Annotated in this window: 59 protein-coding genes (2 of these 59 running past the window's edge); 24 read left to right on the forward strand and 35 right to left on the reverse strand. The window is 64.6% G+C overall.

Going from position 1 to position 55,123, the window contains the following annotated elements; genetic code table 11:
* Both ACN0V4_RS07615 and ACN0V4_RS07620 read left to right on the forward strand, forming a co-directional pair.
* Positions 1-201: the 3' portion of a hypothetical protein gene (locus tag ACN0V4_RS07615; RefSeq protein ID WP_417674641.1), read on the forward strand. It extends 42 nt beyond the left edge of the window; only the last 201 of its 243 coding nucleotides appear in the window; its start codon lies beyond the left edge, outside the window; its stop codon occupies positions 199-201.
* Positions 202-212: 11 nt separating this feature from the next.
* On the forward strand, positions 213-422 hold the full coding sequence (locus ACN0V4_RS07620; protein WP_417674643.1) for a GNAT family N-acetyltransferase: 210 nt from the start codon (positions 213-215) through the stop codon (positions 420-422).
* 12 nt (positions 423-434) lie between these two features.
* On the opposite strand, the gene ACN0V4_RS07625 is transcribed toward ACN0V4_RS07620, so the two are convergent.
* The 5 genes from ACN0V4_RS07625 to nthA all read right to left on the reverse strand — a co-directional run bounded on the left by ACN0V4_RS07625 (position 435) and on the right by nthA (position 3,820).
* A complete protein-coding gene (locus ACN0V4_RS07625; protein WP_417674645.1) occupies positions 435-692 on the reverse strand; it encodes a DUF2842 domain-containing protein in 258 nt (85 codons plus the stop codon).
* A 6-nt stretch (positions 693-698) separates the two neighbouring features.
* Positions 699-1,991: an adenylosuccinate synthase gene (locus ACN0V4_RS07630; protein WP_417674647.1), complete on the reverse strand. Its 1,293-nt coding sequence runs from the start codon at positions 1,989-1,991 to the stop codon at positions 699-701.
* Between the two features lie 202 nt (positions 1,992-2,193).
* Positions 2,194-2,520, reverse strand: coding sequence for a nitrile hydratase accessory protein (locus ACN0V4_RS07635; RefSeq protein WP_417674649.1), 327 nt, complete (start codon positions 2,518-2,520; stop codon positions 2,194-2,196).
* Complete coding sequence (gene nthB / locus ACN0V4_RS07640; protein ID WP_417674651.1) at positions 2,517-3,194, reverse strand: nitrile hydratase subunit beta; 678 nt, start codon at positions 3,192-3,194, stop codon at positions 2,517-2,519. Before nthB ends, ACN0V4_RS07635 begins: the two co-directional genes overlap by 4 nt.
* The gene (nthA, locus tag ACN0V4_RS07645) at positions 3,191-3,820 is read right to left on the reverse strand and encodes a nitrile hydratase subunit alpha (protein ID WP_417674653.1); all 630 of its coding nucleotides are present in this window, start codon (positions 3,818-3,820) and stop codon (positions 3,191-3,193) included. The genes nthB and nthA overlap by 4 nt, the downstream gene beginning before the upstream one ends.
* Before the next feature lie 127 nt (positions 3,821-3,947).
* Here nthA and secG point away from each other — a divergent pair, with 127 nt between their 5' ends.
* Complete coding sequence (gene secG / locus ACN0V4_RS07650) at positions 3,948-4,313, forward strand: preprotein translocase subunit SecG (RefSeq protein WP_417674655.1); 366 nt, start codon at positions 3,948-3,950, stop codon at positions 4,311-4,313.
* A 157-nt stretch (positions 4,314-4,470) separates the two neighbouring features.
* The gene (locus ACN0V4_RS07655; RefSeq protein WP_417674657.1) at positions 4,471-6,114 is read left to right on the forward strand and encodes a CTP synthase; all 1,644 of its coding nucleotides are present in this window, start codon (positions 4,471-4,473) and stop codon (positions 6,112-6,114) included.
* Positions 6,115-6,215: 101 nt separating this feature from the next.
* On the opposite strand, the gene ACN0V4_RS07660 is transcribed toward ACN0V4_RS07655, so the two are convergent.
* Entirely contained in the window at positions 6,216-7,124 is a 909-nt protein-coding gene (locus tag ACN0V4_RS07660; RefSeq protein WP_417674659.1) for a calcium-binding protein, read from the reverse strand.
* 199 nt (positions 7,125-7,323) lie between these two features.
* On the opposite strand from ACN0V4_RS07660, the gene ACN0V4_RS07665 reads away from it, so the two are divergent.
* The 12 genes from ACN0V4_RS07665 (at position 7,324) to ACN0V4_RS07720 (ending at position 18,430) form a co-directional block, all read left to right on the forward strand.
* Complete coding sequence (locus tag ACN0V4_RS07665) at positions 7,324-7,617, forward strand: DUF1330 domain-containing protein (protein ID WP_417674661.1); 294 nt, start codon at positions 7,324-7,326, stop codon at positions 7,615-7,617.
* 43 nt (positions 7,618-7,660) lie between these two features.
* Entirely contained in the window at positions 7,661-8,104 is a 444-nt protein-coding gene (locus ACN0V4_RS07670) for a TerB family tellurite resistance protein (protein ID WP_417674663.1), read from the forward strand.
* A 44-nt stretch (positions 8,105-8,148) separates the two neighbouring features.
* Entirely contained in the window at positions 8,149-8,586 is a 438-nt protein-coding gene (locus tag ACN0V4_RS07675) for a TerB family tellurite resistance protein (RefSeq protein ID WP_417674665.1), read from the forward strand.
* 156 nt (positions 8,587-8,742) lie between these two features.
* Positions 8,743-9,525 carry an ABC transporter ATP-binding protein gene (locus ACN0V4_RS07680; RefSeq protein WP_417674667.1) on the forward strand — a complete coding sequence of 261 codons (783 nt, stop codon included), beginning with the start codon at positions 8,743-8,745 and terminating at the stop codon, positions 9,523-9,525.
* A gap of 27 nt (positions 9,526-9,552) precedes the next feature.
* Positions 9,553-10,275: a transporter substrate-binding domain-containing protein gene (locus ACN0V4_RS07685; protein WP_417674669.1), complete on the forward strand. Its 723-nt coding sequence runs from the start codon at positions 9,553-9,555 to the stop codon at positions 10,273-10,275.
* 82 nt (positions 10,276-10,357) lie between these two features.
* On the forward strand, positions 10,358-11,251 hold the full coding sequence (locus ACN0V4_RS07690; RefSeq protein WP_417674852.1) for an ABC transporter permease: 894 nt from the start codon (positions 10,358-10,360) through the stop codon (positions 11,249-11,251).
* Positions 11,248-12,054 carry an ABC transporter permease gene (locus ACN0V4_RS07695; RefSeq protein WP_417674671.1) on the forward strand — a complete coding sequence of 269 codons (807 nt, stop codon included), beginning with the start codon at positions 11,248-11,250 and terminating at the stop codon, positions 12,052-12,054. The genes ACN0V4_RS07690 and ACN0V4_RS07695 overlap by 4 nt, the downstream gene beginning before the upstream one ends.
* 158 nt (positions 12,055-12,212) lie before the next feature.
* Positions 12,213-13,547, forward strand: a complete 1,335-nt coding sequence (locus ACN0V4_RS07700) for a glutamine synthetase family protein (RefSeq protein WP_417674854.1) — start codon at positions 12,213-12,215, stop codon at positions 13,545-13,547.
* 78 nt (positions 13,548-13,625) lie between these two features.
* Entirely contained in the window at positions 13,626-14,309 is a 684-nt protein-coding gene (locus ACN0V4_RS07705; RefSeq protein ID WP_417674673.1) for a type 1 glutamine amidotransferase, read from the forward strand.
* Positions 14,306-15,667, forward strand: coding sequence for a glutamine synthetase family protein (locus ACN0V4_RS07710; protein WP_417674674.1), 1,362 nt, complete (start codon positions 14,306-14,308; stop codon positions 15,665-15,667). The genes ACN0V4_RS07705 and ACN0V4_RS07710 overlap by 4 nt, the downstream gene beginning before the upstream one ends.
* A 97-nt stretch (positions 15,668-15,764) precedes the next feature.
* Positions 15,765-17,075, forward strand: coding sequence for an NAD(P)/FAD-dependent oxidoreductase (locus ACN0V4_RS07715; RefSeq protein WP_417674676.1), 1,311 nt, complete (start codon positions 15,765-15,767; stop codon positions 17,073-17,075).
* A gap of 137 nt (positions 17,076-17,212) precedes the next feature.
* Complete coding sequence (locus ACN0V4_RS07720) at positions 17,213-18,430, forward strand: DegT/DnrJ/EryC1/StrS family aminotransferase (RefSeq protein ID WP_417674678.1); 1,218 nt, start codon at positions 17,213-17,215, stop codon at positions 18,428-18,430.
* 60 nt (positions 18,431-18,490) lie between these two features.
* Here the strand turns inward: ACN0V4_RS07720 and ACN0V4_RS07725 are convergent, their stop codons facing one another.
* On the reverse strand, positions 18,491-19,324 hold the full coding sequence (locus ACN0V4_RS07725; protein WP_417674680.1) for a trypsin-like serine peptidase: 834 nt from the start codon (positions 19,322-19,324) through the stop codon (positions 18,491-18,493).
* 114 nt (positions 19,325-19,438) lie between these two features.
* Here ACN0V4_RS07725 and ACN0V4_RS07730 point away from each other — a divergent pair, with 114 nt between their 5' ends.
* On the forward strand, positions 19,439-20,341 hold the full coding sequence (locus ACN0V4_RS07730; protein ID WP_417674682.1) for an aminotransferase class IV: 903 nt from the start codon (positions 19,439-19,441) through the stop codon (positions 20,339-20,341).
* Between the two features lie 6 nt (positions 20,342-20,347).
* Here ACN0V4_RS07730 and phaR read toward each other — a convergent pair whose 3' ends face one another.
* The 4 genes from phaR to ACN0V4_RS07750 form a co-directional block, all read right to left on the reverse strand.
* On the reverse strand, positions 20,348-20,908 hold the full coding sequence (gene phaR / locus ACN0V4_RS07735) for a polyhydroxyalkanoate synthesis repressor PhaR (RefSeq protein ID WP_417674684.1): 561 nt from the start codon (positions 20,906-20,908) through the stop codon (positions 20,348-20,350).
* Positions 20,909-21,040: 132 nt separating this feature from the next.
* Entirely contained in the window at positions 21,041-21,505 is a 465-nt protein-coding gene (locus tag ACN0V4_RS07740) for a phasin, PhaP (RefSeq protein ID WP_417674686.1), read from the reverse strand.
* Between the two features lie 282 nt (positions 21,506-21,787).
* Positions 21,788-22,231 carry a phasin, PhaP gene (locus ACN0V4_RS07745; protein ID WP_417674688.1) on the reverse strand — a complete coding sequence of 148 codons (444 nt, stop codon included), beginning with the start codon at positions 22,229-22,231 and terminating at the stop codon, positions 21,788-21,790.
* Between the two features lie 130 nt (positions 22,232-22,361).
* Entirely contained in the window at positions 22,362-24,167 is a 1,806-nt protein-coding gene (locus tag ACN0V4_RS07750) for a PHA/PHB synthase family protein (RefSeq protein ID WP_417674690.1), read from the reverse strand.
* Positions 24,168-24,279: 112 nt separating this feature from the next.
* Here ACN0V4_RS07750 and phaZ point away from each other — a divergent pair, with 112 nt between their 5' ends.
* Positions 24,280-25,584 carry a polyhydroxyalkanoate depolymerase gene (gene phaZ / locus ACN0V4_RS07755; RefSeq protein ID WP_417674692.1) on the forward strand — a complete coding sequence of 435 codons (1,305 nt, stop codon included), beginning with the start codon at positions 24,280-24,282 and terminating at the stop codon, positions 25,582-25,584.
* Between the two features lie 85 nt (positions 25,585-25,669).
* On the opposite strand, the gene ACN0V4_RS07760 is transcribed toward phaZ, so the two are convergent.
* The 11 genes from ACN0V4_RS07760 to ACN0V4_RS07810 form a co-directional block, all read right to left on the reverse strand.
* Complete coding sequence (locus ACN0V4_RS07760) at positions 25,670-26,902, reverse strand: glycosyltransferase (RefSeq protein WP_417674694.1); 1,233 nt, start codon at positions 26,900-26,902, stop codon at positions 25,670-25,672.
* A complete protein-coding gene (locus ACN0V4_RS07765) occupies positions 26,899-27,621 on the reverse strand; it encodes an alpha/beta fold hydrolase (protein WP_417674696.1) in 723 nt (240 codons plus the stop codon). Before ACN0V4_RS07765 ends, ACN0V4_RS07760 begins: the two co-directional genes overlap by 4 nt.
* 135 nt (positions 27,622-27,756) lie before the next feature.
* Entirely contained in the window at positions 27,757-28,509 is a 753-nt protein-coding gene (locus ACN0V4_RS07770; RefSeq protein ID WP_417674698.1) for an alpha/beta fold hydrolase, read from the reverse strand.
* Between the two features lie 80 nt (positions 28,510-28,589).
* On the reverse strand, positions 28,590-29,600 hold the full coding sequence (locus ACN0V4_RS07775) for an ABC transporter permease (protein ID WP_417674700.1): 1,011 nt from the start codon (positions 29,598-29,600) through the stop codon (positions 28,590-28,592).
* Positions 29,597-31,105, reverse strand: a complete 1,509-nt coding sequence (locus ACN0V4_RS07780; protein ID WP_417674702.1) for a sugar ABC transporter ATP-binding protein — start codon at positions 31,103-31,105, stop codon at positions 29,597-29,599. The genes ACN0V4_RS07775 and ACN0V4_RS07780 overlap by 4 nt, the downstream gene beginning before the upstream one ends.
* A gap of 70 nt (positions 31,106-31,175) precedes the next feature.
* Positions 31,176-32,246, reverse strand: a complete 1,071-nt coding sequence (gene torT, locus ACN0V4_RS07785; protein ID WP_417674704.1) for a TMAO reductase system periplasmic protein TorT — start codon at positions 32,244-32,246, stop codon at positions 31,176-31,178.
* A 70-nt stretch (positions 32,247-32,316) separates the two neighbouring features.
* The gene (locus tag ACN0V4_RS07790; protein WP_417674706.1) at positions 32,317-33,288 is read right to left on the reverse strand and encodes a biotin-dependent carboxyltransferase family protein; all 972 of its coding nucleotides are present in this window, start codon (positions 33,286-33,288) and stop codon (positions 32,317-32,319) included.
* Positions 33,278-34,153, reverse strand: a complete 876-nt coding sequence (locus ACN0V4_RS07795; protein WP_417674708.1) for a 5-oxoprolinase subunit B family protein — start codon at positions 34,151-34,153, stop codon at positions 33,278-33,280. The genes ACN0V4_RS07790 and ACN0V4_RS07795 overlap by 11 nt, the downstream gene beginning before the upstream one ends.
* The gene (locus ACN0V4_RS07800) at positions 34,150-35,532 is read right to left on the reverse strand and encodes an acetyl-CoA carboxylase biotin carboxylase subunit (RefSeq protein ID WP_417674710.1); all 1,383 of its coding nucleotides are present in this window, start codon (positions 35,530-35,532) and stop codon (positions 34,150-34,152) included. Before ACN0V4_RS07800 ends, ACN0V4_RS07795 begins: the two co-directional genes overlap by 4 nt.
* 3 nt (positions 35,533-35,535) lie before the next feature.
* Complete coding sequence (locus ACN0V4_RS07805) at positions 35,536-35,772, reverse strand: acetyl-CoA carboxylase (RefSeq protein WP_417674712.1); 237 nt, start codon at positions 35,770-35,772, stop codon at positions 35,536-35,538.
* A gap of 33 nt (positions 35,773-35,805) precedes the next feature.
* Complete coding sequence (locus ACN0V4_RS07810; RefSeq protein ID WP_417674714.1) at positions 35,806-36,588, reverse strand: 5-oxoprolinase subunit PxpA; 783 nt, start codon at positions 36,586-36,588, stop codon at positions 35,806-35,808.
* A 224-nt stretch (positions 36,589-36,812) separates the two neighbouring features.
* On the opposite strand from ACN0V4_RS07810, the gene ACN0V4_RS07815 reads away from it, so the two are divergent.
* Positions 36,813-37,733 (forward strand): LysR family transcriptional regulator, encoded by a 921-nt coding sequence (locus ACN0V4_RS07815; protein ID WP_417674716.1) that lies wholly within the window; start codon positions 36,813-36,815, stop codon positions 37,731-37,733.
* Between the two features lie 4 nt (positions 37,734-37,737).
* On the opposite strand, the gene ACN0V4_RS07820 is transcribed toward ACN0V4_RS07815, so the two are convergent.
* The 7 genes from ACN0V4_RS07820 to ACN0V4_RS07850 form a co-directional block, all read right to left on the reverse strand.
* On the reverse strand, positions 37,738-38,715 hold the full coding sequence (locus ACN0V4_RS07820; RefSeq protein ID WP_417674718.1) for a zinc-binding dehydrogenase: 978 nt from the start codon (positions 38,713-38,715) through the stop codon (positions 37,738-37,740).
* Positions 38,716-38,732: 17 nt separating this feature from the next.
* The gene (locus ACN0V4_RS07825; protein WP_417674720.1) at positions 38,733-39,143 is read right to left on the reverse strand and encodes an organic hydroperoxide resistance protein; all 411 of its coding nucleotides are present in this window, start codon (positions 39,141-39,143) and stop codon (positions 38,733-38,735) included.
* A gap of 1 nt (position 39,144) precedes the next feature.
* Positions 39,145-39,786 (reverse strand): TetR/AcrR family transcriptional regulator, encoded by a 642-nt coding sequence (locus tag ACN0V4_RS07830; RefSeq protein WP_417674722.1) that lies wholly within the window; start codon positions 39,784-39,786, stop codon positions 39,145-39,147.
* 130 nt (positions 39,787-39,916) lie between these two features.
* Complete coding sequence (locus ACN0V4_RS07835) at positions 39,917-41,416, reverse strand: sulfatase-like hydrolase/transferase (RefSeq protein WP_417674724.1); 1,500 nt, start codon at positions 41,414-41,416, stop codon at positions 39,917-39,919.
* A 76-nt stretch (positions 41,417-41,492) separates the two neighbouring features.
* Positions 41,493-42,917, reverse strand: a complete 1,425-nt coding sequence (locus tag ACN0V4_RS07840) for an amidase (RefSeq protein ID WP_417674726.1) — start codon at positions 42,915-42,917, stop codon at positions 41,493-41,495.
* A 73-nt stretch (positions 42,918-42,990) separates the two neighbouring features.
* Positions 42,991-43,770, reverse strand: coding sequence for a phosphonoacetaldehyde hydrolase (phnX, locus tag ACN0V4_RS07845; protein WP_417674728.1), 780 nt, complete (start codon positions 43,768-43,770; stop codon positions 42,991-42,993).
* Entirely contained in the window at positions 43,767-44,972 is a 1,206-nt protein-coding gene (locus ACN0V4_RS07850) for a 2-aminoethylphosphonate--pyruvate transaminase (RefSeq protein WP_417674730.1), read from the reverse strand. Before ACN0V4_RS07850 ends, phnX begins: the two co-directional genes overlap by 4 nt.
* A 100-nt stretch (positions 44,973-45,072) precedes the next feature.
* On the opposite strand from ACN0V4_RS07850, the gene ACN0V4_RS07855 reads away from it, so the two are divergent.
* The 3 genes from ACN0V4_RS07855 to ACN0V4_RS07865 all read left to right on the forward strand — a co-directional run bounded on the left by ACN0V4_RS07855 (position 45,073) and on the right by ACN0V4_RS07865 (position 48,774).
* Positions 45,073-45,963 carry a LysR substrate-binding domain-containing protein gene (locus ACN0V4_RS07855; RefSeq protein ID WP_417674732.1) on the forward strand — a complete coding sequence of 297 codons (891 nt, stop codon included), beginning with the start codon at positions 45,073-45,075 and terminating at the stop codon, positions 45,961-45,963.
* A gap of 84 nt (positions 45,964-46,047) precedes the next feature.
* Positions 46,048-47,595: a class I adenylate-forming enzyme family protein gene (locus tag ACN0V4_RS07860; protein WP_417674734.1), complete on the forward strand. Its 1,548-nt coding sequence runs from the start codon at positions 46,048-46,050 to the stop codon at positions 47,593-47,595.
* A 27-nt stretch (positions 47,596-47,622) separates the two neighbouring features.
* Positions 47,623-48,774, forward strand: coding sequence for an acyl-CoA dehydrogenase family protein (locus ACN0V4_RS07865; RefSeq protein WP_417674736.1), 1,152 nt, complete (start codon positions 47,623-47,625; stop codon positions 48,772-48,774).
* Between the two features lie 93 nt (positions 48,775-48,867).
* On the opposite strand, the gene ACN0V4_RS07870 is transcribed toward ACN0V4_RS07865, so the two are convergent.
* The 6 genes from ACN0V4_RS07870 to ACN0V4_RS07895 all read right to left on the reverse strand — a co-directional run bounded on the left by ACN0V4_RS07870 (position 48,868) and on the right by ACN0V4_RS07895 (position 52,890).
* Positions 48,868-49,203 (reverse strand): hypothetical protein, encoded by a 336-nt coding sequence (locus ACN0V4_RS07870; RefSeq protein ID WP_417674738.1) that lies wholly within the window; start codon positions 49,201-49,203, stop codon positions 48,868-48,870.
* 209 nt (positions 49,204-49,412) lie between these two features.
* Positions 49,413-49,898: a transcription antitermination factor NusB gene (nusB, locus tag ACN0V4_RS07875; RefSeq protein WP_417674740.1), complete on the reverse strand. Its 486-nt coding sequence runs from the start codon at positions 49,896-49,898 to the stop codon at positions 49,413-49,415.
* Complete coding sequence (locus ACN0V4_RS07880) at positions 49,895-50,446, reverse strand: 6,7-dimethyl-8-ribityllumazine synthase (protein WP_417674742.1); 552 nt, start codon at positions 50,444-50,446, stop codon at positions 49,895-49,897. Before ACN0V4_RS07880 ends, nusB begins: the two co-directional genes overlap by 4 nt.
* Positions 50,447-50,449: 3 nt before the next feature.
* Positions 50,450-51,571 carry a 3,4-dihydroxy-2-butanone-4-phosphate synthase gene (ribB, locus tag ACN0V4_RS07885; RefSeq protein ID WP_417674744.1) on the reverse strand — a complete coding sequence of 374 codons (1,122 nt, stop codon included), beginning with the start codon at positions 51,569-51,571 and terminating at the stop codon, positions 50,450-50,452.
* A 129-nt stretch (positions 51,572-51,700) separates the two neighbouring features.
* A complete protein-coding gene (locus tag ACN0V4_RS07890) occupies positions 51,701-52,279 on the reverse strand; it encodes a hypothetical protein (protein WP_417674746.1) in 579 nt (192 codons plus the stop codon).
* A complete protein-coding gene (locus ACN0V4_RS07895; protein WP_417674748.1) occupies positions 52,276-52,890 on the reverse strand; it encodes a riboflavin synthase in 615 nt (204 codons plus the stop codon). Before ACN0V4_RS07895 ends, ACN0V4_RS07890 begins: the two co-directional genes overlap by 4 nt.
* 160 nt (positions 52,891-53,050) lie before the next feature.
* On the opposite strand from ACN0V4_RS07895, the gene ACN0V4_RS07900 reads away from it, so the two are divergent.
* Together ACN0V4_RS07900 and ACN0V4_RS07905 are read left to right on the forward strand one after the other, a co-directional pair.
* Positions 53,051-54,343: a capsule biosynthesis protein gene (locus ACN0V4_RS07900; protein WP_417674750.1), complete on the forward strand. Its 1,293-nt coding sequence runs from the start codon at positions 53,051-53,053 to the stop codon at positions 54,341-54,343.
* 135 nt (positions 54,344-54,478) lie between these two features.
* Positions 54,479-55,123, forward strand: partial view of a polysaccharide biosynthesis/export family protein gene (locus tag ACN0V4_RS07905; protein ID WP_417674856.1) — the 5' portion only. 450 nt of this gene lie beyond the right edge of the window; only the first 645 of its 1,095 coding nucleotides appear in the window; it begins with the start codon at positions 54,479-54,481; the stop codon falls past the right edge of the window.

The raw sequence follows: 55,123 nt of genomic DNA on the forward strand, positions 1-55,123 counted from the left end.
GAGGCCTTGCTTGATCTCTATCGGCACCTCGACGCCGATGATACCCGCGCGACGCCCCCGCAGGCGGTGAAGAGCTTCACCCGCTTCCTCCGCTATCCCGGCAGCGCGATCTTTCTGGGCGAGGTCGACGGGCTGCTCGCCTGCTCCTGCACATTGGTGGTCATCCCCAATCTGACGCCGGCGGTCGCCCCTATGGGCTGATCGAGAATGTGGTGACCGATCCGGCCTGTCGCCAGCGCGGTTACGGCAAGGCGATATTGGATGCCGCGACCGAGGCGGCCTGGCGGGAAGGTTGTTACAAGGTGATGCTGATGACCGGATCGAAGACACCCGCCACCCTCGCCTTCTATGCCGGCGCCGGGTTCGAACAGTCGAAGACCGGATTTCAGAAACGGCGCCTGCCGGCGCGGAAAGATCCCTAGGCGCGCCGGGCGCTAAAGCTCTTCGCTCTTGTCGCCGTCCTCGGTTGCCTCGGGGTCGGCCTGACCGACCCCGCGGAAGACGAATTTGAACGGCAGCGCCCAGAGAATGCCGAGCGCCACATAGACCAGCAGTTCAAGCCAGAGCGGTGGCCGGTCAAGCCAGCTCATCACCGTCACCGCCAGCACGATATAGGCCGGCATTCCCACCAGCAGGATCACCAGCGACCAGCGTCGCCGGGCCTTGTAACTGAGAGCGGGTTCACCGGCCATCGTCGATCAATCCTCGAAGGGGTCGGTGACGAGGATGGTATCCTCGCGTTCCGGCGAGGTCGAAAGCAGCGCCACCGGACAGTCGATCAGCTCTTCGATATGGCGCACGTATTTGATCGCATTGGCCGGCAGATCGGCCCAGCTGCGCGCGCCTTCGGTCGATTCCGACCAGCCCGGCATTTCCTCGTAGATGGGCGTGCAGCGGGCCTGCTGGTCGGAGGCGGTGGGCAGGTAATCCAGCCGCTCGCCGTCCAGATCATAGCCGACGCAGATCTTCAGCGTATCAAAGCCGTCGAGCACGTCGAGCTTGGTCAGCGCGATGCCGTTGATGCCCGAGATGGCGCAGGTCTGGCGCACCAGCGCCGCATCGAACCAGCCGCAACGGCGCTTGCGCCCGGTGACGGTGCCGAATTCACGGCCACGGGTGCCAAGGCGTTCGCCGGTCTCGTCGGTCAGCTCGGTCGGGAACGGGCCTTCGCCGACCCGGGTGGTATAAGCCTTGACGATGCCCAGCACGAAGTCGATCGACCCCGGCCCGATGCCGACGCCGGTGGCGGCCTGGCCGGCGATCACGTTCGACGAGGTGACGAAGGGATAGGTGCCGAAGTCGATGTCGAGCAGCGAGCCCTGGGCGCCTTCGAACAGGATCCGCTTGCCGGCCTTGCGCTTCTCGGTCAGCACCTTCCAGACCGGGGCGGCATATTGCAGGATCTCGGGCGCGATCTCGTTCAGCTTGGCGATCAGATCGTCGCGGTCGATCGGATCAAGCCCCAGGCCCGAACGCAGGGCGTTGTGGTGAACCAACGCGCGGTCGACCCGCAGTTCCAGCGTTGCCGCATCGGCCAGATCGGCGACGCGGATGGCGCGGCGGCCGACCTTGTCCTCGTAACACGGCCCGATGCCACGCCCGGTGGTGCCGATCTTGGCAACCGAGTTCTGCGACTCGCGGGCGCGGTCCAGCTCCCCATGGAAGGGCAGGATCAGCGGCGTGTTCTCGGCGATCATCAGCGTCTCGGGGGAAATCTCCACCCCCTGCTCGCGGATCTTGGCGATTTCGCCGACCAGGTGCCAGGGGTCCAGCACCACGCCGTTCCCGATCACGCTGAGCTTGCCGCCGCGCACCACACCCGAGGGCAGCGCGTTCAGCTTGTAGACCTGGCCGTCGATGACCAGAGTGTGCCCGGCATTGTGACCGCCCTGAAAGCGCGCGATCACATCGGCACGCTCCGAGAGCCAGTCCACGATCTTGCCTTTTCCTTCGTCGCCCCATTGGGCGCCGACCACGACGACATTGGCCATATCAGGTCCTTCGCTGCGTTCATTCAAACCCGTGCTCATATACCGACGCGATCGCAGCAGGGAAACCGGAATCTGGGCGTTATGCACAAAGGGCGCAGCGGGCTTGCAGCTTTGTGTGGGGTTCGGAGAGGTTCAGCCCACCGCGACAAGGAGAACGGCGCGGCGCCCGAGCCGATTCTCCCTCCTGTCCACCCGGGCGCGGTCAGACGCCTTCGGGCAGATGCACCGGGGCGCCATGCGGCGTCGCCAGATAGGCCCGCTCCCAGGCGGCGCGCAGGCGCTCGACCTCGGGCGGTGCGGCCTGGCCGATTTCGGCCAGGAAGCCTTCCAGCGTCTCGAGCCAGGCGAGGAAATAATCGTCGCCACCATCCAGCTCGCGCGACAGGCCATGCGCTGCCAGGGTTTTCGAAAACCGCGCGGTCCAGTCCGGCCAGTCGAAATGCCCGGTCTCGTTCAGGTGCACGGTCAGGGCAAAGACCTGGCCATGCCAAGGCTCGCTGAAAACGGGTTCTGGGGGCAGATCGGTCATGCGGGCTCCAGATAGGATTGCCAGAGGTCGAGCATGACCTCGTCATCGGGGTGTTCGGGCTGTGCCCAAAGCTCGGCCGCCGAGAACACCACCGAATAAAGCGGCTCGGGCGCCTCGCCCAGGCCATGGGCATTGCTGTCGGGCAGGACATGGGCGCCGTGACAGCAGAGAATCCGCCCCTCGGCTCCGGCGGCATAGGCGGGCAGACGGGTGTGCCCGCCGTTGACCGCCCGGTTCGCCGCCGGTCGCCGGCAGCGCACCCGCGCGCCCGGGGCGAAGGCGGGCGTTCCGGCCATCGGTCGGTCGGCGGGGCCACCACGCGCCAGCACCGCGGCGACATTCTCGGCCTTGAGGGCGCGATCCGCCAGCGGATGCCGGGTATCATCCCCCTGCCCCGCCAGATCGTCAGGGGTCAGCACCCCGGTTTCGACCAGCAGATCAGCCAGCGCCGAGATCCATTTTTCGTAATACGAGAAATTCATGTAGTCGCGCGGCGACAATTTTTCCCGTGCGTGCCGCGACATGTCGAGGTTCCACTGCCCCAGCGATCCGGCAGCCAGGGTCACCGCCAACGCCCGGGCGTGCCAGTCCTGGGCATAGACCGGATCATCGGGATGGCCCGGGTCGATCCGGCCATCGCCGAACCGCCCGCCCATGTCATGCACCCGGGTCATGCGCCAGGTTCCCGCGCCAGGCCGGTGCCGATCATGCTGTCGCGGCTGACCAGCCGAGCCAGATCCTCCACGCTCATCCCCTCGGTCCCGGCGGGACGGCGGGGGATCACCAGATAGCGCACCTCGGCCGTGGAATCCCAGACCCGCAGCTTGACCTCTTCCGGCAGGGTGACGCCGAAATCGGCCAGCACCGCCCGCGGTTCGCGCACCGCGCGGGCGCGATAGGCGTCGGATTTGTACCAGCCGGGCGGAATCCCCAGAAGCGGCCACGGATAGCAGCTGCACAGGGTGCAGACGACCATGTTGTGAACCTCTTCGGTGTTCTCGACGGCGATGATATGTTCGCCCTGCCGGCCAAAGAACCCCAGGTCGGCGACGACCGGCGTCGCATCCGCCAGCAGGGCGGCGCGAAACTCCGGATCGGCCCAGGCGCGGGCAACAACCTGCGCGCCGTTCTTCGGGCCGATGCGGTTCTGATAAGTGTCGATGATCTCGTCCAAGGCGGCGGGATCAATCAGCCCCTTGCGGCTGAGCAGGGTTTCCAAGGCCCGCACCCTGAGCGCCGGATCGGGCGGCAGCAGCGCGTGCGCATGGTCGTGGTCGTGGTCATGATGATCGTGTGCCATGCTTTGCAGCATGAGCGCGTTGCCGGCGATTTGTCGAGTCCCGCGGCGATGCCGCGAACTGATTGCTTGCCCCGCCCGGCAAACTTCCCTACATACCCCGCGAACCGAGCAAGCGCCGCAGGAACTCATGGAAAACGTCGTCCTTATCATCCACCTCATCCTGGCCGTTGGCCTGATCGCCGTTGTGCTGCTGCAGCGCTCGGAAGGCGGCGGCCTGGGTCTGGGCAGCGGTGGCGGCGGCGTGATGTCCGGCCGGGCGGCGGCAACGGCCTTGGCCAAGGTCACCTGGGTGCTGGCGGCCGCCTTCATCGTGACCTCGATCGCCCTGACCATCATCGCGGCGCAAAAATCGGCGGGCACTTCGGTCATCGACCGGCTGGGCGTTCCCGCCGCGGAAGAAAAGCAGGACGCGACGCCTGCGGCCCCGGCGGGTTCGGATCTGCTGCCTCCGGCGCAGGGTGACAACGCGCCGCTGGTGCCGCGCGCCGATTAAACTACAACACCTTGGAAAATCACAAGGGACCGCAACAGCATCTTGCGGTTCCCTTGCCTTTGTTATGCGAATCCTGTAAGGATGGAGTCCCGTGGTGCTGCGGTTTTCGAACCGGGCGGGCACTGAATTGCAGGCTAATCACGGGGGCAGCCGAACCATGGCGCGTTTCATCTTCATCACCGGCGGGGTTGTGTCCTCTCTTGGTAAGGGGCTGGCATCGGCGGCGCTGGGCGCGCTGCTGCAATCACGCGGATTTTCAGTCCGGCTGCGCAAGCTCGATCCCTATCTGAACGTCGACCCGGGCACGATGTCGCCGTTCGAGCATGGCGAGGTCTTCGTGACCGACGACGGCGCCGAGACCGATCTCGACCTCGGCCACTACGAACGCTTCACCGGGGTGGCGGCACGCAAGACCGACTCGGTCAGCTCGGGCCGCATCTATTCCAACGTGCTCGAAAAAGAGCGCCGCGGCGACTATCTGGGCAAGACCATCCAGGTGATTCCGCACGTCACCAACGAGATCAAGGATTTCATCCGTATCGGCGAGGATGAGGTCGATTTCATGCTCTGCGAGATCGGCGGCACGGTGGGCGACATCGAAGGCCTGCCGTTCTTCGAGGCGATCCGCCAGTTCAGCCAGGAAAAGCCGCGCGGCCAATGCCTGTTCATGCATCTGACGCTGTTGCCCTTCATCAAGGCGAGCGGCGAGCTGAAGACCAAGCCGACCCAGCACTCGGTGAAAGAGCTGCGCTCGATCGGCCTGGCCCCCGACATCCTGGTCTGCCGCTCGGAAGGGCCGATCCCGCAGAAGGAACGCGAGAAACTGGCGCTGTTCTGCAACGTGCGCCCCGAGGCGGTGATCGCCGCGCTGGACCTCAAGTCGATCTACGAGGCACCGCTTGCCTATCACGCCGAAGGGCTGGACCAGGCGGTTCTGGACGCCTTCCAGATCAGCCCGGCACCGCGCCCCGACCTGAGCCGCTGGGAAGATGTGGCAGACCGCATCGAGAACCCCGAAGGCGAGGTGCGGGTCGCCATCGTCGGCAAGTACACCCAGCTCGAAGACGCCTATAAGTCGATCGCCGAGGCGCTGACCCATGGCGGGCTGGCCAATCGGGTGAAGGTCAAGATCGAATGGGTCGATGCGGAGATCTTCGATCACGAGGATCCGGCGCCCTATCTGGACGGCTTCGACGCAATCCTGGTCCCCGGCGGCTTTGGCGAACGCGGCACCGAGGGCAAGATCAAGGCGGCGCAATTCGCCCGCGAACACAAGGTGCCCTATCTGGGCATCTGCCTGGGCATGCAGATGGCGGTGATCGAGGCGGCGCGCAATGTCGCAGGCCTCACCACCGCCGGGTCGGAGGAATTCGACCACGAGGCCGGCAAGAAGCGGTTCGAACCCGTGGTCTATCACCTCAAGGAATGGGTGCAGGGCAACTACAAGGTCAAGCGCAGCACCGAGGACGACAAGGGCGGCACCATGCGGCTTGGCGCCTATGACGCGGTGCTGAAGGAAGGCTCCAAGGTGGCCCAGGTCTATGGCAGCCTCAACATCGAGGAACGCCACCGCCACCGCTATGAGGTCGACATCAAGTATCGCGACAAGCTGGAAGACTGCGGCCTGGTCTTTTCGGGCATGTCCCCCGACGGCCGGCTGCCCGAGATCGTCGAATGGAAGGACCACCCCTGGTTCATCGGCGTGCAGTTCCACCCCGAGCTGAAATCGAAACCCTTCGATCCGCATCCGCTGTTCAAGGATTTCGTCCGCGCCGCGAAAGAGGCCAGCCGCCTGGTCTGACCCCTGCCCCGACCGGAAAACACCACGCCCCGACCATTGGCCGGGGCGTTTGTGTTTCCTCACTCTTCTCCCGAAGAGCGAGATCGCGAATTTGTCTCTGCTTAGAGAATATCAAATCCCTCGTGAGGCGCAGAATCGGCATGCAGTACTGAACCCGAGGCCTCTGAGAAGATGAATTCTTTCTTCGTCAGATCGGCAAGATCAATTCCACTCAGCGTAATAGACCCCTTCTTTCCGAAGTCGAGAATGACATCGTCGCCAACCTGTTCCATATGGCTCTTCAGCTCTCGGAAGGTCGAAACATCGGAGACCCCTTGAAGATCAACTTTCTCTCCTCCAAAGATAGAGAAGTCTGTGATTGTATCGTTTCCGAATTTTCCCGAGAAGACGAATATATCTGCGTGAGCGCCACCTGTCAGGTTGTCGTCACCCGCGCCGCCCTCAAGGACGTCTTTCCCGGAACCGCCAACAAGCGTATCATTGCCTAGCCCGCCATCAAGCTTGTCGGCGCCCCTACCACCAAACAACTGATCGTTGGCCCCGCCGCCGAACAGTTTGTCATTCCCGTCCCCCCCGTTAATAACATCCTTTCCACCATAGCCAAAGATTGTGTCTGCTGTTGCGGTCCCCGACAGAACATCTGCTTTCTCGGTACCATGCCAGGCCAAATCATCCAGCACCACCAGATCGACAACCTTCGACGTGGAGCCATCTGCAAAACTCGCCCCACTTAAATTGATCACCAACGAAAAATGTTCATCGGCCTCGTCGACCGTGTCCGCAACACCACTGAACGAAATCGGAATGGTCTTGGAAATCGTGGAAGTCGATGAGAGCGCATAAGAGCCAGAACCGGAACCGCCCCGAAAGTCGCCTGAGCCAGCGGTTCCTGCTTCGAAGTGATATGAATAATATACTGACCCGTAATTTCCGGTCAGAACTAGGTTTATTGTCGCAGTTTCGCCTTCCAAAACGGAAAAACGCCCCGACAGGCTTGCAAGAAACGCCATAGCTCTCCCTCCAATAGAACTATTTATGCAAAATAACTGAAATCCTCTCATGTCAATGAATGACGCAACAGTACTGACAAGATTACTTTTGAAGACATCGAAACGGTTTTGGCCTCCTGCGAGCAACCTCTCTCTTCCCCCTTGCTAAGGCCCCCTCCCGACGCCAGAGTCACCCACACACAGAGATGGAGGAGCAACCATGCCCAAAGGATATTGGGTCGCCCATGTGGATGTCGACGATCCCCAGGCCTATGAGGCCTATCGCGCCGCCAATGCCGCCCCCTTCGCCGAATATGGCGCGCGCTTTCTGGTGCGCGGCGGGGCGCAGGAACAGCGCGAAGGCCATTGCCGCAAGCGCACCGTGGTGATCGAATTCGACAGCTACGATCAGGCGGTCGCCTGCTATGAAAGCGCCGGCTATCAGGCCGCCAAGGCGCTGCGCGATCCGGTTTCGACCGGCGATCTTGTCATTGTCGAGGGCTATGATGGCTGAAGGCCGCTTGGCGAGCCTGCGGAAAGCAGGTAAGCTGCCGCCCATGCTGAAGAAACTCTTCCAGACCTTCCGCCCGGCGGAACCCACCGCGCCGCTGCCCGACCCCGATGCCGAACTGGCGCTGGGGGCGCTTCTGGTGCGCGTCGCGCAATCCGACCGCGCCTATCAGGTCGAGGAGATCAGCCTGATCGACCGCATCCTGTCCCGGATGTACGAACACAATCCGATCGAGGCCGCCAAGGTCCGCGCCACCTGCGAGAAACTGCATGCGGCCGCGCCCGATACCGACACCTTCGGCAAGCTGATCCGCGAGACCACCGGGATCGAGGAACGGCTCGCGGCGCTTGAGGCGCTGTGGGAGGTCGTGCTGGCCGACGGCACCCAGAAGGAAGGCGAGCTGAAGATCGTCGATGAGGCCTGCCGCGCCATGGGGCTCAGCCTCGCCGACAACAAGGCTGCGCGCGAAAGGGTGATCGCGCGGATGTGAGGGCAGGCTTGGCCTGCCGCCGCACCGTCGCTATATCGGATCCCATGTTTCAGGACTTTCTCTCCCGGCTGATCCAGCCTGCCCCCGATCCGCTCAACGACGGCGATGCCCGGCTGGCGCTGGCCGCGCTGCTGGTGCGCGTTGCCCGCGCCGATGACGATTATGCCGAGGCCGAGCGTGACCGCATCGACCGCATCGTCGCCGCGCGCTATGGGCTGTCCCCCTTCGAGGTGACGCATCTGCGCCGCCAGGCGGAAGAGCTGGAGGAGCAGGCCCCCGATACCGTCCGCTTCACCCGCGCCATCAAGGAGGCGGTCCCCTATGAGGATCGCCGCGCCGTCATCGAGGCGGCCTGGTCGGTGGCGCTGGCCGATGGCGCCCGCGATGACGAGGAAGACGCGCTGCTCCGGCTGGTCTCGAACCTGCTCGGGGTGAACGACCGCGACTCGGCGCTGGCGCGGCAAAAGGCGGCGCAGGGCTGACCCTTCCGTTAGGGCAGCTTGCCCCGGGCAGGTCCGAAATCGCCCGAACCCTGTTCACCTTGCCGCTTTCCACCCTGATTGGGACGTTTTGAAAGTTGCATTGCAGGCGAATCTCCGGCCCAATGCGACAATAGAGCCGCAAGTAACGGAGCCCCCGTGCCTGACACGCCCCCTGTCATCGAAATTCACGATCTGCACAAAAGCTATGGCGAGCTGGAGGTTCTGAAAGGCGTCGACATCACCGCCCGCAAGGGCGACGTGGTGTCCTTGATCGGCTCGTCCGGGTCGGGGAAATCGACCTTGCTGCGCTGCGCCAACCTGCTGGAGGACAGCCAGCGGGGCGACATCCTGTTCAAGGGCGAACCGGTCAAGTGGAAGGGCATCGGCCCGCACCGCCGCCCGGCCGATCCCAAGCAGGTGCTGCGCATCCGCACCAACCTGTCGATGGTGTTCCAGCAATTCAACCTCTGGGCCCATATGACCATCCTGCAGAATGTGATGGAAGCGCCGGTGACCGTGCTTGGCCGCAACCGTGCCGAGGTGGAACAGGCGGCGCGCAAGTATCTGGACAAGGTCGGGATCGGCGACAAATGCGACGCCTATCCGGCCCAGCTTTCAGGCGGCCAGCAACAGCGGGCGGCGATCGCCCGGGCGCTGTGCATGGAGCCCGAGGCATTGCTGTTCGACGAACCCACCAGCGCGCTCGACCCCGAGCTGGAGCAGGAGGTGGTCAAGGTGATCAAGGCCCTCGCGCAAGAGGGGCGCACCATGCTGATCGTCACCCATGACATGAAGATGGCCCATGATGTGTCCACCCATGTGGTGTTCCTGCATCAAGGCCTGATCGAAGAGGAAGGCGCCCCCGAGGTTCTCTTTGGCTCGCCAAAGTCGGAACGGCTGCGTGGGTTCTTGTCTTCCACCGCGCATGCGGCATCATAAAACAATAAAACCAAGGGAGTAACCTGAATGAAGAAGATGATTCTCGCCACTGCGCTGCTGGCACTGACCGCCGGCATGGGCGTGGCCCAGACCGTGCGCCTTGGCACCGAGGGTGCCTATCCTCCGTATAACTTCATTGACGACAAGGGGCAGGTCGCGGGATTTGAACGCGTGCTGGGCGATGAGCTGTGCAAGCGCGCCGAACTGACCTGCGAATGGGTCACCAACGATTGGGATTCGATCATTCCGAACTTGGTCAGCGGCAACTATGACGCCATCATCGCCGGCATGTCGATCACCGACGAACGCAAGCAGGTCGTTGATTTCTCGGAAAACTACACGCCGCCCTCGCCCTCGGCCTATATGGCGAAATCGGCCGATGCCGATATCGAACACGGGGTGATCGCGGCGCAGACCGGCACCATCCAGGCGGCGCATATCGCCACCACCGGCGCCACCCTGCTTGAGTTCCCCTCCCCCGATGAAACCGTCGCCGCCGTCGAGTCGGGCGAAGCCGAAGCGGTGCTGGCCGATAAGGATTACCTGATCCCGGTGGTCGATGAATCCGGCGGCGCCATGGTCTTCGTCGGCGAGGATCTGCCGCTGGGCGGCGGTATCGGCATGGCCTTCCGCAAATCCGACCCGGAGCTGCGCGGCAAGTTCGATGCGGCGATCAAGTCGATGAAGGCCGACGGCAGCCTGAACAAGCTGATCGCCGAATACCTGGGCGAAGATTCGCCGCACTTCTGATCCCGCAGGGATCGTGACGGCGCCGGGCGGCGATCTGCCCGGCGCCTGATCGCCCGTGCCCCTCCGCCCCACGAGGCCCGCCATTTTCAGCGTCTGCTCAGATCCCTCCACCCTGCCGCAATGGCAGTGGCTTGCCTGCTATCTGACCACGGGCAAGCACCTGGCCTTCTATGGCTCTTTCGGGGTGGTGCTGCTTCTGCTGGCGATCACCGCGCCGGCGGCGCTGCTGTTCGGCTTTGGTGCCGCCGCCTCGGCCCGGTCGCATTTCGCGCCGCTGAGCTGGCTGGGAAAGCTCTATATCGCCATCGTGCGCGGCGTGCCGGACATCGCCTTTTTCCTGTTCTTCGTGATCGCGCTCGACCAGGGCTTCGAATGGCTGCGGCACAAGATCAAATGCCCCGACTGGGATCAGCCGATCCGTCAGGGCAACGATTTCGTGGTCTGTCCGGCCGCCAAGCTGCCGCTTGGGACGTCGCCGCAATGGGTGCATGAGACCTATGGGTTCTTCCTGGCGGTGCTGACCTTCGCCATCGTCTTCGGCGCCTTCGCCGGCAACGTGCTCTATGGCGCCATGCGCGCGGTGCCCCGCGCCCAGATGGAAACCGCCGAGGCCTATGGCATGTCGCACCGGCAGGCCTTCTGGCGGATTCTGGTGCCACAGATGTGGGTTTATGCGCTGCCTGGCCTGTCCAACCTGTGGATGGTGCTGATCAAGGCGACCCCGCTCCTGTTCCTGCTGGGGGTCGAGGATATCGTCTATTGGGCGCGCGAACTGGGCGGATCGAAGACCGCGCGCTTTACCGATTATCCGCATGGCGACTGGCGTATCTGGTATTTCCTGGCGCTGCTGATCTTTTATCTGGCGTTCACCCGGGTCTCTGAAATCGCGCTGACCCGGATCATGCGCCGGCTGTCGCATGGTCAGGCCACCGCCGCCGGAGAGGCGCAGCGCCGCAGCGCGGGAGGACCGCCATGAGCTGTTGGGCCACCATCCAGGACTATGGCTTGCGCTCGATCGGCATGGGCGAACGTCTGCTGCCGCGCAACGACTTCACGCTTTGCCAGCAGTTCACGCTGATCGGCTCGGGCATGGTATGGAACATCTATTTCGGCGTGCTGGCGCTGCTGGCCGGCTTCCTGCTGGCCACCGCGCTGGCGGTCGGCAAATCCTCGCGCCACCGGTTGCTGCGCAAACCGGCGGAATGGTTCATCTTCCTCTTCCGCGGCTCGCCGCTCTTCATCCAGTTCTTCTTCGCCTATTTCCTCTTCCTCAGCCTGAAAAGCGTATCGTCCTTCTTCGACGCCTTTACCTCGGCCTGGCTGGGGGCGCTGGTGGTGCTGTTCTTCAACACCGCCGCCTATTCGGGCGAGATCTTCTATGGCGCGCTGCTGTCGATCCCGCGCGGCGATCTCGAGGCGGCCGATGCCTATGGCTTCTCCGGCTGGAACAAGTTCCGCCGGATCACCTGGCCCACCATGCTGCGGCTGGCCTGGCCGGCCTATACCAACGAGGCGATCTTTCTGTTCCACGCCACCACGCTGGTCTTCTTCTCGGGCTTTCCGGCGCTGCAACAGCGGGGGGACGCGCTCTATTACGCCAGCTATTTCGCCGACAAGACCTTCAACCCCTTCATCCCCTACCCGATCCTGGCGATGTATTTCATCCTGCTGACGCTTTGCGTCGTCGGCCTGTTTGGGGTGATCAACAAGCGGCTGAACCGGCATCTGCCGGCCGAGCGCCGGGCCCGGATGCGGATTCGCCCGAACCTGCTGCGCTAGCCGCGCACGCCGCTCTCCGCCTGAAAGCGCAGCATTCTAGGGATTTTTGCGCCCTCTCCAGGGGGGCTCCCGCTTTCATGCTTGCCAAACGGGGGGGCGGCTCGCTATCCATAATTTGATCAAATTACGGAATGATTGAAACAATGTCCGCCAATGCGATGAAATCCTGGCTGCGCAAGACGCCCCAGGTCCGCACCATCCGCGTCGCCGCCGCCGATCTGAACGGCCAGCCGCGCGGCAAGCGTGTCCCCGCCCGTTTCGCCGATAAGGTGGTCACCGACGGCACCCGCTTTCCGCTGTCGGTGATGAACCTCGACATCTGGGGGGAGGATGTCGACGACAGCCCCCTGGTCTTTGAGAGCGGCGACCGCGACGGGGTGCTGAAGCCCACCGAACGCGGCTTCGTGCCGATGCCCTGGCTCGAGGCGCCCACCGCGCTGCTGCCGATCTGGATGTTCTACGACGATGGCCGCCCCTTCGACGGCGATCCGCGCCACGCGCTGGCCTCGGTGCTCAAACGGTACAAAGCGCGGGGGCTGACCCCTGTTGTCGCGGTGGAACTCGAGTTCTTCCTGATCGACGACAGCGGCAAGTCGCTGCAGGTGCCACTGTCGCCGCGGTCCGGCAAGCGCCGCAAGGCGGCCGAGATCATGTCGATCCGGGCGCTCGATGCCTTCGACACCTTCTTCACCGATCTCTATGACGCCTGCGAGGCGATGGACATCCCGGCCGATACCGCGATCTCGGAAGCGGGTCTGGGGCAATTCGAGATCAACCTGATGCATCAGGACGACGCCCTGCGCGCCGCCGACGATGCCTGGCTGTTCAAGATGCTGGTCAAGGGGATGGCACGGCGGCACGGTTTCGCCGCCTCCTTCATGGCCAAACCTTACGAGGATTACTCGGGCTCGGGGCTGCACATGCATTTCTCGATCCTCGACGAGAACGGCAACAACATTTTCGACGATGGCGGCCCGCGCGGCACCGATACGCTGCGCCACGCGGTCGGCGGCTGCCTGTCGGCGATGCATGATTCCACCCTGGTCTTCGCGCCCCATGCCAACAGCTATGACCGGCTGGTGCCCGGCGCCCATGCGCCGACCCGGATCTGCTGGGCCTATGAAAACCGCACCTCGGCGGTGCGGGTGCCCTCGGGCAATCCGGCGGCGCGGCGGATCGAACACCGGGTCGCGGGGGGCGACGTGAACCCCTATCTGACCGTCGCCGCCATCCTCGGCGCCGCACTGATGGGGATCGAGGACCGGATCGAACCCCAGGCCCCGATTACCGGCAACGCCTATGATCTGGACCTGCCACAGGTGCCCACCGACTGGGGCCAGGCGATCGAGATCTTCGCCAACAGCCCGCTGATGCCGCGTATCTTCCCGGCCGAGCTGATCCGCAATCTGACCCTGACAAAGCGGCAGGAGTTGCACTATATGGCTGAACTGTCACCGTCCGAGCAGGTTGAAATCTATCTCGACACGGTGTGATCGCGACGCGGCGCCCGAGGCCTCTTGCCCGGGCGCCGCGCGCCATCTACTCTCACGACAGCCATAATCTGGTGATCCATGAAAATCGGTATTCTGCAAACCGGCCACTCTCCCGATCCGCTGATCGCGCCTCTTGGCGACTATGATCAGCTTTTCGAAAACCTTCTCGGCGGCAACGGCTTCGTCTTCGAGGTCTTCCCGGTGGTCGATGGCGTCTTCCCGCCGGGGCCCGAGGTGGCCGACGGTTGGATCGTCACCGGGTCGCGCCACGGCGTCTATGAGGATCATCCCTGGATCCCGCCGCTGGAACAGATGATCCGCGACATCAAGGCCAGCGGCAAGCCGCTGATCGGCGTCTGCTTCGGCCATCAGATCATCGCTCAGGCGCTGGGTGGCAAGGTCGAGAAATTCGCCGGTGGCTGGTCGGTGGGGCGCACCGAATACGACATGGGCGGCACCCCCGTGGTCCTGAATGCCTGGCATCAGGATCAGGTCACCGAGCTGCCCGAGGGCGCCCGGGTGCTGGCCGGGAACGACTTTTGCCAGAATGCCATCCTGGCCTATGACGACAACGTCTGGACGGTGCAGCCGCACCCCGAGTTCAGACCCACCTTCATCAAAGGGCTGATCGACACCCGTGGCCACGGGGTGGTCCCCGAGCCGCTGCTGGAACAGGCCGAGGATCAGCTTGGCGTGCCGGTGGATAACGATCGCATCGCCCATTTCATGGCCGAATTCCTGAAAGGTAAGAGGTCCGCATGACCACCGACTGGATGAAAGACCTGCCTCAGTCCGCCAAGGCCTATCTTGAAGGGCGCCGCCTGGACGAGGTGGAATGCATCATCGGCGACCTGCCCGGCATTGCCCGCGGCAAGGCGGTGCCGGCGACGAAATTCGCCCGCCAGCCCTATTTCCACCTGCCCGACAGCATCTTTTTCCAGACCATCACCGGGGACTGGGGCGAGGCCGCCGGCGAAGAGGGGTTTATCGAGCGCGACATGATCCTGCGCCCCGACATGACCACCGCCACCGCCGCGCCCTGGACCGGCGACTGGACGCTGCAGGTGATCCACGACGCCTATGACCGCGATGGCGACCCGATCCCCTTCAGCCCGCGCAACGTGCTCAAGCGCGTGGTGCAGATGTACCGTGACAAGGGATGGGAGCCGGTGGTGGCGCCCGAGATGGAATTCTATCTGGTCGCCCGCAACACCGACCCGGCCAAGGAGATCGAGCCGATGATGGGCCGCTCCGGCCGCCCGGCGGCGGCGCGCCAGGCCTATTCGATGACGGCGGTCGACGAATTCGGCCCGGTGATCGACGATATCTATGACTTCGCCGAAGCCATGGGGATGGAGATCGACGGCATCACCCAGGAAGGCGGCGCCGGTCAGCTCGAGATCAACCTGCGCCACGGCGATCCGGTGAAGCTGGCCGATGAAGTGTTCTATTTCAAGCGCCTGATCCGCGAGGCGGCGCTGCGTCACGATTGTTTCGCCACCTTCATGGCCAAGCCGATCGCCGACGAGCCCGGCAGCGCCATGCATGTGCACCATTCGGTGATGGACCGGTCGAAGAAACAGAACCTCTTCGTCGGGCCGCAGGGCGGGGAGACGGACATGTTCTTCCATTTCATCGGCGGGCTGCAGCGGCATCTGCCGGCGGCGATCGCCGTGCTGGCGCCCTACGTGAACTCCTATCGCCGCTATGTGCGCGAACAGGCCGCCCCGATCAACCTGAGCTGGGGCCGCGACAACCGCACCACCGGCATCCGCGTGCCGATCTCCTCGCCCGAGGCGCGGCGGGTCGAGAACCGTCTGGCCGGGATGGACTGCAACCCCTATCTGGGCATCGCCGCCAGCCTCGCCTGCGGCTATCTTGGCATGACGCAGGAAATCCGCCCCGACAAGCAACAGCGCGGCGACGCCTATAATGGCGAGCCGGACATTCCCCAGGTGATGGGCCAGGCGCTCGATCTCTTCGACGAGTCGGACGATCTGCGCCATATGCTGGGGGCCGAATTCTGCCGCGTCTACAGCATCGTCAAGCGGCTGGAATACGAGGAATACCTGCAGGTGATCTCGCCCTGGGAGCGGGAACATCTGCTGCTGAACGTCTGAGCCCGAAGCGGTCGTCAGCGCCTCCCCCGGCCCCTGCCGGGGGAGATGAGTATTTTGACACGGATGAAGACGCCGGCAGGCGCGGAAAGGACCGGCGATGGGCCTCAATCTGCTTTATTCCAACGACAAACCCGGCGCCTATCCCAACAGCTGGTACGCGGCCACCGCACAGCCGCTTGCCCCCTTCCCGCCGCTCTCGGGCCATACACATGCCGATGTGGTGGTGGTCGGGGCCGGCTATACCGGCCTGTCGGCGGCGCTGCATCTGGCCGAAGCGGGGATGGATGTGCTGCTGCTGGAGGCCAACCGCGTCGGCTTCGGCGCCTCGGGGCGCAATGGCGGGCAATTGGGCAGCGGTCAGCGCCAACCGCAGGACGTGGTCGAGAAGCTGACCGGCCAGGCTGAAGCGGACAAGCTGTGGCGGCTGGCCGAGGAAGCCAAGGCGGTGGTCAAGGGGCTGATCCAGCGCCACAATATCGACTGCGACCTGAAGCCGGGCGTCGCCTGGGCGGGATCGTCGAAGGGCGATGTCACCCATCTGCACGACTATGCCAGGCATCTGCGAGATCGCTATGCCTATGATCAGATCGACATTCTGGGAGCGGAGGCCTTTCACGATCTCTGCCCCTCGCCCGATTACAAGGGTGGCATCGTCGATTGGGACGCGGGCCATCTGCATCCGCTGAAATACGTGCTGGGGCTGGCGCGCGCGGCGCGGGACGCGGGCGTGCGTATCCACGAGATGACCGAGGTTCTTGAGATCGAGACTGGCCCGCGCGCCCGGCTGCGCTGCCCGCAGGGTGAGGTGACCGCCGATCATGTGATCCTGGCCTGCAACGGCTATCTCGGCGGGCTGGAGCCGAAGGTGGCGGCCCGCGTGATGCCGATCAACAATTTCATCGTCGCGACTGAACCCCTGGGGGCAGAGACCGCGAAGATCCTCACCAAGGACATCGCGGTGGCCGACAGCCGCTTTGTGGTGAATTACTTCCGCCTCAGCGCCGACGGGCGGCTGCTGTTCGGGGGTGGCGAAAACTATGGCTATCGCTTCCCGGCCAGCATCGAGGCATTGGTGCGCAAGCCGATGCTGGAGATCTATCCGCATCTGAGGGATGTGCGCATCGACTATGCCTGGGGCGGCACCCTGGCGATCACCATGAAGCGATTGCCCTATCTGGCGCGGGTGGCGCCCAACATGCTGTCGGCCTCGGGTTATTCCGGCCACGGGGTCGGCACCGCCACCCATGCGGGGTATCTGATGGCCCAGGCGGTCCAGGGCGAGGCGGCGGGATTTGACACCATGGCGCGCGTCCCCAGCACGCCCTTCCCGGGCGGCACGGCGCTGCGCAACCCGCTCCTGGCGCTGGCGATGACCTGGTTCGGCCTGCGCGACCGGCTGGGGATATGATCGCCTTCTGATTGCACCCGATCTGCGACACGACAGGAACAGAGGGGCAGGTTTTTGCCCCTCTGTCCGTTTGTGCGCTTGGCATCCCGGAACATCTGTTTTACCTTTCCCGAAGGTTCAATTCAGGAATTCCAAATATGGCCCTTATCCCGAACGTCCACGACGCCGAACCCATCCCCCCCGCGGCCCGCGATGCCATTGATGCGCTGCTGCAATCGGGCGATCTGTTCCGTTACACCGCGCCGCAGGACGCGCCGGTGGCCCTGCTGGAGCGCGAATTCGCCGACATGATCGGCTCGAAATACGCGCTCGCGGTCTCTTCCTGCTCGGCAGCGTTGTTTCTGTCGCTGAAGGCACTGAACCTGCCGCGCGACGCCCGGGTGCTGATCCCCGGCTTCACTTTCGCCGCCGTTCCCTCCTCGATCATTCATGCGGATTGCTATCCGGTGCTCTGCGAGGTGAAGGACAATTATCGGATCGACATGGCGGATTTCGAAGCCAAGCTGGATCAGGATATCGCCGCTGTCATCATCAGCCACATGCGCGGCCACACCAGCGACATGGACGCGATCGTGGCGCTGTGCGCGGCGCGCGGCATCCCGGTGATCGAGGACGCGGCACATTCGCTGGGCACCGTCTGGGATGGCCGCAACATCGGCACCATCGGCAAGATCGGCTGTTTCTCCTTCCAGTCCTACAAGATGATCAACGCCGGCGAAGGTGGTATCCTGATCACCGACGACGCCGATCTGGTAGCCCGCGCGGTGATCATGTCCGGCGCCTACGAGCACAACTGGAAAAAGCACAAGGGCCCGCATGGCGACAATAGCGACACGCTGCAGCTTGCCTTCGAGCGCTGGCAGAACCAGTTGCCGCTTTATAACCTGCGGATGAGCAACCTGTCGGCGGCGGTGATCCGGCCGCAATTGCCCGAGCTGATGCGGCGGGTCGAGGACGGGCGCCGCAACCACGACTATGTGGCGGCCAAGCTGAACGCCTCGCCCTTCCTGTCGGTGCCCGATCCGCTGGGCCCCGAGGTGCGCGCGCCGGATTCGATCCAGTTCAACCTGGTCGGCATGGACGACGCCCAGACCCGCGCCTTTGCCGATGCGGCCGCCGCCGCGGGCGTCAAGGTGCAGGTCTTCGGCATGAGCACGGACAACGCCCGCGCCTTTTGGAACTGGCAGTTCATCCCCGATCTGCCCGAGCTGCCGCAGACCCGCGCCATGCTGATGCGCGCCTGTGACGTACGGCTGCCGGTCTATCTGCAAGAGGACCAGCTGGATGCCATCGCCGAGGTGCTGATCCACGCCGCGGCCGAGGCCGCCGGCCCGCTGCGCGCCTACGGCACCTGACACCGCAGGCCAAGGCCGCAACCGACAGGGCCGCGCATTGCCGCGGCCCTTTTTACATCCCTATTGCCCGCCGGCCGCCCGCACCGCCGCGGAAAAGGCCGACGTCGCCGCCGCCAGGCTGAAAGGCCGCCCGTCGGCATCAATCGCGATGGTGGAAAAGACCCCGGCGACCGACAGAACGCCCTGCCGCTCGACCAGCAGCGGCGCCCCGGAATCGCCGGGCATGGCCGAGCAGGTCGCAAGCCCGACATCGCGCGTAGCCTGCGGCACCCAGCCGCCGCAGTCCTCGGCCAGGGACAGCACATGCGGGCGCAGCGCCGCATAGCCCGCCAGCCGCACCGGCTCTCCCCCCAAGGGATCGGCCAGCGGCAGGAACCCCAGATCGCGACCAATCGGCGCCGCAAGCTCCAGCAGCGCCCAGTCCTGTACGACACCCCCATGGAAGTCCCGGCTGCCGGCATCTTGCCCGGGGGCGAGCCTGTAGCCCACGACCTCGACCTGGGCCACCGCCTGACCACGCTGATAGCCGGCGGCAAAGCGCAGGCTCGCGGCCGGGATCCAGGATTTGCGCGGATAATTGTAAAGACAATGCGCCGCGGTCAGCACCAGCCGGTCGCCGACCAGCGTGCCGGTGCAATGCTGCCGCAGATCGCGACTGGCGAAATTCACCCGCCCGATCGCCCGCCAGGGGCCGGCCGAGGCATCGAGGATCGGGCGCGCGCGGATCGCCTCGCAGCCCGCGGACATCAGTTGGCCGCGCCCGCAAATGGCGTCGAGCGCCGGCACGAAAACCTGATCATGCAGCGGACCGGTTTCCGGAGCGGACTGACCGGAGGCGGCAAGGGAAAGGGCTGACAGGGCCGCGGCCAACGCCGCGACAAGGGTTCCTCTCATCATCGTCCCCTCTTCTCCTTCATTTCGATCACCCTAGGCGCAAGAACACGCTCGCGCCATGGTCTGGATGACGGCGCGCTTGCCAAACGCCCCGACGCGGGGCACGGTTTTGCCATGACAGAGCTGAGCCATGGCGCCGCCTGGATGGGTGGCCGTATCATTCCGATCTCCGAGGCCTCCATCGGCGTGACCGACTGGGGGCTCACCCATTCCGACATCACCTATGACGTGGTGCCGGTCTGGGGCGGCGCCTTCTTCCGGTTGCCCGATTATCTCGACCGCTTCTTCGCCTCGGTGGCGGCAGTGCGGATGAACATCCTGATGGACCGGCAAGAGGTGCACGCCGCGCTGGAGGAGATGGTTGCCGCCAGCGGGCTGCAGGCGGCCTATGTCGCCATGGTGGCAGCGCGAGGGCCCAATACCGTGCCCGGCAGCCGCGATCCGCGCGATTGCAGCAATCATTTCTATGCCTGGTGCGTACCTTACGTGCATATCGTCAAGCCTGAGCAGGCCGAGAAGGGCACCTCGGTCTGGATCGCCAAATCGGTGCGCCGCATCCCCAAGGACAGCGTCGACCCGCGCGCCAAGAACTATCACTGGGGCGATTTCACCTCGGGCCTGTTCGAGGCCAAGCAGGAAGGGTTCGAGACCACCGCGCTGCTCGACCATCAGGGCAATGTGACCGAAGGCCCCGGGTTCAACATCTTCGCCCTGTTCGGTGACAGGCTGGTGACGGCGGATCAGGGCGTGTTGCAGGGGATCACCCGCAAGACGGTGATCGAAATCGCCCGCAGCAAGGGGCTGACGGTCGAGGAACGCCCCCTGCCCTTCGACGAATTCCTGCAGGCGGACGAGGTGTTTCTCTCCTCCTCCGGCGGTGGGGTGATCCCGGTGGTGCGGGTCGATGCGCACAGCTTTTCCAACGGCGCCCCGGGCCCGGTTGCGCGCTCGCTCAGGTCGACATATTTCGAATGGCTGGAGGAGCCGCGCTTCCGCAGCCCCATCCAATACGGCTGAGCCGGATCACTTCAGCTTCGACAGCCTGTCCTGCAGCTCGGCCAACTGGCGCTTGATGGCGTCCAGATCCTCGTCGCCCTTGCCGCCCTTTTCGGCCTCCGGTTCGCGCTCGGGGCCGGACCAGCCGCCCGACAGGCCACCGGTCATCGCCTTGAGGAAGGCCTCCTGCTGGGCCTTCATCGCCTCGAACCCGGGGATCTTCGAGATCGGGTTCATGGCGTTCATGTTTTCCATCATCTTGCTCTGGCTCTCGCGCAGCATCTCGAAGGAGCTTTGCAGGAACTGCGGCATCATCCCCCCGCCCGGCACCATATAGCTGCGCACCAGATCGTTCAGGACATTCACCGGCAGGACGTTTTCGCCGCGGCTTTCGTGTTCGGCGATGATCTGAAGCAGATATTGCCGGGTCAGGTCGTCCCCGGTCTTCAGGTCGACAATCTGAACCTCGCGGCCGCTGCGGATAAACCCCGCGATATCTTCCAGCGTCACGTAGTCACTGGTCTCGGTGTTATAGAGCCTGCGGCTCGCATACCGTTTGATCAACAGGGTCTTTTGGTCTTCTGCCACGTCTTGCCCTCCACGAGACACGATGCTTGTCGGAAACACTAAGCGACCAGAAAACAAAAAGAAAGGGCGGGACCATGCGGCCCGCCCAACTCTTGTGCATTTTCATTTTCCCGAGCTATCGGGATAATGATCTTATTTCGTGGCTTTCGCCGCGGTGTCAGTGGCCTTTTTCGCCGCGGCGGTCACGCCATCGGTGGCTTTCTTCATGGCGGCGCTGGCGTCTTCGGTGATGTCCTTGCCGGCAGCCATCAGCAGTTCGACGGTATCCATCTGAACCTTCTTGGCGACCTCGGCGAAAGCGGCCATGTTTTCAGCCGCGGCTTCTGCAGTGGCAGAGGCGAAATCGCTGAACGACTTGGTGTAATCAGCCGGCTCAGCCTTGGCACGCGACATCTGGTTCAGCTTGGACAGAGTGTCCTTGGCCCATTTGTTCGAGATTTCAGCCGATTTGCTGGCCGCTTCCAGAGCCACGCTGGAAAGCTTTTCGTTCAGCGCGGCCGAGGTCTTGAACGCCTCTTCCATCGCCGTCATGTCGACAGGGAAACCGCCGCTCATCATGTTTTTCATCATTTCGGAGAAATCTTTTGTATTGGTCATCTTTTGTTTCCTTGTGGAACACGGGTCAGTATCGAATGGGGGCGATTGGAACTGTCTGTTTACGTCAGCATGCCCTCAGTTGCTTACAGAAATATGAATGCTGCACTGCAGCATTTCAAGACCAACATCTCTGCATTGCAGCATTTTAGCGTATAAATCTTCCAAGTACAGCTCCCACCCGCTTCTCCGGGCACAAAAAAGGGCAGGTCTTTCGACCTGCCCTTCGCAATTGCACCGGTTGGGAGGAGAGGGGGTGCAGGCTTGCGATTACTGTCGCGCGATTTATTTCGCGGCGGCTTTTTTGGCGGCGGAGGTCACCTCTTCGGTGGCCTTCTTCATCGCTGCGGTGGCGTCCTGGGTCATATCCTTGCCCGCGGCCATCAGCAGTTCGACGGTATCCATTTGAACCTTCTTGGCGATCTCAGCGAAGGCGGCCATGTTTTCAGCCGCCACTTCTGCCGCGGCAGAGGCGAAATCGCTGAGCGACTTGGCATAGTCGGCCGGCTCAGCCTTGGCCTTGGACACTTCGGCCAGCTTGGCCAGGGTGTCTTTGGTCCAGTTGTTCGAAATTTCCGAGGTCTTTTCAGCCGCTTCGATCGCCACAGCCGAAAGTTTCTCGTTCAGAGCCGCAGTGGATTTAAAGGCGTCTTCCATCGCGGTGGTATCCACCGGGAACGACCCCATCATATCCTTCATCATTGCGGTGAAATCTTGAGTCTTTGCCATTGTCTCAACCCTTACACGCTGTTCGGGAGTATCCCGCCTTTGTTCAGCTGAGATCAATATGCATGCTGCAGCGCAGCATTTCAAGGAAATTCGCTGCGCCGCAGAATGGATTCAGGATTCTTTCCTGAAATCAGAAACTTGTCTTGGGCATCACATAGGCCCCCGGCGCCACAGCCAGGCAGGGATGCTCCGAATCACCCGGGGTGCGAGCAGGAACCTGCTTGCCTGCCCGCTTTGACAGCCAGTCGCCCCAACGCGGCCACCAGGATCCTTCGTGGAATTTCGCCTCCGCCATCCAGGTTTCGGCGTCACCGCTCAGATCCTCATTGGTGTAATGGCCGTACTTGTTCTTGCTGGGCGGGTTGACCACACCGGCGACATGCCCCGATTGCGACACGATGAACTGCTTCGATCGCGACCCCATCTGCTGCACGCCGCGATAACAATCGCGCCAGGCGGCGATATGGTCAGTCTCGCAGGTGATCGACATCAGCGGCACGGTCACATCCTTGACCTTCACCGTCTCGCCGCAGATCACGAAGCCGTCCTGGCAGAATTCGTTACGCTGGCACAGGCCGCGCAGATATTCGATCGCCATCCTGCCCGGCAGGTTCGTGCCGTCGCCGTTCCAATAGAGCAGATCGAAGGCCGGCGGTGCCTCGCCCAGCATGTAGCTGCGGATCGCCGGGGTATAGACCAGATCGTTCGACCGCAGGAACGAGAAGGTCCGCGCCATGATGTAGGAGCGCAGAACCCCCTTCTCCTTCACCTCCTCCTCGATCGCATCGACGAAATCGTCCTGCAGGAAGGGGGTGAATTCACCCTGATCGGCGAAATCGGTCAGCGCGGTGAAGAAGGTCGCCGACTTCACCGACTTGTCGCCGCGCTTGTGCAGCAGCGCCAGCACCAAGGCCAGGGTGGTGCCGGCGATGCAATAGCCCACCGCATTGACCTGATCGGTGTTGCAGATCGCCTTGACCTCGCGGATCGCGGTCAGAAAGCCATCCTCGACATAATCGTCCATGCCGACCCCGGCATAGCTTTCGTCGGGGTTCACCCAGCTCACCACGAAAAGCGTATAGCCCTGCTCGACGATCCACTTGATCAGGCTGTTCTGCGGCTTGAGATCGAGGATGTAGAACTTGTTGATCCAAGGCGGGAACAGCACGATCGGAATCTCGTGCACGGTTTCGGTCACCGGGCTGTACTGAATGATCTCCATCATCCGGTTGCGATAGACCACCTCGCCCGGCGAGGTGGCGATATTGTCCCCCACCCGGAAGGCGCTCTCATCGGCCAGGCGCACCACCAGTTCACCATTATTGGCCTCGAGATCGGCGATCAGATTCTCCAGCCCGTCGACCAGCGACTGCCCTTCGGTCGCAAGCGCGCGCTCCAGGGCGTCGGGATTGGTCGCCAGATAATTCGTGGGCGACATCAGATCGATGATCTGCTTGGCGAAATACTTCAGCCGGCGCTTTTCAACCTCATCGATGCCCTCGACGCTGGTGGCCGCCTGCTCGATCGCCTCGGCGTTGATCTGATATTGCTGCTTGATGAAGTTGAAATAGGGATGCGTATCCCACAGCGGGTTGGAGAACCTGCGGTCGCGCGGGCCGGGATCCGCCGGAGCCAACAGCTTGCCGCTGGCAAGCGCCTGCTGGGCCTCGGCGAAGTGCTTCACCGATTTTCCCCAATATTCGATCTGATGTTCCAGCACCTTGGCAGGATTCTGCAAGGCCTGCGCCCAATAGGCCGTCGCCGCCTTGGCAAAGAGCCCCTGATCCGGCGCATTCAACCCCGGATTGTGCGAGGTCTTGCGCGACATCACGTCAATCAGCCGCTTGGACAGCGTTTCGACTTTGGAAAGGTTATCGGTCAACCGGTCCAGATGTTCCCCGGGCACGGAGCCCCCCCCATCGTCTACAGTTGTCATTCTAACGAATCCCCCCTACTCTCATTAACAGCTAGAATACCGTCGCCACGTTCGGGAGGCAAAGCGGCGTTTCGTCCAATTTGCGTTGGTCATATAAGCCGAGGAGACCTGAATGCGCTACATGCTGACCTATGATCTGATGGAAACAACCCGCAACGCCAATCAATGGCTAGGTGCCACAGCTCAATCCGTCGCCTCCTATCCCGCCTTTGCCATGATCCCCAACCCGGCCCTGAACTGGATGGCCGCCTGGGGCCGCGTGACCGAAAGGTCGTTTCAACGGATGGTCGCGAAACCCGACTGGGGTATCCGGACGGTTACGTGCGAAGATGGTAAAGACCACGTTGTCGAAGTTCAGACCGTGGTCGAGAAGCCTTTCGGCGACCTGATCTATTTCAAGGTTCCGGGCCGCGACATCCAGCAACGCAAGGTGCTGCTGGTGGCGCCGATGTCGGGCCATTACGCGACGCTCCTGCGTTCGACCGCGGCGAGCCTGCTGCCCGATTGCGAACTTTACGTCACCGACTGGCACAATGCCCGCGACATCCCGGTGTCCTGCGGCAAGTTCGACGTCGAGGATTACACGCTCTATCTGATGGACTTCATGCGCCATCTGGGCCCCGACACCCATGTGATCTCGGTCTGTCAGCCGGTGCCTCTGACGCTCGCCGCCACCGCCTATCTGGCCGAGCTTGAGCCCGATGCCCAACCGTTGACGATGACGCTGATCGGCGGCCCGGTCGACCCCGACGCCACCCCCACCGAGGTGACCGACTTCGGCCGCCGGGTGACCATGGGCCAGCTCGAGGAAACGGCGATCCAGCGCGTCGGCTTCAAGTACAAGGGGGTCGGCCGGCTGGTTTATCCCGGCCTGCTGCAGCTCACCTCCTTCATGTCGATGAATGCCGATCGCCATTCCGAGGCCTTTTCGAACCAGATCCGCCGCGAAATGCGGGGGGAGGCCGCCGACCACGACGCGCACAACCGTTTCTATGACGAATATCTCGCCGTCATGGACATGACCGCCGAATTCTATCTCAGCACCGTCGAGCGGATCTTCAAAGAACGCGAGATCGCCAAGAACGAATTCGTGGTCGATGGCCACAAGGTCGATGCCGGCAAGATCACCAATGTGGCGGTGATGACAGTCGAAGGCGCCAATGACGACATCTCCGCCCCCGGCCAATGCATCGCCGCGCTCGGCCTGTGCACCGGGCTGCCCGACAGCATGAAAGCCAGCCATGTGGAACCCGGCGCCGGCCATTACGGCATCTTCGCCGGTCGCTCCTGGCGCGACAACATCCGGCCCCTGGTGTTGAAGTTCATGAATGACAACAACACCAAGCGCACGCCGCGCCGCCGCCGCCCGGCAGCAGCTCCGGCCACCCCCGCCAATAGCAACGTGGTGGCGATCTGAGATCAGGCATAGGCCGACAATCCTTCCGGTGACGCAGGGGGCCCAGGCCCCCTGCGTTTTTTTTCGCGCCCGCTTTTGCCGGCATTCAACCGGCCAGATGTGTCTTGATCAGATCAGATCTGTGGCGAAAGACCGCCTCGTCGGTGAAGGGAGCCCCGTCCAGGGCGGCACGGGCAAGCAGGTCTGCCAGACGTTCCCGATCTGCGGCAAGGCCGGCGGCCCGTTCCGCCAGCGCGTCAATGTCGCGCGGCGGCACCAGCAGGCCCCCGGAATGGGACCAGATCAGATCGCGGGCATAGCCGCCCTCATAGCCCAGCAGCGCCGTGCCCGCGGTCAAAGCCTCGATCAGACAGCGCGGCGATTCCGGCGTCAGATGGCAGAACAGGAAAAGATGCGCGGCGCAGTAGGCCTCCATGACCCGGGCGCGATCGGCGACGAAACCCGGCGTCTGCACCCGATCCTGCAACCCCAGCGCGACGATGCGGCCGCGCATCTCGGCCAGCATCTCCCCCTCGCCCAGCCAATCGGCGGTGAAGTCCACGCCCCTGTCGCGCAGCGCCGCCAGCACTGCCAGCCAGTCGAGCGGCCCCTTCATCGCCTCGGCCCGACCGACATAAAGCAGCCGGAGCGGCGCGCCAGAGCGAACCGCGGCCAGCTTGGCGGCGAGACGGTCGGCGGGAATGTGATCGTCCGGACCGATGTGGATATTGTGGACCAGATGCGGATTGCGGCTGTAGGGCGCATAATGATCATAGGTTTCGCGCCCGTGGAACAGACCCAGCGTGGCGCGCCGGATCACCGCCCGCTCAAGCCAGGCCATCGGCCGATGCGTCAGCCGCGCCCGCAGCCGCGTCTTCCAGGGCACCTGGGTGGACACCACCCGCACCACCTGCGATTCCACCCGGTCGGTCCAGACCGCGAAGGGCCGCCCCATGCGATGCGCCGTCAGCGCCGCGACCGCCCCCCAATCGCCGAAAAGCCCGCCGATGGCAAAGCTCAGGTACTGCGCTTGGGTGATCAGCGCGGCGATCCGGCGTCGCGTCTCCGGCAATCTGCGCAGGAATACCCCGGGACGATAGGACATCGGCAAGGGCTCGATCCGCACCCGTGCCAGCGCCGTCGCCTGCTCCGAAGCCGACAGCCAGCCCGCCGGCGCCGGTCCCGGCGCCAGCGGCATCATCACCACCACCTCGTCGAAATGCTCGGCCCAAAGCCGCAGCCCGTTCACCGCCTGGGCCTCGACCCAGAAGGTGCCGTCCTGCTGATAGAGCGCAACCGGCGCATAGAGCAGCAGCGATCCGGGACGCGGCCTGGTCACGCGGCACCTCGCTGTGCCGCCAGCGGACGGCGCAACCAGTCGCCGAGCGCGGCGGTAACGGTCTCCGGCGCCTCGAGCGGCGGCAGATGGCCGGCCTCCTCGATCACCTCGAGTTGGGCGGCGGGCATCAGCTCGGCCATCACCGCATGGCGCTTGACCGGCGTCACCGCATCATGCGCCCCGCAGAGGATCAGCGCCGGCCCCTTGTACTTGCGCAGCGTGCTTTGTTGATCGCGGCGCCGCTGCAGGGCACGGGACTGGCGCACGAAAACCTCCGGCCCCAGGTCGGACGCCATGGCGCGGAAGGCCGCGCGCACCGAGAGCCGGCCAGCACCAGGCGCCAGGCTGTCTGACGGAAGCATCGCGCCGATCACCTCTTCGAACCGACCGGCGCGCGCCGCGATGATCTGCGGCTCGCGGGCCGCCGCCTCGGCCGGGCTTTCGGCCAAGGCGTGCGTATCCATCAGGCAGAGCCGTGCCACCCGGTCCGGGATGCGGCGCAGGATTTCCATCGCCACCACCCCGCCCAAGCCGAGCCCGGCCAGCGCAAGGCGCTGGGGCAGATGATCAATCAGGCTAGAGGCGATCTCCTCGACCCGCTCGCCCTGGGTGATCGGGGCGACCATGACCGCACGATCTCGGGACAAGATATTGATCTGAGACGCAAAGATACGCGCATCGCACATCATGCCCGGCAACAAGACCAATGCCTCGGCCATAAAACACCCTTTTCCCCGCGCCCGCCCGAAAAACACGGTCGTCCCAGAATTACCGCTCGTAGAATGCGAATTTCGCGCCCCTCGGGCAAGCGGCTTCCCGCCGCCAGCGCCCCGCCGGGTCGGTCGCGCGGCGCCTCAGCCGGCCACGTGCAGAATGTCTTCGATCGCCGCCTCGATCAACCCCAGGCAGGGGCGATCGGAAAACCGGTGATCGGCGTCCTTCACCAGCGTCAGCCGCATATCGTCGCATGTCGCGTGATCGAGCAGCCTGAGCGCGGTCTCGGTCGACACCGCGCTGTCGGCGGTGCCTTGCAGGCAGCGCACCGGGAAGGGCAAGGGCAAGGGATCGCGCAGCACCAGGTGAAGCCGGCCGTCCTCGATCATCCGGCGCGAGACCCGGTAGGGTTCCATATAATCCGAAGGCAATTCGACATAGCCGTCGGCCCTCAGGCTGGCCTTCTGGATGGGAGAGAAATTGGCCCAATAGCCGTCTTCGGTGAAATCGGGGGCCGCGGCGACGGTGACCACGCCCTTGATCCGCTCGGGCCTGGCACGGGCCAGCAGCAGCGCCTGCCAACCGCCCATCGAGGAACCGACCGGGATGATCGGCCCATCGGTCAGCGCCTCGACGATGGCCAGCGTATCCTCGTGCCAGTCACCGATGGCGCCCTCGTCGAACAGGCCCGAGCTTTCGCCATGACCGGAATAGTCGAACCGCAGGAAGGCCTGCCCGCGCGCCTTGGCCCAGGCCTCGAGATGGGTGGCCTTGGTACCCTCCATGTCGGATTTGAGCCCGCCCAGGAACACCACCCAGGGCCCCTGCCCCTCGGTCCGGTGATAGGCGAGCTTGCGGCCCTGCGGGCTGTCGAGAAAGGTGGTGGCTGGCATGGGCGTCTCCTTGAACTTGTAAAAGATCATGCCGGCAGTAACGGCGGGCCGCAATGCGCAATGCGGCCCGCGGGGATGGTTCAGCGCCCGCTCATGATGATGCGATAGCGAAGCTGGTCGAAGATCACCGCCAGGATCAGCAGCACCCCCAGCAGCACCATCTGCATGTAGGAACTGACCTGGGCCAGGTTCATGCCGTTCTGCACCAGCACGATGAAGAAGGCGCCCAGCACCACGTTTTCCACCCGGCCAATGCCACCGCGCAGGGAGACACCGGCGATGACGCAGGCGGCGATGGATTCCAGCGCGATGGTGCCGCCCAGGTTCGCCTCGCCCGATTCAACCCGGGCGGTCAGCAACAGCCCGGTGAGCGAAGCAATGAGCGCACAGACCATATAGGCCAGCATGAGCGTGCGCCTGGTGTTGATCGCCGACAGATGCGCCGCCTTGATATTGCCGCCAACCGCATAGATCTGGGTGCCAAGCCGGGTGCGCGACATGAAGACCCACATCACCGCGATGCAGATCACCGCGATCAGCACCGGCACCGGTATCCCCCAGAGCCGTCCGAAGCCGAAGGTATCGGCGAATTCGAACGGCAGGCCCGAGACCGGCACGCCGCCGGTGAGAAACAGCGCCAGCCCCGCGCCCACCGAGGAGACGCCCAGCGTCATGATGAAGGGCGAGACGTCGAAATAGGCGACGCCGATGCCGTTCACCATCCCCACCAGCAGCGCGGCTGCAAAGCCCGCGAAGGCCCCCAACAGGATCGCCAGCCAGATCGCATCCGGGAAGATGCCGGCGAAGAACACCATCGCCGAGGCCGAGACCACCGAGGTGAGCGCGATGGCGGTGCCCACCGAGAGATCGAAGCCGCCGGAGATCAGCACCAGCATCTGCCCGAGCGACACCAGCACCAGATAGACCGATTGCCGTGCCACATTGACCAGGTTCTGGCCGGTCAGGAATTTCGACGACAGCGCGGTGAAGATCACCAGCGCGCCGAGCAGAAAGAACGGCAGAACGCCCACCTTGACGAAGACGCGCGTGATCAGACCGCCCGCGCCGGTTTTGTTGCTTTGCTCGCTCATGCCTTGGCTCCGCTCTCATCGAAGAAATGTTTCAGGACCAGATCCTCCACCATCTCGTCCCCGCTCAGTTCGGCCGAGATCCGGCCATGCGCCAGCACCAGCATCCGGTGCGACAGGTTCAGAACCTCCGGCAGGTCGGAGGAGATCACCACCACGGCCTTGCCGGCCTCGGCCAATTGCTGGATCAGCCGGTAGAGGGCCGAGCGGGTGCCCATGTCGACGCCGACCGTCGGTTCGTCGAAGACATAAATGTCGGCCTCCTGGCCGAAGCATTTGCCGAACAGCACCTTCTGCTGGTTGCCGCCCGACAGCTGCGACACCAGCTTTGGCCGATAACCTGCGTGAAGTTCGACATAATCTGCGATCCGGTCGGTTTCCGCCCGGACCTCTTTCCAGTTGATGAAGCCCATCCGCGACACGCCCCTGCCGCCCATCACCAGATTGAGCGCCAGGTTGTCGTTCGAGGTCTTCGCCAGATCGAGCCCCTCGGCCTTGCGATCCGGAGACAGGTAATACATCCCGGCCTTGAGGATCGCCCGCGTCGGCGCCCGGGTGACATCCTGCCCCTTCAGCGTGACCTTGCCGCCGAGCCGGGGCGCCAGCCCCATCATCGCGCGAAAGAGCCGCGACTTGCCCGAGCCCACGAGGCCCGCGACCCCCAGCACCTCTCCCGCCCGGATTTCCAGCGACGCAGCCGTGACGCCGGGCGTCACCAGCCCCTCGGCCGTCGCCAGCACCGCGCCCGGAGCATGGGCGATCTGCGGGTAAATCTCGGTGATGGCGCGGCCGGTCATCATCTCGACCAGCGCGTGTTCGTCGGTCTCGGCCATCGCCACCGTGCCGATCTTGGCACCGTCGCGCAGCACCGTCACCCGGTCGGCGATGCGCTGGAATTCCTGGATGCGGTGCGAGATATAGATGATCCCCACCCCGCGCGCCTTGAGCGAGGCGATGAAACCAAACAGGTGATCGACCTCGCGATCGGTGAGTGAGGCCGTGGGTTCATCGAGGATCAGCACCGAAAGATCGCCGTGAAACGCCTTGGTGATCTCGACCATCTGCTGCTGCGCCCGCGACAGCGACGCGGTGATGGCGGTGGGGTCGATCGGGAAATCCAGTTCCTCGAACATCTCGCGCGCACGGCGGCGCATGGCGCGGTGATCGACGAAGGGCCCTTTCATCGGCTCCCAGCCCAGAAAGATGTTCTCGGCCACGGTGAGGGTCGGGATCAGCGAGAATTCCTGAAACACCGTATAGATGCCGGCGCGCTGCGCATCGGCGACCGAGGAAAAGGCCAGCGCCTGCCCGTTCAGGGTGATCGTGCCCTCGGTCGGGCTGTTGGCCCCGGCGAGCATCGAGATCAGGGTCGATTTTCCCGCCCCGTTCTCGCCGAAGAGAACATGGACCTCGCCCGCCTCAAGATCGAAATCCACCCCGTTCAAGGCCAGCACACCGGGATAGCGTTTGGTCAGGCCGCGTGTTTCCACCAGCTTTGTTGATTGCATCTCCGCCTCCGGAAGGAATGCGGGCCGGACAGGATCGCCCGGCCCGCTCATGCCAGTTCAGCCTGCGGTCTTACTCGACCGAAAAGACCGGCTTGAACCCATCCGGCGGCAGGATATTTTCACGCGCCACAGTGCTGATGTTCGACGGATCGACGACGAAGATCTTCGGCCCCACATGTTTCATGTAGTCCTTGCCCTCGAGGATGCGCACCGCCTGGTCCATGGCGATCCGGCCCTGGATGACCATCGAATCCGCCGGTGCGGCCAGGATGAAACCGCGCTTGATGCCGGCATAGACGCCCGGGGTCATGTAGAAGGCCAGCAGATCGACCTTGCCCTGCAGACCGCGTTCGCGGATCAGCCCCTGCGCGGCTTCGGCGGTGACCGCCGTGCCGGCCAGATAGCGGACATCGGGGTTGGCCTGCAGCACGTCCTCGACCAGCTTGAGCTGGGCTTCCTTGCCGGTGTCACCATAGCGGGGTTCCAGCACCTCGACGGCAGAGCCCTTGACGGCTTCCATGAAACCCTCGTTGGCGGCCTCGACCCAGCCGGCGCCCGCCGGCCCCGGGAACCAGCCGACCTTGACCGGCTCAGAACCGGCCGGATGCTTCTCGGCGAGATACTTGCCGGTCTCGAAGCCCATGGTCCGGAAGGACACCAGCGATTTGGCGGCGATATCGGGCGAGGACATGCCGTTGATGACGTCGATCACCGGGATCCCCTTGGCGGCGACCTCTTTCACCACGCTGTTCAGCCCCTCGTAGGAGATCGCGCCGATCACCACGGCGTCGGCACCGCTGGACACGCAATCCTCGATCTGGCTGATCTGCTTGTTCAACTCGGTATAGCCGCCGGCCTCGACCAGGTTCATCTTGACGCCGAGCCGCTTGGCCTCGTCGGCCACGCCATAATCGACACCCAGCCAATAGGCGTCTTTCATGTGCGGGAAGGAGACGCAGATGTTCCACGGCTTGTCGGCCTTGGCGAGCGGCGTGTAGGTCACCGGGCTGACCTTGCCGTCGGCGGCGAAGGGCGGGGTCACCTCTTCGGCCGGATAGGGGAACCAGTCCGCCGCGAAGGCGCTGGCGGGAATGACGGTCGCGAGCGCCAGGGCTGCGGCAGTCTTGAGGGCGAGCTTCATTATTCTGACCTCCTTGTCAGTTTTTTCAGTGCAAAGCGGCAAGCCGCGATTTGGTTTTATTATTCGGCTCTTAGACGAGCTCTTTTCGGATTTTCTCGATCAGGGCCTTGCGGTCCGCACGCGCCTGCAGCGCCTCGTCCATCTCGACCTTGACGAATTTCACCTTAGTGTTGGGCTGCAATTGCCCGATCAGGTCCATGTCCGCCGAGATCACCGCACCCAGGGTGAAGTAACCGCCGCCAGACACCGCGTCGCGGTGCAGAACGATGGGCTCCGAGCCGCCCGGCACCTGGATCGAGCCGTAGGAATAGCAGCCGTCGACGATGTTCGAGGGATCGGCACCGGCGCCGAAGGGCTGTTCGCGCTCGACGAATTCCATCGGCTGGCCACCCCGGAAGCGATAGCCCATGCGGTCGGCCTCGGGCGCGACGGTCCAGGTGTCGTTGAAAAAGGCCTCGCCCGATTTCTCGGTCAGGCGATACCAGTAGAGACCGGTCAGCACCCGCAATTCGGCCGGGGTGCCCGGACCACGGCGCAGTTCGGCCGGAACGGTGCGGCCTTCCTCGACCAGCGCGGCCTCGCCCACCGGGATCTCGTCGCCGGCGGCGATGTTGCGGCCATGGAAGCCGCCCAGCGCGCCGATCGGATAGGTCGAGCGGCTGCCCAGCGCCGGTTCGGTGGCGATCCCGCCAGAGACGGCGATATAGATCCGCGCCCCCGATTTCAGGAAGCCGAAGCTCAGCGTCTGGCCCGGCTTGACGGTGAAACTGGTCCAGCTCTCACGCGCCTCGCCGTCCAGCAGGATCGGCATTTCGCCACCGGTGATGGCGACGCTCGCCTCGGCGGTAAAGGTGATCTCCGGCCCCATGAAGACAGCCTCGAGACAGGCGGCATCCTCCGGGTTGCCGACCAGCAGGTTCGCCGCGCGCAGCGCCAGACGGTCCATCGCGCCCCCTTCGGGAATGCCAAGGTGGAAATAGCCGGGGCGGCCCAGATCCTGGATCGAGGTGGCGAGCCCGGGTTTGACAATCTTAAGCGTCATTGAGCGCCTCCATCAGCTTGGCGTTGAAGCCGGTCATATCGGCGTTGAAGGCATCGAGATCGAAGTCGACCTCGGCGATGCGGGGGCTATAGGTGCCCTCTTCCACCGCCGCCGTGATGCGGTCGTATTCGGCCTGGTCGATCGGTTTCCACTTCACGATGTCGCCCGGTTTGAAGAAGACCATGAAGTCCTTGAGATAGGAGACCTTCTGTTCCGGGTCGAAGATCGGCATCGGCGTGATCCCGAACAGCTGATACCCGCCGGCGCCGCGCACCGAATAGATGCAGCCGAAGCAGCCGCCGATACCGACCGAGAGCTTCGGCGTATCGGTGCGCGGGCGCAGATATTTCGGCACCTGGATCTGCTTGTCGCGATCGACGAGTTGATAGAGGAACGGCAGCCCCGCGACGAAGCCCACCATCGACACGAACCAGGGCTGCGAGTGGAAGGCCTCGATAAAGGCCTCGACACTGTCATAGCCGTTGATCCGGGCGGCATAATCCAGATCCGAGCCGCTGGGGTCCTGGTGCCGTTCGCGGAACCGCATCAGGGTTTCATGGGTCCAGGGATCCTGGAAGAACACCGGGATTTCGATGATCCGAGTCGAGAGGCGCTTTTCGGCGGTCTCGGCCTTGTGCTCCAGTTCCTTGATCCGGGCCATCATGTCGGCGGGGGCGATCACGTCGGGGTCGAAGCGCACCTCGAACGAGGCGTTGGCGGGGCAGATTTCGGTCACCCCGGGGATATTCGCCTCGCGCACCGCGTTGCTCATCGAAAGCGAGATGAAAAACGCGTCCAGCGACATTTCCTCATCTACCTCGACATAGATGTGTTCATCGCCGCCGTAAGAATATCGTGTCTTCACGACGCACCTCCTGTTGTTGCTTTTGTCAGATTGCCGGCCTCCAACCAGGGTTCGAGCCACTGGGTGTGGAAATCGCCGGCCTGAACGCCGGTATCGGCCGCCAGCGCCTTATGCAGTGGCGCGGTCGTCTTCAGCCCCTCGAGGCTCAGCCCCTCCAGCGCGGTGGCGAGCTTTTCGATCGCCTCGGCACGGGTCGGCGCATGGACGATCAGCTTGCCCAGCAGGGAGTCATAGAAAGGCGGGATCTGATAGCCTTCGTAGAGGAAGTGGTCGAAGCGCACCCCCTCGCCTTCCGGCAGGGTCATGGCGCCAACCTTGCCCGGCCAGGGCATGAACTGCATCAGCGGATCTTCGGCGTTGATCCGCACCTCGATCGCATGGCCGCTGCGGGTGATATCCGCCTGCGTCAGGCTCAGCTTCTCACCACCGCAGACCCTGATCATCTCCTGCACCAGATCGACGCCCGTGACCATCTCGGTCACCGGATGTTCCACCTGGATGCGGGTGTTCATCTCGATGAAGTAGAACTCGTTGCGGGCGCTGTCATAGAGGTATTCCAGCGTGCCGGCGCCGCGATAGTTCACCGCCTGGGCCAAGGCCACGGCCGATGCGCAAAGCGCCTCGCGCGTCTCATCGTCGAGACAGGCGGCGCCCGCCTCTTCCCAGACCTTCTGCCGCCGCCGCTGAAGCGAGCATTCGCGTTCATAGCAATGGATCGCGGTCTCGCCATCGCCGAGGATCTGCACCTCGATATGCCGCGGGCTTTGCACCGCGCGCTCCAGATAGAGCCCGCCGTCGCCGAAGGCCGCCTGCGCCTCGGCCTGGGCTTGCGGGGCCAGCTTGCGCAGCTCCGCCTCGTCCGCCGCGATGCGGATGCCGCGCCCGCCACCACCGGCGGCGGCCTTGATCATCACCGGATAGCCGACGGTCTTGGCCACCTCGGCGGCCTCGTCCACGGTGCCGATCCGGCCCTTGGAGCCCGGCACCACCGGCACGCCCGCCGCCTCGGCCGCCTGGCGCGCGGCGACCTTGTCGCCCATCCGCTCGATGGTCTCGGCGGTGGGGCCGACATAGGTGATCCCGGCCTGGGCCAGGGCCCGGGCAAAGGCCGGGCTTTCCGACAGGAACCCATACCCCGGGTGCACCGCGTCGGCCTTCGTCTGCTTCGCCGCCGCCACGACCTTGGCGATATCGAGATAGGAGTCCTTCGAGGGCGCCGGCCCGATGCAGATGGCCTCGTCCGCGAGCTTGACGGCCAGCATGTCGGCGTCGCCCTCGGAATAGGCCTGAATGGTGTGAATGCCCAGCTCCCGCGCGGCCCGAATGATCCGGACCGCGATCTCCCCCCGGTTAGCGATGAAAAGACGGCTGATGGTCATCGGTCAGTCGTCCAGCTCCGCCAGAACCGCACCGGCCATCACCGGCGCCTCGTTCTCGGCGACATAGCTGGCGAAGGTGCCGGCGGTCTCGGCCTTGACCTCGATGAAGGTCTTCATCACCTCGATCAGCCCGATCACATCCCCCACGGCCACCGCATCGCCCTTGACCTTATAGGCCGCCTCGTCCGGCGAGGGTTTGTGATAGAAGGTGCCCGGCAGCGGGGATTGGATTTGTGTCATTGTCTTTCTCTCTCCTGTTGGGCCCATTTCAGGTCAGGCCATGTTTTCAAGAACCGTTGCGGCCGGCGCGATGGTGATGCCGTTGTCCAGCAGCGCCTTGCGGATCGCCCTGCCGTTTTCCAGCGCGCCGGGCGTGTCGGAATGGAAGCAGATCGATTCAAATTCGATCTCGATGTCCTTGCCGGTCACCGTGCGCACCAGGCCCTCCTTACAGGCCCGCAGACATTTGTCGGCAATCGCCTGCGGGTCGGGACGCGCCACCTGGCGGGCGAAAACGATCGAACCGCTGTCGTCATAGTCGCGATCCGCATAGAATTCGCGCACCACCCGCTGGCCCATGCGCCGGGCGATCTCATAGGTCTTCGAGACGCCCATGCAGAACAGGATCGCCTCGCCGCAGGTCTTGCGGAGGGTGTCGACCAGATGCTGCGACAGCTCCTCGTTCACCGCGGCCTCCATATAGAGCGCGCCATGCGGCTTGATGTGCTGGAGCTGGACGCCATAGCGTCGGCCGAATTCGCGGATCGCGCCCACCTGATAGAGGATGTCGTTGACCAGCTCTTCCGACGAGGTTCGGATATAGCGGCGGCCAAAGCCCTGCAGGTCACGGTATCCCGGATGCGCCCCGATGCCGACGCCATGCTGCTGCGCCAGCTTGACCACACGGTCCATGGTGGTGGGATCGCCGGCATGAAACCCGGCCGCGATATTGGCCGAGCTGATCAGCTCCATCAGGTCTTCGTCCGCCGCCTCCCCCAGGGTCCAGTGGCCGAAGCCCTCGCCCATGTCACAGTTCAGATCGATGATGCCACGCATGGTCTCGCCTCAGTTAGTCTTCGAGAGGCATCTTCACTTTCGTTTCCTATAGAAGTAAAATTCTAAATGCTGCGGATGCAAATTCGGAAAATCCGATAGATGAGAGATGCGCGACCGGGCGCAAATTCTTACGAAATCACCAGTTTTCCAAGGGGAACTGGGAAGGTAAGCCGCAGTATCGGATTTTCCGATATCAGGACAGCAGAAAACCGGATGGGTGCGCCATGATGAATATTCGACATCTCAAGTATTTCGTGGCGACCGCTGAATCGGGGCAGGTCAGCCGCGCCGCCAACCTTCTGGCGATCTCGCAATCCTCGGTCACCGGCGCGATCCGCGATCTGGAGACAGAGCTTGGCACCGACCTGTTCCAGCGCTCCTCCCACGGGATGGAGCTGACCGAGGCGGGGCGCGAATTCCTCGCCTCGGCGCGGGAGATCCTGCAGAAGCTGGACGAGGCCACCAAGCTGACCCGCCGACATTCGACGGTGAGCGGCGTGATCTCTCTTGCCGCGACCTATACGGTGATCGGCTATTTCCTGCCCTATCACCTAGACCGGCTGAAACACCTCTATCCCGGGCTGGAGGTCCGGCTGAGCGAGCTGAACCGCGAGAGCATCGAAGAAGGATTGCTGTCGAACCGCTTCGACATGGCGGTGCTGCTGACCTCGAACATGAACAACCCCGAGCTGGAAAGCGAGACGCTGCTGAAATCCACCCGGCGGCTCTGGGTGCCGAACAACCATCCGTTCCAGCGCCGCGGCAAGGCCAGTTTCGAGGAGATCGCGCAAGAGGACTACATCATGCTGACGGTCGACGAGGCGGCGCATACCACGATGAAATACTGGAGCCTGACCAGCTTTCAGCCGCAGGTGAAACTGCGCACCTCCTCGGTCGAGGCGGTGCGGTCGATGGTGGCGAACGGTCAGGGGGTGACGATGCTGTCTGACATGGTCTATCGCCCCTGGTCGCTTGAGGGCAAACGCATCGGCACCATCACCACCGACAAGGAAATCCCGTCGATGGACGTGGGGCTTGCCTGGCGACGGGGCCTCGAATTCTCGCGCCCCGTCTCGGTCCTGGTGGACTATTTCAAGCAGTGCTACGCCCTGCCCCAGACGCCATTCGCGCTGGGACGGGGTTGAGCGATCAGGGCTTCAGCAGCACCTTGCCGGCCTTGCCCGGCGCCAGCGAGGCGCGCACCGCGTCGCCGATCCGGTCGAGCGGAAAGATCGCCTCGACCGGAAGCTGGACGGCACCGGTGATCACCAGCCGCATCAGCTCGCCGAACAGGCGCTGACGCTCGTCGGCGGGCATGGCGGCACTGACCTTGGCGCCCCAGAAGCCCTTGACCACCGCCTGCTTGAAAATCAGATCGCCCGAGGAGATCTGCATCGGCTCGCCCGTCATGGTGCCGAAGGAGACCAAGAGCCCGTCGTCGCCCAGAAGCGACAGCAGATCACCGCTGGCGGTGCCGCCGACGGAATCGATGGCCGCCACGATGGGCGCGTCGCCGGCCAGTGCGCGGACCTGTGTCTTCCAGCCCTCGGCGGCAGTGGACACCGCGTTGCCGATCCCCAGCGCCTCAAGCTCGCCAATACCGGCATCGCGGCGCACCAGATTGATCACGTTGATGCCACGCGCCTTGCCCAGCATGGCGACGGCCTTGCCGACCATGCCGTTGGCGGTGTTCTGAACGATCCAGTCGCCTTCCTTGACCTCAAGGAATTCCAGCAGGGTCAGAGCGCTGAACGGCATGGCGATCAGCTGTGCCGCCGCCTCGTCGCCGATCGCCTCGGGCAGCGGCACCAGCCCCTTGGCCGAGGCGGTGAAATACTCCGCCCAAGTGCCATGGACACCGGCGACGGCGACCCGTTGGCCCAGGGTCACGCCCTCGACGCCTTCCCCCAGCGCGTCGACGATGCCGACCGCCTCGGACCCGCCGATCGCCGGCAGCTCGGGCTTATAGCCGTATTGGCCGCGCACGGTCCAAAGATCGTGGTTGTGGATCGGCGACAGGATCGTCTTGATCCGCACCTGACCGGCAGCAGGTTCGGGCAGCGGCGCGTCGACGGGGGCCAGAACTTCGGCCGGGTCGCCGAAGGTCGCATGTGTTGCAGTACGCATAGTGGTCTTCCTTGAACTTAAGCAGCAGTCACGTGCAGACGCACGTCGATATTGTCGCGGGTGGCATTGGAATAGGGGCAGACCTGATGGGTCGCGGCGATCAGCTTCTGCGCCTCGGCTTCCGGCAAACCGGGCACGTCGATATAGATATCGAGATCAAGCTTGTAGCCGCCTTCCGGGGTCTGGCCGATGCCGACCTCGACCGAGGTCTTGCTGCCGGTGGCATCAAGACCCATCTGCTTGGCGACAACCGCCATGGCGCTATCGAAACAGGCGGCATAGCCCAGCGCGAAAAGCTGTTCGGGATTGGCGCCGGCCTTGCCCGATCCGGGCAGCGCCAGATCGAAGGCGAGGCTGCCGTCGTCAAGTTCGGTATGGCCGGAGCGGCCGCCGGTCGCGGTGGCGCGGGTCTTGTAGAAAATCTTCATCTCAGTCCTCCTGAGGATCGGTGTGTGTCTTGGAATTTCCAGAGCAGACCAGCAGCGCCAATGTCGCCTCATAGGCCTGGCGCATCGGGGCGCGGTCGCGCGACAGCTTGCTGAGCAGGGCCGCCCCCAGCCACATCTGATAGAGCATCTGCGCCAGCCCCGACGCGGGCGCCCCACCCAGCGGCAGCGAGCCATCGGCGCGCGCCTCTTCGATCATCTGGGCGATACGGGCGATCAACGCCTCGGTCCCCTCGCTCAGCACCTGGCGCATGTCTTCGGAGAGATCGGCGACCTCGGCGGCCAGCTTGACGACAAGGCAATCCTCGGCCCAGCCCCGGGCCGGATCCTCCGCCCCCGCCAGCCAGGCGCCCCAATAGCGCATCAGCCGGGTTCGCCCGTCGGGCAGATCGGCGGCCAGAAGCTGATCCATCAGTGCCAGATAGCCTTCGACATATTGCTGCAACAGGGCACAGCCGAAGGCCTCTTTCGAGGGGAAGTAGTAATAGAACGATCCCTTGGGCACGCCGGAGGCCTTGAGAACCTCCTGCAAACCAACGCCCACGAACCCCTTCTGCAGGACGAGCGCATGGCCCGTCTCGAGGATCTTCTGGCGTGTCGCCTCGGCTTTGCTGATCTGTCTCATAATCTTTCAGATAGGTTAAAATAGACCGGTCGTCTAGTAGCGTTTCCGTGATCCGCCCACCCTCAGGACAAGCAAAAAAGAAGGGGCCCCAAGCCCCCTTCCCTGTCTGGTCCAATCCGCGCCCCTCTGCTCAGCGTCGGGGGTTGCGCCCCCGCTTCACCCCATCCGGTGTGATCATGGTCCAGGCAAAGCGCCCTTCCGCATGGGTCATCCGGTGGTCGAGCAGACAGCGCGTCATGCCCAGGATCATCGGCGCCAAAGCCGGATCGCCGGCCAAATCACGCGCCTCTCCGTCAGCGGCGCGATCGAACAACAAGGGCGGCAGCCCGCCGTTGACATGCACCAGCGTGTGGCGCGCGCCACGCAGGATGCAGAGATTGGCCCGGCTCGCGTCCAGCCCCAGCGCCACCTGCCCCGCCGTGGGCGTGATCGGATCGCCGAAGTCCAGCTCGGAATAGCTGTAGCTGCGCCACCCCTCCGGCGCCTCGCCGGCCAGGAAGGGGCGCAAGCTGCGCCCGTCCATGGTATCCGGGATGTCGATGCCCAGCAGATCGAGGATGGTGGGCGTCACATCGACCGATTCCGTCATCGCCTCGACCGCGCGGCCAAAGGCCTCCGGCTGATCGGGGTCGCGAATGATCAGCGGCACGTGATAGGCCGCCTCGTGATAGGTCATCTTGCCCCAGAGACCGTAATCACCCAGCATCTCGCCATGATCGGCGGTGACCACCAGCAGGGTATCGTCATACTGGCCGCTCTGCTTCAGCCAGGCGATGACGCGGCCGATGTGATGGTCGACCTCGGTGGCGAGACCCAGATAGATCGCCCGCAACAGCGCGACATTCTCCGGCGTCGCCTCCAGATCGGGAAAGCCCACCACGGTGCGCGCGATCCCCTGCCCCGCCCGGGCCGGGGCGTCGAGCATATGAGCATCGCCCTGCGCCGGGGCCGGCAGGTGGACGGGATCGTACATGCGGTTATAGGGCGCCGGCGCGACCAGCGGCGGATGCGGCCGGATATAGGTCAGATGGGCGCACCAGCCACGTGGGCGCACGGCGATTTCCGACAGGAAGCGATCGGTCAGAAAGGCGGTGTCGCTGTCCTCGGCGCGGTAGAGCGCCGGGGCGTCAGGTCGGTCACCGACGGGGCGAAAGATCTCCTCCCCCTCCGGCACGTCATAGCCCTGCCGCGCCAGATGGGCACGCCAGGGCCAGCTCTCCTCAAGCCGCATCTCCAGTGCCTCGTCAAAGCCGGGCATCACCTGTTCATAGGAGAACAACGCGGGATCGGCCGGATCATGCGCCCGGGGGTCGCGCGTGCTGTCGGTATAGCCGTAAAGCAACGGCAGCCAGCCACCGCGCCTGAGCTCGGTCGCCAGATTGGGGCGATCGGCCGGCAACGGCGTGCCATTGCGCACGGCGCGGTGGTTCATTGCATATTGCCCGGTGAGGATCGAGGCGCGCGACGGCCCACAGGGGTTGGTCACCGAATAATGCCGGCGAAAGCTGACCGCCTCGCCCATCAGCGCCCGCAGGTTGGGCAGATCGACATGGGCGGCCAGCGCCCCATGCAGGCAATCGGCGCGGAACTGGTCGATCACCACGAAAAGCAGGTTTCGGCGCGGCGGCATGGCGGTCTCCTGTTGCCGTCTTGTGGTCTTGCGAAAAGCCCGCGCCGCCCCTTGCCAGCACGACGCGGACCTTTTGTCAGCTTTGGCGCGCGGGGCGCGGATCAATCGGGCGCAGCGCCGGCTGGCGGCGTTCCAGCACTTCGCCCGCGGCGAGCAGCATGTTCTCGGCAAAGCGCGTCGACAAAAGCTGTACGCCGGTCGGCAGGCCATCCACCACCCCCATCGGCACCGAGAAGCCCGGCAGCCCCAACACCGGCGGCATGAAGGCCGGCGCCAGTTCGGTCAGATAGGTTTGGCCGGAGGTCTCGGGCTGCATCTCGTGCCGGGCGGGATAGGGCCGGCGCCAGGACGGCGCGGTCAGCACGACCGGATGGGTGGCGAACAGCATCTGCCATTGGCGCAGAACCGTACTGCGGCTGGCGAAGGCCGCCAGAAAGGCATCGCGATCCAGCGGCTCCAGCGTGTCGCACAGCAGATCCATCAGCCGGTTGACCCGCGCATCCCCCAGTTTGCGAATGCCGTGAATCGGCCCCGACAGCAGTTCGTGCCCGACCACCACCTGCCAGAGCTCAGAGGCCGCCAGCAGCGAGGGCGTCTCGACCTCCTCGACCTCATAGCCGGCGTCCGACAGCATCGCCGCGGCGCGGGCGATGGCGTCGATCACCTCGGGATCGGCGCTGCAGCCCTCGGGCTCGCGGATCACCGCAACCTTGCAGGGCCGCGCGACAAAGCCAAGGTCGACCGGCGGCATCACCACCTGCAGCGGATCGCGCGGATCCCAAAGGCTCAGCGCCTGCAGCCCCAGCCGGATGTCCTTGACCGACCGCGCCAGCGGCCCCTGAACCGAGGCGACCTGCGAGGCCAGCAGCCGTTCCGACTGCGACGAGGGGTTATAGCAGGGCAGCACCCCGGTGGTGGGCCGCAGCCCGAAGACGCCGTTGACATAGGCCGGCAGCCGGATCGAGCCGCCGATATCGCTGCCATGGGCCAGGGCGCCAATGCCGGCGGCCACCGCCGCGCCCGCCCCGCCCGACGACCCCGCCGGCGTGATTTCCGGATCATAGGGGTTCATCGTCGGCCCGAAGAGGTCGTTATCGGTGAAAAAGCTCATCGAGAAGGCCGGTGTATTGGTCCGCCCGATGATCACCGCCCCATGGTGGCGCAGCGACCGCACGGCCGAGCCATCCTCGGGCGCGATCAGATCGGCGAAGGCGACCACACCGTTGGCCGTGGCGCGGCCCTTGTAATCGGCGTTCATCTTGGTGGTGATGGGCACGCCGTGGAGCAGCCCCAGCTCTTCCCCCCGGGCGCGGGCGGCATCGGCGGCGCGGGCATCCTTCAGCGCTTCTTCCGGCAGGGCGTCGACCACCGCGTTCAGCGCCGGGTTCACCGCCTCCATCCGGGCGAGCGCGGCCTCGGTCGCCTCGACGCTGGAGATATCCCCCACTGCGATCGCCGTGGCCAGCTCCGCGGCGGTCCAGCTCCAGAGGTCTTTTGTCATCGCCGTATCTCCCGGGCAGTCTGTTGTCTTGAAACGGAAAAGGGCCCCGGCAGGTGCGGGGCCCCAAAATTGATCAAGCGTCGAGCTGACGCAGCAGCGCCGGCAGGTCGGCGACGGTGTCGATCACATAGTCGGCGCCGGCCGCCTTCAGGATCTCGGTCGCATGGGCGCGCAGCGCCTCGACCTCCTCCGCCGACAGCGCCGCCAGCTCCTCGGGCGTCTTGCCGACCGCATTGCCCGACATCGCCACGCCGACGGTCAGACAGCCCGCCGCCACGCCCTCACCGATCCCCGGCGCGGTATCGTCCACCTTGACGATGGCCGAAGGCGGATAGGCCACCAGATCGACCATGCATTTGTACATGCCAAGCGGGCCGGGGCGGCCTTCGGGCAGGTCGTCGGAACAGACGAGGTTGTCGGGCACATAGCCCTGAGCGGCGGCAACCGGCAGGACGTTTTCCATGATCGAGCGGGTGTAGCCGGTGGTGGAACCGATCTTGAGCCCCATCGCCCGCAGCTCGTCCACCGCCTGCTTCGCCCCCGGCACCAGATCGGCATAATCGGCGGCGACCTTTTCATTCATCGGCACGAAGATCTCATAGACCTTGTCGACATCGGCGTCGGTGGGCGCCGCGCCGTATTTCGCGGCCCATTGCGCCGCGATCTCGGGCATGTCCATCATCGCGCGGATATGGTCCCATTTGGCCGAGCCCATGGGGCCACGCGCCTGTTCGATCGTCGCCTCGATACCGAACTGGGCAAAAGCCTTCACGAAAACCCCCATCGGCGCGAAAGAGCCGAAATCGACGATGGTGCCGGCCCAGTCGAAGACGGCGGCCTTGAAACGCTTCATGCGGGTTCCCCCAAGTCTGCTTGCGCCAGTTTGGCGCGTTCTTCCAATGCGGCGGCCGGCGGCGCGGCGCTTGCCACCCCCAGCTCGACCAGGCTGTCGCGGGCGGCCTCGACCACGCGGGTCATGACGGCGGCATCCATCCGACCGATACAGCCGATGCGGAAGCTGTCCACCACCGTCAGCTTGCCCGGATAGATGATGAAGCCCTTGTCCTTCATCAGCTCATAGAAGCGGGCGAAATCGAACTTAGGATCGGCGGGGTTGAAGAAGGTGACGATGATCGGCGACAGCCAGGTCTCATCCAGCAGCGTCTCGAACCCGAGCCCGCGCATGCCGGCGACCATCACATCGCGGTTGTTGGCATAGCGCGCGCCCCGGGCGGCGACGCCACCCTCGGCCTCATGCATCTTCAACGCCTCGAGAAAAGCCGCCACCACATGGGTCGGCGGGGTGAACCGCCACTGGCCGGTCTTCTCCATATAGTCCCATTGCGCATGCACATCGAGCGCGAGGGAATGCGACCGCCCCTTGGCGGCCTCCAGTTCCGACCGCCGCGCCAGCACGAAGCCGAAGCCCGGAACGCCTTCGATGCACTTGTTGGCCGAAGAGACCATCGCCTCGAACCGGATCTGCCCCGGCTCCAGCGGCACCGCACCAAAGGCCGACATGCTGTCGATCAACAGCTTGCGCCCGGTGGCATAGGTGGCCGCGGAAATCTCGGCCACCGGGTTCAGGATGCCCGAGGAGGTCTCGCAATGAATCGCCAGCACATGGGTGATCGCCGGATCCTCGGCCAGGATGCGGGCGACATCGGTCCCGCGCGGCGGCATGTAATCCCCCATGTCGAGCAGATGGCGCGCCCGGCCGATGGTGTCGCAGGTCTTGGCCGCCCGCAGCCCATAGGCGCCATTGGCCAGCACCAGAACCTTGCCCTCCTTCGGCACGAAGCTGCCCAGCATCGCCTCGACCAGATAGGAGCCTGACCCCTGCATCGGCACACAGGTGAACTCGTCGCCCCCCTCGCCCAGCAGGACGACCAGGCGCATGCGCATCTCCTCGGTCATGGCGCGGAAATCGGCGTCCCAGCTCCCCCAGTCGCGCAGCATGGCCTGTTTCACCTCGAACGCGGTGGTCAGCGGGCCGGGCGTCAGCAGATAGGGCTCGCCCAGTTTCGGGGGCGGGAAATTGCCCTGATCGGTCATTCTCTGTTTCCTCGCAGGATGAATTCAGGCGCAGGATGCCCCACGCCTTTCCATTTGAAAAATTCATTAAATTGATCTAACCATAGATTTTAACGATAGGATGACATCCCCCCTTCCGATGCGATACGTCCAGCTCCGCGCCTTTCACTATGTCGCCATCTGCGGCGGCTTCTCCCGTGCGGCAGAGGCGCTGTTCCTGACCCAGCCGGCGATCTCGGATCAGGTGCGCAAGCTTGAGGAGGAATATGACATCCTCCTGTTCAACCGGCGCAACAAGCAGGTCACCCTGACGCAACAGGGGGAGGAGCTGCTGACGATCACCCGCCGACTGTTCGATGTCGAGCAGCAGGCGCTGGAACTGCTGACGGAATCCCGCGCCCTGCGATTGGGAGAGCTGCGGATCGTCGCCGATGCGGCGCACCATCTGGTCCCGGTTCTGGGCCGGTTTCGGGCCCGCTATCCCGGGGTTCACATCACCCTGCGCGCCGGCAATACCCAAAGCGTTTTGGACAGCCTGCGCGCCTATGAGGCCGATCTGGGCGTATTGGGTGAAATGCCCGAGGGCCGCGACTTCGTCACGCTCAAGCTGAATTCCACCCCGATCATCGCCTTCGCGCAACGCGACCACCCCGCCGCCGCCCGGGGGCGGATGTCGCTGGCCGATCTGGCCCGCTTCCCGCTGGTGCTGCGCGAACAGGGCTCGAAAACCCGCCACCGGCTGGAGGAACTGGCCGAGGCCGAAGGCGTCCCGCTCGCCGCCGCGATCGAGGCCGAGGGGCGCGAGGCGGTGCGCGAGATCGTCGCCTCCGGTGCCGGGGTCGGTTTCGTGTCGACCGCCGAATTCGGCGCCGACAGCCGGTTTTCAGCGATCGAGATCGACGCGCCGCCGATGCTGATGGACGAGGCGCTGATCTGCCTGCGCGAACGCGCCGGCTCCAAGCTGGTGCAGGCCTTCTTCGACATCGCCCGCAGCGCCGATCCGCAGGGTTAGCCCGGGGCTAGCGCCCCCGCACAAGTCCCCCACCCGGCCCCATGCTAGCCTCGCGCCAAGGCCATGTCAGGGGAGGGGCGCGCCTTGTCGCAACAGATGTCGGAAACCGTCTGCCAGGCCGCCGGCCTATCCCTGAGCTTTGCGCTGGAGCGCGCCTTTGCCCTTTGGCCCGAACGGGTCGCGCTGGAGGAAGGCGACCGCAGCCTGACCTATGCCGCGCTCGAGGCACGCAGCCGTGCGCTGGTCGCGGCGCTGGCCCGGCGTGGCGTCGGGCCCGGCGACCGGGTGGCGGTGCTCTCCGAGAACCGGCTGGAATATGTCGAATCTCTGGTCACGGCGGCGCGCGGCGGTTTCATCCTCTGCGCGCAGAACTGGCGGCTGGCCGAGGCGGAACTTTGCCATTGCGTCGGGCTGGTGGACCCGGCGCTGATCCTTACCTCGCCCCGCTTCGCCGATCTGGCAGCCCGTCTCTGGCCCGATACCGCGCAGCTGAGCTTCGGCGCCCCCTTTGAGGCGGCGCTCGTCGCCGAAGGCGCGGCGCCCCGCCCTGCCCCGGTGGCCGATGCCGAAAGCGGTGTGGTGATCCTCTATACCTCCGGAACAACCGGCCTGCCCAAGGGCGCGCTGATCAGCCAGCGGGCCGAGGTCGCCCGGGCCGAGGTGATGGCCCGCGATCTGCCCGGCGACCCCGACGGCGCCTTCATCGCCTGGGCGCCGCTGTTTCACATGGTCTCGACCGACCCGAGCTTTGCGACGCTGATGAAGGGCGGGCGCGTCATCGTGACCGAGGGCTTTCAGCCCGATCTGCTGGCCGATCTGGCGGCGACCCGCCGGCTTGGCCATCTGGTGCTGATGCCCGGCACCATCGTGCCGTTTCTGGCTGCCCTGCGCGCACACGGCGGCCGGGTCCAAGGCGTGGACTGGGTCGGCGTCATGGCCGATCTGATCCCGCGCCATCAGTTGGCCGAGCTGACAACCCTGCTGAATGCGCCTTACGTGAACTCCTTCGGTTCCACCGAAACCGGGCTGGCCCCCGCCACCGCCGGCTGCGTGCCGGTCGGCGTGGTGCCGAAGGAGCTGGACAAGACCCAGAGCAGCCTGTGCCAGATTCGCCTGCTGGACGAAGACGACCGCGATGTGCCCGAGGGCGCGCCGGGAGAGCTGGCGATGCGCGGCCCGACGCTGTTTTCCGGCTATTGGCGCAACCCTGAGGCCACCGAGGAGAGTTTCCGTGGCGGCTGGTTCCATATGGGCGACGTGTTCCGCCGCACGCCCGAGGGCAAGTTCGCCTTCGTCGACCGGCGCAAGTACCTGATCAAATCGGGGGGCGAGAACATCTATCCGGCCGAGGTCGAGCAGGTGATCCTGTCGCATCCCGCCGTCCACGACGCCGTGGTGGTGCGCCACCCCGACGATCACTGGGGCGAGGTGCCGGTGGCCTTTGTCGTACCCCGCGACGGCCAGACGCTGGACGCCGCCATGGTGCTGGCACACTTCGACGGCGCCATCGCGCGCTACAAGCGGCCGCGCCAGGTCTTCATCGTCGCCGACGAGGTGCTGCCGCGCAGCACCACCGGCAAGATCATGCGCCACCTGCTGGAACAGGCGCTGCAGGACGGCCGCCTGCCCTGACCCATTCGCAACCGACCGGAGAGCCTCATGCGCCTGACACATGAACATGAAGAACTGCGCCGCAGCACCAAGCGCTGGATCGAGGCGGAGGTGAACCCCCATGCCGCCGAATGGGAGGCCGCCGGCATCTTTCCCGCGCGTCAGGTGTTCAAATCCTTCGCCGACCTGGGGCTGATGGGCGTCAGCAAGTCCGAGGCCTATGGCGGCCTCGGGCTCGGCTTTTCCTATGCCGCCGTCGTGGCCGAGACGCTGGGGCAGATCAAGCCCGGCGGCGTGGCGCTGGCGCTGGGGGTGCAGACCGATATGTGCACCCCGGCGCTGGAGAAACACGGCAGCGACGCCCTGCGCGACGCCTTCCTGCGCCCCGCCATCGCCGGCGAGATGGTCGGCTGCATCGGCGTGTCGGAACCCGGCGCCGGATCGGATGTGGCGGCGATCCGCACCACCGCCCGCAAGGAGGGCGGCGATTACATCATCAACGGCGCCAAGATGTGGATCACCAATGGCACCCAGGCCGATTTCTGCTGCCTGCTGGCCAATACCGGCGACGGGCCGGTGCACAAGAACAAGTCGCTGATCGTGGTGCCGATGGACACCAAGGGCGTTGGCGTCACCCGCAAGATCGACAAGATCGGCATGCGCTGTTCCGACACCGCCCAGCTGTTCTTCGACGAGGTGCGGGTGCCGCAATCGAACCGCATCGGCGAGGAGAACATGGGGTTCCTCTATCAGATGGAGCAATTCCAGTACGAAAGGCTATGGGGGGCGCTGAACACGGTCGGCGCGTTGCAACGCGCCATCGACTGCACCCTGGCCTATACCCGCGAGCGCAAGGCCTTCGGCAAGTCGATCCTCGATAACCAATGGGTCGCCTTCAAGCTGGCCGAACTGCAAAGCGAGCTGGAGGCGCTGAACGCGCTGAACTGGCGCGGGGTCGAGATGATCGAGGCGGGCGAGGATGCGACCCGGATCGCCACCATGGCAAAGCTGCTGGCAGGGCAGCTGTCGCGCCGCATCTCGGACACCTGCCTGCAGTTCTGGGGCGGCATGGGCTATAGCGAGGAAAGCGAGATTTCGCAGATCTTCCGCGACACCCGGCTCACTTCGATCGGCGGCGGCGCCGATGAGGTGATGCTGCAGATCCTGACCAAATTCATGGGCAGCTTTCCGCAGGGCTGAGGCTGGAGACGACACCACCCCGAAGCGGCGCTTCGGGGTGCAAATTCATGACCCGCGCCCAAGGGGCCGGGGATCAGCAGGCGATGCGCCGGATCAACGGCGCCGATGCAACTGGCGGGCGCGCTTGCTGGGCTCTTCGACCGGCACCAGAACGGCGCGATAATCCGGGATCGCCGCCGGGGTGCCGCCACGCGGGCCGCTGTCGTCACGCTCGGCCATCGACATCACCGCCCAGGCGAATTGCACGCCGGCGAAGACGACGCCATGGGCGAACCACAGTACCACCACCGCCAAAATGCCGGCGTCCGAGGTGCTGACCAGATGCCAGAGGTTCATCACATTGAACCACAGCAGCATGGCGACGAAGGCGGCTGCGATGACGAAGCCGATCAGAACGTTGCGAATGTAAAGCTTGATGAGTTCGGGCATGATCTATCTCCAATACCGCGATGCTATCACGCGCGCGCCGTCCGTCCATCGCGAATTGGCGCGCATCTCGTCGCAGGGGCGGTTTACAGCCGATATGGTGACGGATCAGGCAGCCGCCAAGGTCCGCGGCCCGGGATCGCGGACGCGGACACGAAAAACCCGCCCAAAGGGGCGGGTGCTGCGTGTTTGGGGACAGGGGCGGCAGAGACTCAGAAGGCCTCCGGCCGCGCCTCCCGCGCCACGTGATCAAGCACGGCATTGACGAATTTCGGCTCCTTGCCCTCGGGAAAGAAGGCGCGGGCGATATCGACGAATTCGCTGATCACCACCTTCGGCGGCGTGTCGGAGTTGATCAGCTCCGCCCCGGCGGCACGGAACAGGCCGCGCAGCGTCGGGTCGATCCGGGCGATCGGCCATTTCGCCACCAGCGCGCGGTCGGTCATCTGGTCGATCCGCGCCTGATAGTTCACCGCGTCGCTCACCAGCTTGCGGAAGAGATCGACGTCGCCCTCGATCATCTCCCCTTCTTCCTCGTAGGTCGCGCCGAAACGGAAATCGAGAAACTCAAGCACCACCTGGTCGATGGTCTGGCCGCGCTGCTCCATCTGATAGAGTGCCTGGACGGCATAAAGCCGGGCGGCCGATTTCATCTTGCGTTTCTGGTTGCCCGAGATGGGCGCGTCGGTATTGGTCATGCGGTGGGGGTTCCGTCGTTGTCTCCGGCCAGGCGGATCGTCTCCGTCAGCGGCCGAAAGCCTACGTCTTCTTTCTGGCCGCCCCACTTACGGCCGAGCGCGATCAGATGCAAGGCCGCAGCGGCAGCGCCGCCACCTTTGTTCTGATCGGCCGGATCGGCGCGCACCTCGGCCTGCGGCCGGTTCTCGACCGTCAGGATGCCATTGCCGATGCAGAGCCCCTGCAGGCCCAGCAATTGCAGCGCCCGGCTCGAATCGTTGCAGACCGTATCGTAATGGGTGGTCTCGCCGCGGATCACGCAGCCCAGCGCGACATAGCCGTCATAGTTCGAATAGCGATCGGCAAGCCCGATGGCGGCGGGCACCTCAAGCGCACCAGGCACTTCGACAAGATCCCAGGTGCCGCCCACGGCCTCGATCTCGGCCTTGGCGCCGGCGATCAGGTTGTCGGCGATGTCCTTGTAATAGGGCGCCACCACGATCAGCAGCTTCACCGGCGCGTCGAAGGTCGGACGCGGCAGGATATAATGGCTTTCATGTCCGGCCATGGGTCACTCCTCCTTCAGGATCGGGCGGGTGCCGACGATGCTGAGCCCGAAGGCATCGAGCCCGAGGTATTTGGTCTTCGGCGAATCGGTCAACAGGATCAGATCGCACAGCCCCAGGCTCGACAGGATCTGGGCGCCCAGGCCGGTCTGCTTGATGGTGCGCGGGCCTTCCTCCTCATCGGCGAAAAGCACGTTGCGCGGCTGGCGGAACAGGGTGACGACGCCGCGCCCCTCCTCGGCGATAAGCTCCATCGAACGGGGCAATTGCCGCGCCGATTTCGGGCCGAGGCCGAGAATATCGGTCGCCTCGTGCAACGCATGGGTGCGGGTCAGCACCGGCTCCGGCGTGGTGATGTCACCCTTGATCATCGCCACATGTTCGGTGCCATGGGTCTGGTCGGTGAAGATGCGCATGTCCCATTCGCCGCCGAATTCCGACACCACGGTGCGTCGTGCGGTCTCGGTCACCAGATTGTCGTTGCGCGACCGATAGGTGATCAGGTCGGAAATGGTGCCGATCTTCAGCCCGTGCTGGGCGGCGAATTCCACCAGATCGGGCAGCCGCGCCATGGTGCCGTCGTCCTTCATGATCTCGCAGATCACCCCGGCGGGCTTCAGCCCCGCCAGGCGCGAGATATCGACGGCGGCCTCGGTATGCCCTGCCCGCACCAGCACGCCGCCGCGCTTGGCGCGCAGCGGGAAGACATGGCCGGGAGTGGCGAGGCTCGCCATGGTGTTCTGTTCGTTGATCGCGGTGGCGATGGTATGGGCCCGATCGCCGGCCGAGATGCCGGTCGTGACCCCCTCGCGCGCCTCGATCGAGACGGTGAAGGCGGTCTCGTGCCGCGAGGAGTTGTTGACCGCCATCATCGGCAGCCCCAGCCGGTCGACCCGCTCGGCGGTCATCGGCAGGCAGATCAGCCCGCGGCCATAGGTGGCCATGAAGTTGATCGCCTCGGCATCGGCGAATTCGGCGGCGATCACCAGATCGCCCTCGTTCTCGCGGTCCTCATGGTCGACCAAGATGAACATGCGACCCTGGCGCGCCTCTTCGATGATGTCCTCGATCGGGCTGATCGCGTCGCGCAGCCCGGATTCCACCGGGCCGGGGGTTTCGAAACTCATGGGACTGCGGCCTTTACTGTCAGCGGTTACCCGGCAGATAGACCACGCCGGGCACGAATGCCAGTCCCGCGCGCATGACTGCCCTGCACAGCCGCCCTGCATTTGGGAAAAACCCGCGCGCGTCGCCGTTCAGATCGCCTGACCGAAATACTCCCCCGCCGGCAGATAGCCCGCGGCGCGGCCGGCGGCCATCCATTCCTGCTCCAACGGCGCCTCCCCGATCACCAGCACCTGTGCCCCCGACAGCTTGCGGTCGCGCATCACCGCCTCGATCCGGCTGCGCGCCTGCGCCCAAGTGTCGGTAAAGCGCGGTGCGGGGCCGGCGGCATCCAGCACCGGATTGCGCAACAGCACCGCCTGCGGCGACATCGGCGGCTGCACCAGCGCCAGCTTCTGGGCCGCGCGGACCGCCTGCAATTTCTCTTCCCGGCTTTCCGGCATGCGGGCGTCATAGCCCAGAATCCGCAGCGCGTTCGACGAGAACAGCAGCCCGACGATATCCTGGCCAGAGAACTGCCGCACCTTGGCATAGGTCTTGTAATCCATCCCCAGTTCGGCCGCGCGCTTGAGACGCATCTGCAACACCAGCTTGGGGATCGCGTTGGGCATCAGCGCCCGCTGCGCCGCGCGCCATTGATGGGTGCGCAACAGCTTGCCCGGCTCCATCGACGGGCCGCCATTGTGGCCGATCCCGGCGGGGGCGGTCATGCCGCCGCCTCGTTCAGCCGGGCGACATAGCGCGCCAGGGTGTCGACCTCGAGGTTGATCCGGTCGCCGACCTTGGCCTGGCCCCAGGTGGTGACCTGCTGGGTATGCGGGATGACATTGACGCCGAAGGTGTCGCCCTCGACCTCGTTCACCGTCAGCGAGGTGCCGTTCAGCGCCACCGAGCCCTTCGGCGCGATGAAGCGGGCCAGGGCATGCGGCGCCCGGAAGCTGATGCGGGTGCTGTCGCCCTCCTCGGCCATGGCGATGATCTCGGCCACGCCGTCGACATGGCCCGAGACGATATGGCCGCCCAATTCGTCACCGACCTTGAGCGCGCGTTCCAGATTGACCTTCTTGCCGGTCTGCCAGCCGCCGCTGGGATCGTTGTCCTTGCCGCCGATATTGGTTTTCGACAGGGTTTCGGCGCTGATCTCGACATCATACCAGTCGGGGCCCAGGTCGATCACCGTCAGACAGACGCCATCGCTGGCGATCGAGGCACCGATGTCGATGCCGGCGGTGTCGTAATGGGTCGCGATGCGGGCGCGCAGGTCGCCCCGCCGCTCCAGCTCGGTCACGGTGCCGACATCGGTGATGATCCCGGTGAACATGGCGCGCCTCCTTTTGAAATGCCTTGAGATCCTGAGGTAGCGACCCGCCCCGCTCCGGACAAGCCCCCGCTTGCGCCGTCGCCCCCGCCGGGCCATAGTTTCGCCAGAATGGCCGACTAAAAACCGTGCATTCGACAGGCTGAGCAGACGAGTAAATAGTATGGGTGCAACTGTGCAGACTGACAGGGTGTTTCTGTTTCTGCAGGGCCCACATGGTCCCTTCTTCAACGCATTGGGCGAGATGCTGCGCGCCACCGGCGCCACGGTCTGGCGAGCGGGCTTCAACGCCGGCGACCGGGTGTTCTGGCATCATCCCGACAGCTATATCCCCCATCGCGGCTCGGCCGAGGACTGGCCGGAGACGCTGGAACGGCTGCTGGACGACCGCCATGTCACCGACATCGTGCTCTATGGTGACACCCGCCCGATCCATGCCACCGCCGTCGCCGCCGCGAGAGCGCGCGGGCTGACCGTGCATGTCTTCGAAGAGGGCTATATGCGGCCCTATTGGATCACCTACGAGCGCGGCGGCTCGAACGGCAACTCGCGGCTGATGGACATGACCATTGCCGAAATGCAATCGGCACTGGCCCTGTCGGACATGGAGGCGCCGCTGCCCCCGGCAAGTTGGGGTGATATGCGCCAGCACGTGTTCTATGGCGCGCTCTATCACTGGTTCGTCATGTTCTGGAACCGCGGCTATCCCGATTTCCGCCCGCATCGCGCCCTGCCGGTCACCAAGGAGTTTCAGCTTTACCTCAAGCGGCTGGTGCTGATGCCCTTCCAGGCGCTGGAGCGCCGCATCGCCCAGAGACGCATCCGCGATGGTGGCTTTCCCTATCATCTGGCGCTGCTGCAACTGGAACATGACAGCTCGTTCCAGATGCATTCGCCCTTCTCCACCATGACGGAGTTTCTGGAACAGGTGATCCAGGGCTTTGCCGAGGGCGCGCCGCAGCACCACCATCTGGTGATCAAGGCGCATCCGCTGGAGGATGGCCGCGTGCCGGTGCGGGCAGAAACCCACAGGCTCGCCGCGAAATACGGCATCGCCGATCGGGTGCATTACGTGCGCGGCGGCAAGCTGGCGCAGCTTCTCAACGATGCGCGCAGCGCGGTGACGGTCAATTCCACCGCCGGGCAGCAGGTGCTCTGGCGCGGCATTCCGATCAAGGTCTTCGGCCGCGCCGTCTATGCCAAGCCCGAGTTCGTCTCGGGCCAGCCGTTGAGAGAGTTCTTCGCCGGCGCCACCCGCCCGGACAACCGCGCCTATAAGGACTACCGCCGCTTCCTGCTGGAAACCAGCCAGGTGCCCGGAGGCTTCTATTCGCGCCGCGGACGCCGGCAATTGCTGCGCCATGTGGTCGACATGATGCTGTCGCCAGAAGACCCCTATGACGCGCTGAAATCCGGAACAGCGGCTCCTCGGCAACACCTCAGGGCGGTGACCTGAGGATCATGGCAGTCAGGACTGGATTTTTATGGTCTATTCCGGTAGCTTGACGCAAAAACCTGAGGCAGAACGATAACAGGTCGAGGAGACCGAGCAGTGAAATCCCTGACACCCCGATGGGCCAAGCCTATCGCGATGCTGGCCGCGCTTGCATTGCTGGCCGCTTGTGCCCTGCCGCGAGTCGGCCCCAACAAACGTGAAATCTTCGCCGGCTCGGTCCAGCGCGAAGGCGATGCCTTTGTTGTCGCGGTCAATGACCGCGTCACCCGCGCCACGGCGGTGGTCCCCGCACTCGGCTTCGCCAATAATTTCCTGAGCGCCTCGCAGCTCACCTCGGATACCATCCGCCCCGGCGACGTGCTGGGGCTGACGATCTGGGAGAACGTTGACGACGGGCTGCTCGCCAATCAGGGCGCCAATGCCACCGTTCTGGATCAGGTCCAGGTCGATAGCGCCGGCTATATCTTCGTCCCCTACGCCGGCCGGGTGAAGGCAGCAGACAATACCCCTGACCAATTGCGCGAGATGATCACCCAGCGGCTGCAGGATCAGACGCCCGACCCGCAGGTGCAGGTGCGCCGCGTCGCCGGCGACGGCTCCACCGTCTCGCTGACCGGCTCTGTCGGCGCGCCGGGGGTCTATCCGATCGAACGCTCGACCCGCACGCTGGCCACCATGCTGGCGCGTGCCGGCGGCCCGACCGTAAAGCCGGAAGCGGCGCAGATCATCGTCAACCGCGGCAAGCAGCAGGGCAAGATCTGGTTCCAGGATCTCTATGAC

This window comes from Pseudodonghicola sp., from assembly GCF_048268305.1.
Classification (GTDB): Bacteria; Pseudomonadota; Alphaproteobacteria; order Rhodobacterales; family Rhodobacteraceae; genus Pseudodonghicola.

Excerpts from the sequence above, each read along its gene's own strand:
- ACN0V4_RS07890 (WP_417674746.1), bottom strand. The coding sequence starts at position 52,279 with ATGACCGCCCCCGCCGGGATCGGCCACAATGGCGGCCCGTCGATGGAG.
- ACN0V4_RS07805 (WP_417674712.1), bottom strand. The coding sequence starts at position 35,772 with ATGACACAAATCCAATCCCCGCTGCCGGGCACCTTCTATCACAAACCC.
- ACN0V4_RS07715 (WP_417674676.1), top strand. The coding sequence starts at position 15,765 with ATGGGCCTCAATCTGCTTTATTCCAACGACAAACCCGGCGCCTATCCC.
- phnX (WP_417674728.1), bottom strand. The coding sequence starts at position 43,770 with ATGAAGCGTTTCAAGGCCGCCGTCTTCGACTGGGCCGGCACCATCGTC.
- ACN0V4_RS07700 (WP_417674854.1), top strand. The coding sequence starts at position 12,213 with ATGAAATCCTGGCTGCGCAAGACGCCCCAGGTCCGCACCATCCGCGTC.
- ACN0V4_RS07840 (WP_417674726.1), bottom strand. The coding sequence starts at position 42,917 with ATGACAAAAGACCTCTGGAGCTGGACCGCCGCGGAGCTGGCCACGGCG.
- ACN0V4_RS07800 (WP_417674710.1), bottom strand. The coding sequence starts at position 35,532 with ATGACCATCAGCCGTCTTTTCATCGCTAACCGGGGGGAGATCGCGGTC.
- ACN0V4_RS07855 (WP_417674732.1), top strand. The coding sequence starts at position 45,073 with ATGACATCCCCCCTTCCGATGCGATACGTCCAGCTCCGCGCCTTTCAC.
- ACN0V4_RS07815 (WP_417674716.1), top strand. The coding sequence starts at position 36,813 with ATGATGAATATTCGACATCTCAAGTATTTCGTGGCGACCGCTGAATCG.
- ACN0V4_RS07730 (WP_417674682.1), top strand. The coding sequence starts at position 19,439 with ATGACAGAGCTGAGCCATGGCGCCGCCTGGATGGGTGGCCGTATCATT.
- ACN0V4_RS07665 (WP_417674661.1), top strand. The coding sequence starts at position 7,324 with ATGCCCAAAGGATATTGGGTCGCCCATGTGGATGTCGACGATCCCCAG.
- ACN0V4_RS07720 (WP_417674678.1), top strand. The coding sequence starts at position 17,213 with ATGGCCCTTATCCCGAACGTCCACGACGCCGAACCCATCCCCCCCGCG.
- ACN0V4_RS07835 (WP_417674724.1), bottom strand. The coding sequence starts at position 41,416 with ATGCCGCCGCGCCGAAACCTGCTTTTCGTGGTGATCGACCAGTTCCGC.
- torT (WP_417674704.1), bottom strand. The coding sequence starts at position 32,246 with ATGAAGCTCGCCCTCAAGACTGCCGCAGCCCTGGCGCTCGCGACCGTC.
- ACN0V4_RS07745 (WP_417674688.1), bottom strand. The coding sequence starts at position 22,231 with ATGGCAAAGACTCAAGATTTCACCGCAATGATGAAGGATATGATGGGG.
- ACN0V4_RS07780 (WP_417674702.1), bottom strand. The coding sequence starts at position 31,105 with ATGCAATCAACAAAGCTGGTGGAAACACGCGGCCTGACCAAACGCTAT.
- ACN0V4_RS07870 (WP_417674738.1), bottom strand. The coding sequence starts at position 49,203 with ATGCCCGAACTCATCAAGCTTTACATTCGCAACGTTCTGATCGGCTTC.
- ACN0V4_RS07810 (WP_417674714.1), bottom strand. The coding sequence starts at position 36,588 with ATGCGTGGCATCATCGATCTGAACTGTGACATGGGCGAGGGCTTCGGC.
- secG (WP_417674655.1), top strand. The coding sequence starts at position 3,948 with ATGGAAAACGTCGTCCTTATCATCCACCTCATCCTGGCCGTTGGCCTG.
- ACN0V4_RS07655 (WP_417674657.1), top strand. The coding sequence starts at position 4,471 with ATGGCGCGTTTCATCTTCATCACCGGCGGGGTTGTGTCCTCTCTTGGT.
- ACN0V4_RS07880 (WP_417674742.1), bottom strand. The coding sequence starts at position 50,446 with ATGGCCGGACATGAAAGCCATTATATCCTGCCGCGTCCGACCTTCGAC.
- ACN0V4_RS07790 (WP_417674706.1), bottom strand. The coding sequence starts at position 33,288 with ATGACGCTTAAGATTGTCAAACCCGGGCTCGCCACCTCGATCCAGGAT.
- ACN0V4_RS07670 (WP_417674663.1), top strand. The coding sequence starts at position 7,661 with ATGCTGAAGAAACTCTTCCAGACCTTCCGCCCGGCGGAACCCACCGCG.
- ACN0V4_RS07900 (WP_417674750.1), top strand. The coding sequence starts at position 53,051 with ATGGGTGCAACTGTGCAGACTGACAGGGTGTTTCTGTTTCTGCAGGGC.
- ACN0V4_RS07750 (WP_417674690.1), bottom strand. The coding sequence starts at position 24,167 with ATGACAACTGTAGACGATGGGGGGGGCTCCGTGCCCGGGGAACATCTG.
- ACN0V4_RS07630 (WP_417674647.1), bottom strand. The coding sequence starts at position 1,991 with ATGGCCAATGTCGTCGTGGTCGGCGCCCAATGGGGCGACGAAGGAAAA.
- ACN0V4_RS07830 (WP_417674722.1), bottom strand. The coding sequence starts at position 39,786 with ATGAGACAGATCAGCAAAGCCGAGGCGACACGCCAGAAGATCCTCGAG.
- ACN0V4_RS07765 (WP_417674696.1), bottom strand. The coding sequence starts at position 27,621 with ATGGCCGAGGCATTGGTCTTGTTGCCGGGCATGATGTGCGATGCGCGT.
- ACN0V4_RS07825 (WP_417674720.1), bottom strand. The coding sequence starts at position 39,143 with ATGAAGATTTTCTACAAGACCCGCGCCACCGCGACCGGCGGCCGCTCC.
- ACN0V4_RS07675 (WP_417674665.1), top strand. The coding sequence starts at position 8,149 with ATGTTTCAGGACTTTCTCTCCCGGCTGATCCAGCCTGCCCCCGATCCG.
- ACN0V4_RS07740 (WP_417674686.1), bottom strand. The coding sequence starts at position 21,505 with ATGACCAATACAAAAGATTTCTCCGAAATGATGAAAAACATGATGAGC.
- nusB (WP_417674740.1), bottom strand. The coding sequence starts at position 49,898 with ATGACCAATACCGACGCGCCCATCTCGGGCAACCAGAAACGCAAGATG.
- phaZ (WP_417674692.1), top strand. The coding sequence starts at position 24,280 with ATGCGCTACATGCTGACCTATGATCTGATGGAAACAACCCGCAACGCC.
- ACN0V4_RS07705 (WP_417674673.1), top strand. The coding sequence starts at position 13,626 with ATGAAAATCGGTATTCTGCAAACCGGCCACTCTCCCGATCCGCTGATC.
- ACN0V4_RS07695 (WP_417674671.1), top strand. The coding sequence starts at position 11,248 with ATGAGCTGTTGGGCCACCATCCAGGACTATGGCTTGCGCTCGATCGGC.
- ACN0V4_RS07725 (WP_417674680.1), bottom strand. The coding sequence starts at position 19,324 with ATGAGAGGAACCCTTGTCGCGGCGTTGGCCGCGGCCCTGTCAGCCCTT.
- ACN0V4_RS07775 (WP_417674700.1), bottom strand. The coding sequence starts at position 29,600 with ATGAGCGAGCAAAGCAACAAAACCGGCGCGGGCGGTCTGATCACGCGC.
- ACN0V4_RS07895 (WP_417674748.1), bottom strand. The coding sequence starts at position 52,890 with ATGTTCACCGGGATCATCACCGATGTCGGCACCGTGACCGAGCTGGAG.
- nthB (WP_417674651.1), bottom strand. The coding sequence starts at position 3,194 with ATGACCCGGGTGCATGACATGGGCGGGCGGTTCGGCGATGGCCGGATC.
- ACN0V4_RS07625 (WP_417674645.1), bottom strand. The coding sequence starts at position 692 with ATGGCCGGTGAACCCGCTCTCAGTTACAAGGCCCGGCGACGCTGGTCG.
- ACN0V4_RS07770 (WP_417674698.1), bottom strand. The coding sequence starts at position 28,509 with ATGCCAGCCACCACCTTTCTCGACAGCCCGCAGGGCCGCAAGCTCGCC.
- ACN0V4_RS07850 (WP_417674730.1), bottom strand. The coding sequence starts at position 44,972 with ATGACCGATCAGGGCAATTTCCCGCCCCCGAAACTGGGCGAGCCCTAT.
- ACN0V4_RS07710 (WP_417674674.1), top strand. The coding sequence starts at position 14,306 with ATGACCACCGACTGGATGAAAGACCTGCCTCAGTCCGCCAAGGCCTAT.
- ACN0V4_RS07820 (WP_417674718.1), bottom strand. The coding sequence starts at position 38,715 with ATGCGTACTGCAACACATGCGACCTTCGGCGACCCGGCCGAAGTTCTG.
- ACN0V4_RS07685 (WP_417674669.1), top strand. The coding sequence starts at position 9,553 with ATGAAGAAGATGATTCTCGCCACTGCGCTGCTGGCACTGACCGCCGGC.
- ACN0V4_RS07865 (WP_417674736.1), top strand. The coding sequence starts at position 47,623 with ATGCGCCTGACACATGAACATGAAGAACTGCGCCGCAGCACCAAGCGC.
- nthA (WP_417674653.1), bottom strand. The coding sequence starts at position 3,820 with ATGGCACACGATCATCATGACCACGACCACGACCATGCGCACGCGCTG.
- ACN0V4_RS07635 (WP_417674649.1), bottom strand. The coding sequence starts at position 2,520 with ATGACCGATCTGCCCCCAGAACCCGTTTTCAGCGAGCCTTGGCATGGC.
- ACN0V4_RS07660 (WP_417674659.1), bottom strand. The coding sequence starts at position 7,124 with ATGGCGTTTCTTGCAAGCCTGTCGGGGCGTTTTTCCGTTTTGGAAGGC.
- ribB (WP_417674744.1), bottom strand. The coding sequence starts at position 51,571 with ATGAGTTTCGAAACCCCCGGCCCGGTGGAATCCGGGCTGCGCGACGCG.